Source organism: Marinobacter shunpengi (assembly GCF_045449695.1).
Lineage (GTDB): Bacteria > Pseudomonadota > Gammaproteobacteria > Pseudomonadales > Oleiphilaceae > Marinobacter.
Genome location: NZ_JBJJKZ010000005.1, coordinates 617,223 through 659,121 on the forward strand (window position 1 = coordinate 617,223; position 41,899 = coordinate 659,121).

The 41,899-nt window shown below is 61.2% G+C and carries 35 protein-coding genes, 2 tRNA genes and 1 rRNA gene (1 of these 38 running past the window's edge); 15 read left to right on the forward strand and 23 right to left on the reverse strand.

Features of this window, described 5'->3' with window-relative positions; translation table 11 throughout:
• From ACJO2E_RS04695 to ACJO2E_RS04720, 6 genes are all read right to left on the reverse strand, one after another.
• Nucleotides 1-146, reverse strand: the 5' end (the start) of a protein-coding gene (locus tag ACJO2E_RS04695; RefSeq protein WP_406962297.1) for a hypothetical protein. It extends 1,000 nt beyond the left edge of the window; the window shows 146 of its 1,146 coding nt (coding positions 1-146); it begins with the start codon at nucleotides 144-146; the stop codon falls past the left edge of the window.
• 17 nt (nucleotides 147-163) lie between these two features.
• The gene (locus ACJO2E_RS04700; RefSeq protein WP_406962299.1) at nucleotides 164-445 is read right to left on the reverse strand and encodes a hypothetical protein; all 282 of its coding nucleotides are present in this window, start codon (nucleotides 443-445) and stop codon (nucleotides 164-166) included.
• Nucleotides 446-487: 42 nt separating this feature from the next.
• Entirely contained in the window at nucleotides 488-1,759 is a 1,272-nt protein-coding gene (locus ACJO2E_RS04705; RefSeq protein ID WP_406962301.1) for a hypothetical protein, read from the reverse strand.
• A 682-nt stretch (nucleotides 1,760-2,441) separates the two neighbouring features.
• Nucleotides 2,442-2,660 (reverse strand): hypothetical protein, encoded by a 219-nt coding sequence (locus tag ACJO2E_RS04710; RefSeq protein WP_406962303.1) that lies wholly within the window; start codon nucleotides 2,658-2,660, stop codon nucleotides 2,442-2,444.
• A gap of 17 nt (nucleotides 2,661-2,677) precedes the next feature.
• Nucleotides 2,678-2,932 (reverse strand): hypothetical protein, encoded by a 255-nt coding sequence (locus ACJO2E_RS04715; RefSeq protein ID WP_406962305.1) that lies wholly within the window; start codon nucleotides 2,930-2,932, stop codon nucleotides 2,678-2,680.
• A gap of 300 nt (nucleotides 2,933-3,232) precedes the next feature.
• A tRNA-Arg gene (locus ACJO2E_RS04720) sits at nucleotides 3,233-3,309 on the reverse strand.
• Nucleotides 3,310-3,412: 103 nt separating this feature from the next.
• Between ACJO2E_RS04720 and ACJO2E_RS04725 the strand changes: the two genes are divergently transcribed.
• On the forward strand, nucleotides 3,413-4,147 hold the full coding sequence (locus ACJO2E_RS04725; protein ID WP_406962307.1) for a TIGR04283 family arsenosugar biosynthesis glycosyltransferase: 735 nt from the start codon (nucleotides 3,413-3,415) through the stop codon (nucleotides 4,145-4,147).
• Complete coding sequence (locus tag ACJO2E_RS04730) at nucleotides 4,144-4,785, forward strand: TIGR04282 family arsenosugar biosynthesis glycosyltransferase (protein WP_406962309.1); 642 nt, start codon at nucleotides 4,144-4,146, stop codon at nucleotides 4,783-4,785. Before ACJO2E_RS04725 ends, ACJO2E_RS04730 begins: the two co-directional genes overlap by 4 nt.
• Here ACJO2E_RS04730 and ACJO2E_RS04735 read toward each other — a convergent pair.
• Nucleotides 4,764-7,601: an insulinase family protein gene (locus tag ACJO2E_RS04735; protein WP_406962311.1), complete on the reverse strand. Its 2,838-nt coding sequence runs from the start codon at nucleotides 7,599-7,601 to the stop codon at nucleotides 4,764-4,766. The two genes, ACJO2E_RS04730 and ACJO2E_RS04735, sit on opposite strands and share 22 nt — an antisense overlap.
• Nucleotides 7,602-7,648: 47 nt before the next feature.
• Entirely contained in the window at nucleotides 7,649-7,945 is a 297-nt protein-coding gene (locus tag ACJO2E_RS04740) for a hypothetical protein (RefSeq protein ID WP_406962313.1), read from the reverse strand.
• A gap of 220 nt (nucleotides 7,946-8,165) precedes the next feature.
• Here ACJO2E_RS04740 and ACJO2E_RS04745 point away from each other — a divergent pair, with 220 nt between their 5' ends.
• Nucleotides 8,166-10,148: an SDR family oxidoreductase gene (locus ACJO2E_RS04745; RefSeq protein WP_406962315.1), complete on the forward strand. Its 1,983-nt coding sequence runs from the start codon at nucleotides 8,166-8,168 to the stop codon at nucleotides 10,146-10,148.
• A 39-nt stretch (nucleotides 10,149-10,187) separates the two neighbouring features.
• On the opposite strand, the gene rnt is transcribed toward ACJO2E_RS04745, so the two are convergent.
• Nucleotides 10,188-10,856 carry a ribonuclease T gene (gene rnt / locus ACJO2E_RS04750; protein ID WP_406962382.1) on the reverse strand — a complete coding sequence of 223 codons (669 nt, stop codon included), beginning with the start codon at nucleotides 10,854-10,856 and terminating at the stop codon, nucleotides 10,188-10,190.
• Nucleotides 10,857-10,924: 68 nt separating this feature from the next.
• On the reverse strand, nucleotides 10,925-11,959 hold the full coding sequence (gene pyrC, locus ACJO2E_RS04755; protein ID WP_406962317.1) for a dihydroorotase: 1,035 nt from the start codon (nucleotides 11,957-11,959) through the stop codon (nucleotides 10,925-10,927).
• Nucleotides 11,960-12,094: 135 nt separating this feature from the next.
• Here pyrC and ACJO2E_RS04760 point away from each other — a divergent pair, with 135 nt between their 5' ends.
• Nucleotides 12,095-13,048 (forward strand): flagellar protein MotY, encoded by a 954-nt coding sequence (locus ACJO2E_RS04760; RefSeq protein ID WP_406962319.1) that lies wholly within the window; start codon nucleotides 12,095-12,097, stop codon nucleotides 13,046-13,048.
• Here ACJO2E_RS04760 and ACJO2E_RS04765 read toward each other — a convergent pair.
• Nucleotides 13,045-13,974 carry a histone deacetylase family protein gene (locus tag ACJO2E_RS04765; RefSeq protein WP_406962320.1) on the reverse strand — a complete coding sequence of 310 codons (930 nt, stop codon included), beginning with the start codon at nucleotides 13,972-13,974 and terminating at the stop codon, nucleotides 13,045-13,047. The two genes, ACJO2E_RS04760 and ACJO2E_RS04765, sit on opposite strands and share 4 nt — an antisense overlap.
• Before the next feature lie 198 nt (nucleotides 13,975-14,172).
• Here ACJO2E_RS04765 and ACJO2E_RS04770 point away from each other — a divergent pair, with 198 nt between their 5' ends.
• Nucleotides 14,173-16,917, forward strand: coding sequence for a bifunctional acetate--CoA ligase family protein/GNAT family N-acetyltransferase (locus tag ACJO2E_RS04770; protein ID WP_406962322.1), 2,745 nt, complete (start codon nucleotides 14,173-14,175; stop codon nucleotides 16,915-16,917).
• 162 nt (nucleotides 16,918-17,079) lie between these two features.
• On the opposite strand, the gene rdgC is transcribed toward ACJO2E_RS04770, so the two are convergent.
• The 8 genes from rdgC to ACJO2E_RS04810 all read right to left on the reverse strand — a co-directional run bounded on the left by rdgC (nucleotide 17,080) and on the right by ACJO2E_RS04810 (nucleotide 23,084).
• Nucleotides 17,080-18,009: a recombination-associated protein RdgC gene (gene rdgC, locus ACJO2E_RS04775; protein WP_406962324.1), complete on the reverse strand. Its 930-nt coding sequence runs from the start codon at nucleotides 18,007-18,009 to the stop codon at nucleotides 17,080-17,082.
• Nucleotides 18,010-18,074: 65 nt separating this feature from the next.
• Nucleotides 18,075-18,275: a DUF2788 domain-containing protein gene (locus ACJO2E_RS04780; protein ID WP_328184413.1), complete on the reverse strand. Its 201-nt coding sequence runs from the start codon at nucleotides 18,273-18,275 to the stop codon at nucleotides 18,075-18,077.
• Nucleotides 18,276-18,420: 145 nt separating this feature from the next.
• Nucleotides 18,421-19,191, reverse strand: coding sequence for a peroxide stress protein YaaA (gene yaaA / locus ACJO2E_RS04785; RefSeq protein WP_406962326.1), 771 nt, complete (start codon nucleotides 19,189-19,191; stop codon nucleotides 18,421-18,423).
• A 13-nt stretch (nucleotides 19,192-19,204) separates the two neighbouring features.
• The gene (locus tag ACJO2E_RS04790) at nucleotides 19,205-19,474 is read right to left on the reverse strand and encodes a glutaredoxin family protein (RefSeq protein WP_406962328.1); all 270 of its coding nucleotides are present in this window, start codon (nucleotides 19,472-19,474) and stop codon (nucleotides 19,205-19,207) included.
• Nucleotides 19,474-20,226: a YciK family oxidoreductase gene (locus ACJO2E_RS04795; protein ID WP_406962384.1), complete on the reverse strand. Its 753-nt coding sequence runs from the start codon at nucleotides 20,224-20,226 to the stop codon at nucleotides 19,474-19,476. The genes ACJO2E_RS04790 and ACJO2E_RS04795 overlap by 1 nt, the downstream gene beginning before the upstream one ends.
• 76 nt (nucleotides 20,227-20,302) lie before the next feature.
• Nucleotides 20,303-20,974, reverse strand: a complete 672-nt coding sequence (locus ACJO2E_RS04800; protein ID WP_406962330.1) for an HAD-IA family hydrolase — start codon at nucleotides 20,972-20,974, stop codon at nucleotides 20,303-20,305.
• A 2-nt stretch (nucleotides 20,975-20,976) separates the two neighbouring features.
• A complete protein-coding gene (ubiG, locus tag ACJO2E_RS04805; protein ID WP_406962331.1) occupies nucleotides 20,977-21,693 on the reverse strand; it encodes a bifunctional 2-polyprenyl-6-hydroxyphenol methylase/3-demethylubiquinol 3-O-methyltransferase UbiG in 717 nt (238 codons plus the stop codon).
• A 50-nt stretch (nucleotides 21,694-21,743) separates the two neighbouring features.
• Nucleotides 21,744-23,084 (reverse strand): TRZ/ATZ family hydrolase, encoded by a 1,341-nt coding sequence (locus ACJO2E_RS04810; protein ID WP_406962333.1) that lies wholly within the window; start codon nucleotides 23,082-23,084, stop codon nucleotides 21,744-21,746.
• Nucleotides 23,085-23,232: 148 nt separating this feature from the next.
• On the opposite strand from ACJO2E_RS04810, the gene mtnA reads away from it, so the two are divergent.
• Complete coding sequence (mtnA, locus tag ACJO2E_RS04815; protein ID WP_406962335.1) at nucleotides 23,233-24,303, forward strand: S-methyl-5-thioribose-1-phosphate isomerase; 1,071 nt, start codon at nucleotides 23,233-23,235, stop codon at nucleotides 24,301-24,303.
• Nucleotides 24,304-24,403: 100 nt separating this feature from the next.
• On the opposite strand, the gene ACJO2E_RS04820 is transcribed toward mtnA, so the two are convergent.
• Together ACJO2E_RS04820 and ACJO2E_RS04825 are read right to left on the reverse strand one after the other, a co-directional pair.
• Nucleotides 24,404-26,557 carry a carboxy terminal-processing peptidase gene (locus tag ACJO2E_RS04820; protein ID WP_406962337.1) on the reverse strand — a complete coding sequence of 718 codons (2,154 nt, stop codon included), beginning with the start codon at nucleotides 26,555-26,557 and terminating at the stop codon, nucleotides 24,404-24,406.
• 287 nt (nucleotides 26,558-26,844) lie between these two features.
• Nucleotides 26,845-29,334 (reverse strand): DUF349 domain-containing protein, encoded by a 2,490-nt coding sequence (locus ACJO2E_RS04825; protein WP_406962339.1) that lies wholly within the window; start codon nucleotides 29,332-29,334, stop codon nucleotides 26,845-26,847.
• 187 nt (nucleotides 29,335-29,521) lie between these two features.
• Here ACJO2E_RS04825 and ACJO2E_RS04830 point away from each other — a divergent pair, with 187 nt between their 5' ends.
• Nucleotides 29,522-30,001 (forward strand): regulatory protein RecX, encoded by a 480-nt coding sequence (locus ACJO2E_RS04830; RefSeq protein ID WP_406962341.1) that lies wholly within the window; start codon nucleotides 29,522-29,524, stop codon nucleotides 29,999-30,001.
• A 20-nt stretch (nucleotides 30,002-30,021) separates the two neighbouring features.
• Here ACJO2E_RS04830 and mltF read toward each other — a convergent pair whose 3' ends face one another.
• Nucleotides 30,022-31,575, reverse strand: a complete 1,554-nt coding sequence (mltF, locus tag ACJO2E_RS04835; protein ID WP_406962342.1) for a membrane-bound lytic murein transglycosylase MltF — start codon at nucleotides 31,573-31,575, stop codon at nucleotides 30,022-30,024.
• A gap of 249 nt (nucleotides 31,576-31,824) precedes the next feature.
• Here mltF and purL point away from each other — a divergent pair, with 249 nt between their 5' ends.
• Entirely contained in the window at nucleotides 31,825-35,727 is a 3,903-nt protein-coding gene (gene purL / locus ACJO2E_RS04840; protein ID WP_406962344.1) for a phosphoribosylformylglycinamidine synthase, read from the forward strand.
• A gap of 463 nt (nucleotides 35,728-36,190) precedes the next feature.
• Nucleotides 36,191-36,502 carry a YqfO family protein gene (locus tag ACJO2E_RS04845; RefSeq protein ID WP_406962346.1) on the forward strand — a complete coding sequence of 104 codons (312 nt, stop codon included), beginning with the start codon at nucleotides 36,191-36,193 and terminating at the stop codon, nucleotides 36,500-36,502.
• Here ACJO2E_RS04845 and ACJO2E_RS04850 read toward each other — a convergent pair.
• Nucleotides 36,481-37,071 (reverse strand): NUDIX hydrolase, encoded by a 591-nt coding sequence (locus ACJO2E_RS04850; RefSeq protein WP_406962348.1) that lies wholly within the window; start codon nucleotides 37,069-37,071, stop codon nucleotides 36,481-36,483. The genes ACJO2E_RS04845 and ACJO2E_RS04850 overlap by 22 nt on opposite strands.
• Nucleotides 37,072-37,159: 88 nt before the next feature.
• Here ACJO2E_RS04850 and ACJO2E_RS04855 point away from each other — a divergent pair, with 88 nt between their 5' ends.
• From ACJO2E_RS04855 to ACJO2E_RS04880, 6 genes are all read left to right on the forward strand, one after another.
• Entirely contained in the window at nucleotides 37,160-37,744 is a 585-nt protein-coding gene (locus ACJO2E_RS04855) for an NUDIX hydrolase (RefSeq protein WP_406962350.1), read from the forward strand.
• A 30-nt stretch (nucleotides 37,745-37,774) separates the two neighbouring features.
• Nucleotides 37,775-38,317 (forward strand): gamma carbonic anhydrase family protein, encoded by a 543-nt coding sequence (locus ACJO2E_RS04860; protein WP_406962352.1) that lies wholly within the window; start codon nucleotides 37,775-37,777, stop codon nucleotides 38,315-38,317.
• Nucleotides 38,317-38,499 (forward strand): DUF1289 domain-containing protein, encoded by a 183-nt coding sequence (locus ACJO2E_RS04865; RefSeq protein WP_406962354.1) that lies wholly within the window; start codon nucleotides 38,317-38,319, stop codon nucleotides 38,497-38,499. Before ACJO2E_RS04860 ends, ACJO2E_RS04865 begins: the two co-directional genes overlap by 1 nt.
• A 15-nt stretch (nucleotides 38,500-38,514) precedes the next feature.
• Complete coding sequence (gene purT, locus ACJO2E_RS04870) at nucleotides 38,515-39,726, forward strand: formate-dependent phosphoribosylglycinamide formyltransferase (protein WP_406962386.1); 1,212 nt, start codon at nucleotides 38,515-38,517, stop codon at nucleotides 39,724-39,726.
• Between the two features lie 448 nt (nucleotides 39,727-40,174).
• Nucleotides 40,175-41,715 (forward strand): 16S ribosomal RNA (locus ACJO2E_RS04875).
• Between the two features lie 107 nt (nucleotides 41,716-41,822).
• A tRNA-Ile gene (locus ACJO2E_RS04880) sits at nucleotides 41,823-41,899 on the forward strand.

Below are 41,899 nucleotides of genomic sequence, written 5' to 3' on the forward strand. Positions count from 1 at the left end.
ATAACCACCTTGGCTGATTCATTGACGAACTCGAAAGGGGCGTAGTAGGTCGCGTACCGTCCGTTTTCGGATAGAAGCAGTTCCTTCGGGAGATCTGCTCCGTTGATTTCAACTTGTGCCAGAGAATTGAGGTTGGTGTTTTCCATGGCGTTTTGCTCCATTCTTAGTGTTGTTGTTTGTATTTATGGCCAACCGTAATGACGCGGCCACTCTCTCCCATTACGGCAAACGGTGGGGCATCATTTGTTAGTGCCCGGAGTAGCCGTTTCAGGGATCTGATAAGTGCTTTTCGCTGCCGTCGGTCGAGCTCAACCAACGAAGTCCCGCCTTTTTGCTCTTCCATTTCGCCACATTCCAACAGCACATCAAGCACGATGTCTGAGATGGCTCGCTGGGCAGCGCGTTTGTGTCCATGTTCCGTAAGTTCGTAGTTCACGTTTGTCATGTTAATGCCGCTCCCTGACCGTAGTGAGTGCAAACCCCGGTGTTACCGAGCCACCAAGAGGTTCAGTATCTCGTTGAACGAGTCACTGTCTTTGACTTTGATCTTTTTGATTCCAGCCCGACCGAGTTCGGGAAATTTCGCCAGGCCACTGTGGCGGGTGGTTGGCTCACCAGAGCCTACTGCCGGATAGTGTTTGACGATCGAGGGGTCTCGCACGGCGATCTCATCCGGAACCCAAAGAAATTGAGTTTTCCCTGCATGCTGGTGAGCGAACGCAATCCCTCCAATGACCCGATAGCCGTCAATTTTTGTATTGGGCTTGCGCTGGGCAGGGTGCTTCTCAATCGAAGGGTGGTTTGTCAGAACTTCCCTCAGAGTCTCTTTATCTGCGACTACGCCAGAGGGGGCTTTTGGCGGTGACTTGCGAGCCATTTGTTCCGCGAGCTGGCCAACCATGTGTCGGCGTCTGGCTTCTGATGCCCAGAAGTCCAGGCTTTCGAACAGCCAGCATGGGTCGATCATCAAAGCAATGCCCAAGGTTTCAGCGTTATCGGGGGTTACCCATTGGAGGTTTTCGGGGTCAAACGCCTTGGCTTTCAGGTAGGCCTCGAAGCCAGGCCGATGTTCTGGCGACAGGATCGAGTACACCTCGCTGGTTTTATCCAGCTGTCTCAGAGCTTGGTGATGGATGGTTTCAGCCAATTCCCGAGCAGAAGGTGAGGGGGCGTCTGGTTTCAGAACGAAGGGAGGCCGCCATTTGAATTCACGGTACTTGCCTTTGTGAAGCAGCCAGCGCTGGACATCGGCTTTACGGGCTACTCCCGGACGCTCTTGCGGGAGCTTGTCCTCACCTTCGGCGAAGGCTGCTAGGCGTACAGTTTCGACCGCCAGCCCACTCAAAAGGGCGATCTGTTCCCTGGTTAAAGCATCGTCGTCATCGCCATACTCGAATGCCATGACAGCCTCGTGGAGTTCGAGAAGCTCTCCAAGCACTGTCTGGCGTTCTTTGAGCGTAGAGTCGACCACCAATTCCCCGGCATCGAAGTTAGCCAGTGATCGAAGCATTTGCTGGTCGGCCTCATCATCCCCCCCTTGTCGCCGCTCAACTGCAAACTGAAAGCAATTCTCAAGAATTTGCTCAATGTGAAATGCTTTTCGGCGATTTCCGCTTAAGTCCTTAGTTTCATGGTGGTCAAGATCCAGGGCGAGTACCTTTCGATCGTCACCAAGGGTGATACTAAGAAGGTCAGAGACCTCGTTAAACACAAAGTCCTGGGCCACTTGGCGAAGGCGTTCTAGAGTCAGGTTTTCCATGTCATTCCCTTATCTGGATCAGTAAGTGTAATTGGCTGCCAGTAACATAAATGGATAGTAGGATGAGTTTGGTCGCATTGCAAGGAGAAAGTGTAATTGGCAGCCAAAAAATAATTTAAGTGCTTAGTCTGCGTTGTGCGGTTGTCTGGTTAATTTCCAACAAGCCAAATGAGTCGAGCCGTTCTTGGTAGCTGTCAGAATTTGAGAGCTGCTAGACTGGCCGCTATGGCAGTAGTTGTCGCTAAACCGTGGGAGGGCACCATGGCTAAGAAAAAATTCACTGGGCAGGTTTTATTAAACGGCGTGAATGAAGAGCCATCGCACTCGGAAGAACCGGCAGCGACACTCCCGCAGGGGGTTCATCCAGAGGGTTCAGTAAATGGGTGCTCCAGACGCTTGAGCGGGAGTTGGGATGAATACTTCGATTCCGAGGGTTGCAGTGATGACTTCTTGGAAAACCGGGACCAACCGGCCAAGCAGCGGGACTAATTATAGGTCCAGGGCGAACTGCAGCGCAGGCGTTGGATCCAATGGTTCTCTATGGTTGCTGGTGCCAGAAACGCTTGCAGGTGGGTAATGGTGGTTGCGTCATTGAGGTTTACCCGGGAGTGGGGGTGAGGTAAGTGCTCGTCCGGCCCCCTAGAGCTAGCCAGCCACTGGGGAGCGGACGACGGTGGGGCAGTCAGTGAATCGTCGTGGATGGATCCAGCTGGATGTGCGAGCCAGTGTCCAGGTCGAGAGTCGTGTAAAACCGGTGCGGCTCTTCTGCATTCCGGTACATGTCCAGGGTGATCCAGTCCTCGCCTCGTCGCATCTGGACGGTGAAGTGCATTTCCTCGCAGCCACCAAACTGGCGGGCGAGAGCGGTGGCGAGTTTTTGCGCTTGAGTCATGAATTCCATCAGTCAGTTCCTCTGGGTTAAAACCATACGTTCTTTTTGATATCGCCCAGCTGATCAGCTGCACTAACGGGCGGCGGGGATACCCGTGAGTTGGATCCGCCACCTGTTGTTCCATCACTATAGTTCTGTAGGTTGTAGCCGATGACGATCTCCGTGCCGTCTGCACAGCCTACTTTTACCTCGGCTTCACTCGACTTGAAGTTGTCGAGAGTCTCAGCCAGTGCGTTGGCTTGTCTGAGTAAGTCGGTGATCTGGTCGATGAGATACTTCATGGTTTCTCTGTCCTCTATTGTCAATCTGGTTGCGTAAGCCCTTATTGGAGGCCTATTTCGACGTTACCCTATTTCGTCGCTCTAGCAAGCAAATAGATTTTGGACGACAGTTATGCCCTGTATCGGCGGCAAATACAGATGGTTACGATGGTTTTCCGGGGAAAAGGCGTGAGGTGGTGTAGAATAGTCGGCTTTATCGATCTAACCAGATTGACTAAATTTTGATCGTTTCTGGGTTGGTGGGTAGGATGGTGGGTGTACGCAATTTTGGCTGGTAAGTTATTGATTTATAACATGGGGTGGTGCCCCCGGCAGGACTCGAACCTGCTACCTTCCCCTTAGGAGGGGGACGCTCTATCCAGATGAGCTACGGGGGCCTTTCGCTGGAAAGGCCGGTATAATAACGGGGTGATGCCTATCTCTCAAGGTGGGTGTCCGAATCCGGTGGTGTCATTCACTTTTTCTGCCTCGGAGCACCTAGTGTCCCGGTCGCCTGTTGTCAGCGTTGTTATTCCCGTCCTGAACGAATCCGTCTCCATTGTATCTGCCCTAGAGCGGCTTTTGCCCCTGCGTGCGGCTGGTGCCGAGGTGATTGTGGTGGATGGTGGCAGTGTCGACGATACCGTGGCCCTGGCGACGCCCCGGTGTGACCGGGTGGTGACATCCAGTGCGGGGCGGGCGGTGCAGATGAACCGGGGGGCGGCGATAGCGCGGGGGCAGGTGTTGTTGTTTCTCCACGCGGATACGGAACTGCCGGATGGCGCGGACCGGCTGCTGGCGGATTTTGCGGCCAATGATCGGCCATGGGGGCGTTTTGATGTGCGCCTGAGCGGGCGTCGCCCGTTGTTCCGGGTCATTGCCTTTATGATGAACGCCCGGTCCCGCATTACGGGTATTGCCACCGGTGACCAGGGCATTTTCGTCCACCGCACGGTGTTCGAGGATCTGGGGGGCTATCCGCCCATCCCCCTGATGGAGGATGTGGAGCTGTGCCGTCGACTCCGGCGAATGTCCCCGCCTTTCTGTATTCGTCCACCCGTGGTCACCGACAGTCGTCGCTGGGAGCGCCACGGCCCCTGGCGTACGATTTTCCTCATGTGGCGCCTGCGCTGGCGGTACTGGCGGGGTGCCGATCCGGCGGATCTGGCCCGTCAGTACCGGTCGGATGTCCGGCGCTCCACCAACCCGATAACCCATAAGGCGGATTCACCATGAGCCCGACGGTGCAGTTGTTCCAGTTTGCCAAATGGCCACACAAGGGCAGGGTGAAAACCCGCCTGGCCGTGACCCTGGGGGATGAGGGCGCCCTGCACGCCCACGTCACCCTGACCCTGACGGTGCTGGAGCAGTTGCGGCGGTGCGGCTACCCACTGGCGCTGGCCTGGGACAGCGACCTGGAAGAACCCCCGGCCGGGGCGGGGCCCATCCTGAATGCGGTGGCCGGCTACGGTGTCGGGCAGTTGATCCAGCAGGGGCGGGACCTGGGCGAGCGGATGACCCAGGCGCTGTCGCGAGGCCTGCAGGAGGCCGACAGGGCCATTGTGGTGGGCAGCGATTGCCCCTCCGTGGATGCGGATTACGTGGAACAGGCCATCGCGGCCCTGGAGGACGCGGATGTGGTCTTTGGCCCATCGGATGATGGCGGCTATGTGCTGATTGGCGCCTGTCGCACCACGGCGGATATGTTGCGGGAGGTGGCCTGGGGCAGCGAGACAGCCCTGGAGGAGAGTATTGCTGCCGTACGCAACGCGGGGCTCAGTGTCGCAATCCTGGCCCCGCGCTGGGATGTGGACGAGCCCGAGGACTGGGCCCGTTTCCTGTCCGAATTCGGTCAGTCGCCGACCGGTGGCTGATCCCGGAGGGTGCGGAGGACGTCGTCCGAGGCTTCCGCATCGGCGCTGGTGGTGACCAGCAGGCTGGCATCCCGTTCCTCCAGGACGGCATCGAAGGTTTCCAGCAGTTCGGCCCTGGTAACCTGCTCAACGGCGGTGGAGAGTCTTTCCCGGGTATCGAAGTCCGTGGCCTGCCGGTCGATTTCCCGCCAGTAGCGTTGGGACACATCCGTCAGGCGGCGGTCCTGTTCCATCAGGTTGCTGATGACGGCCTGCCGCTCCCGCTCCAGGGCGTCCTCCGGCATGTCTTCGATCTGTTTGCGGAAACTATCGGCAAATGCCTGCACGGCTTCATCAATGGTATCGGCACTGGCGTCCGGTGATTGCACCACCAGCCCGATGGCGGGCGTTTCCAGCATCTCGAACGGTGTTGCGTAGACCACATAGCCCAGTTGCCGGTTGGTGCGAATTTCCTCATAGAACGGGCTGCTGATCACCTGGGTCAGCAACCGGTAGCGGGCCCGCTCGTCAAACCCGGTGCTGCTGCCCTGGTTGTAGCGTACATAGCCGGTGTCCGGATGGGGCACCGGCAAGGTAACGGCCGTCTCTCCGGCGGGAAGGTCCCGTACCGCGCTGCGGTTGACGATGGCCGGTTGCGAATCGTGTAACAGCACGGCGTTGGCCTGCTGGGCGGTATTCAGTGTGAACGCCGGGGTGGCGTTACCATGGACCAGCATGACGGCGTCCAGATGGGCGGTGAATGCCTGGGCGAACTCCCGCAGGTCGTCCACGGTCAGCGATTCGACCGCCGACAGTTTCTCCTGGCTGGTCCAGGCTCCCTGGACCAGGGCATCCTGGACGAAGCCGGCGGCCTGAGCCACGGGCTTGTCCTGGAGGCTGTTGCGCAGGTCGTCCATCAACTGTTTCCGGGCGATGCGGAAACGCTGGTCGGTAATCTCCGGGTCGGACAGGGTGGCCATGATCCGGTTCATCAGTGTCGGCAGTCGGTCGTGGTAGCCCCCGGCCCGGACCGTCAGTCCGCGGAGGTGTGGATACACCCGGTAGTCCAGCCCGGCCACCTGGGCGGGATAGGCCCAGGGATTGAGCTGGACGGAGACGGTTTCCGCCAGCAGGCTGGTCAGCACCTGCCCCCTGGGAGAGGCCGTGGTCAGGGGCGATCGCAGGCTGAGGAAGATGTTGGCTTCCGGGCGGCCGAAGCGGGTATCCCGGGCGTACCAGACCTCCAGATCCTCCAGGGTAGCCAGTTTTTCCGGCTGTTCCATGGATTCACCGTCCACCATGGACAGGTCCTCAGGGATAAACGGGTTCTCGTTTGGCAGTGCCAGTTGGGCGGATAGTTGTGCCACCTGGTCGCCGCCAGCGGGCACCTGGATACCGGAGTCAAGCTGGTAGGGGGTGTCGTACCACCGGGTGCGGCTGGCGTCGCCGGGCAGCGCCTGGTTGCTCTGAACCACGATCAGCAGGTTGTCCGGGGTCAGGTGGCCGAGCAGGTCGCGGTACTGATCCGGTACATAGTCGGCCATTATCCACGGGGCCTGCAGCACATCCTCCGGGGCCACTTCCTGCATCTGCATGGAAAGCCGCATGGCCAGGTGAACCGGGTCCGGCCGCTGCTGGTAGCGGAAGTCGATCTCGGAGAGCTGCCGGTCCTCCTCGAACCGGAAGCGGTCAATGCCCTGGGTGCGGACCAGTTCGATATAGTCGAAGGTGAGGGCAACGATCTCATCCTGGTGTTCCATGCCTTCGTCGGTCAGGGCCATGGTCAGCTCCAGGCTGGACTCCTCACCGGTATCCGTACCGCCGCCGGCGGACAGGCTCTCAACCCAGCCGCGACGCTTGAGCACGTCCAGCAGGCTACCGGGGCCTTCATGCCCCAACAGGCTGGCGACGTAGTGGAGCGGCTTGGTCCGGTAGTGTTCCTGCTGGGACGGGATGGGGAAGATCAACCGAAGCCGGCGGATATCCTTGATGGTCTGCACCTGGAGTTTCGCCGGCAGCGTGTCCGGGGCGAACAGCGGCTGGGGGTATACCTTCTCCGCAAGGTTGCGGTTCTCGATGGCGCGGAAACGGGGGCGCACCATGGCCTCCAGTTCGTCCAGGGACTGGGGGCCGTAGACCGCCAGGGTCATCAGGTTGGCGGAGTACTGGTCCTTCCAGAACTCGATCAGGTCGTCCCGCAGTGGTCGCTCACCGGAATTGTCCAACGTCTCCAGGTTGCCCACGGAGAACTGGCTGAAGGGGTGTTCCGGGTTGCTGATGGCCTTGCGGACCGAGTAGTAGCGGCGGCCGTCGTCCTTGAGGGAGGCGCTGTATTCCGAGTGCACTGCGTTGCGCTCCCGGTCCACCAGTTCCGCCGTGAACAGCGGCGCGGAGAACTGCTGGGCAAATCTGTCCAGGGCCGGTTCCAGGTGGTCGGGCTGGATATCAAAGAAATAGTTGGTGTCCTGGAAGGCGGTGAAGGCGTTGTGGCTGCCGCCATGGCTGCTGATGAACTGCTGGTACTCCCCGGGGTTGGGGTACTTCTCGGTGCCCAGGAACAGCATGTGTTCCAGGAAGTGGGACAACCCGGCGCGGTCCTCCGGGTCATTGCCGCTGCCCACGGCCACATTGAGGGAGGCCGCCGCCTTGTCCGCGTCCGGGTCGGAGATCAGCAAGACCTCCAGGCCGTTGTCCAGGCTCAGGTAACGGTACTCGTTGGTATCCGCCGGGCTTTTCACCGGCTCGATGGCTGCCTGGGCCAGGGTGGCCATCCACAGCAGGGCGAACAGGGCGGTGGAGCGGGCAAGGCTCATCGTGGCGACGGGCATTATCCTCATTCAGTACATCCTTTACCGGGAATTAGGTGTTGGGGGTGGTCGACGGCTTAATGGACACGGCCCTGGCTGGCCGCATTCGGGTGCTGGTCCAGGGTGATGCGGGCCAGGGTGGCGGCGTCCTGGTTGTCCAGGTCACCGGAGGCGATACGTTCGAGCACCGATGCCATCACGGCAATGGCTTCCCGCTGCTCGGCGAACTCCGCCTGGAAGGCTTCGTCAATGGCCTGATAGACCGCCTGGATCTTCTCCTCACGGCTGCCGCTGTCGGTGGCGGTATCATTGATGGCCCGCAGGCAGGCACGTGCAATGGAAATGTAACGGTCAGCGTTGTCCTGGCTGGGCATTCAAGGGTCTCCTGGTTGGATCAGTCGCGTGTGGGCAGCAACGTCAATGCATTGGGACACGAATTATGACATCTGGTTCCCCGGCATGCATGGGGTGCCGGCGTCTATCTTCCCGGTGGTGGATCAAAGTCGATGCCATTTCCGTTTGAGGAATCAGCGGGATGGCATACAGTATGAGTAGGTATTCGAACGACAAAAACAACCCAAGGACGCAACCATCATGAACTATTTTCTGACCGGTGGTACCGGCTTTATCGGCCGTTTTCTGGTGGAGAAACTGCTGGCCAGGGGCGGCGACGTTCACCTGCTGGTGCGAAAGGAATCCCTCGACAAACTGGAAGCGCTGCGCGAGCGCTGGGGACCGGCCTCCGACCGGGTGCACGCGGTGGTCGGGGACCTGGGCAAGCCTGGCCTGGGGCTGGACGCCAAGACCCGCAAGGCTCTGGCGGGCAAGGTAGACCACTTCTTCCACCTGGCGGCGGTCTATGACATGGCCTCGGACGAGGCTACCCAGCAGCAGGCCAATGTGGAGGGCACGCGGCATGCCCTGGAGGCCGCCAGCGCCCTGGAGGCAGGCTGTTTCCACCACGTGTCCTCCATTGCCGCGGCGGGGCTGTTCAAGGGCACCTTCCGGGAGGACATGTTCGACGAGGCCACGAACCTGGACCACCCCTACCTGAGCAGCAAGCACGAATCCGAGGGCGTGGTACGGCAGGAATGCCAGCTGCCGTTCCGCATCTACCGTCCGGGCATGGTGGTGGGGCATTCCCGCACCGGCGAGATGGACAAGGTGGACGGCCCCTATTACTTCTTCAAGATGATCCAGAAGGTGCGCCGTACCCTGCCGGAATGGGTGCCCACCATTGGCGTGGAGGGTGGCCGGCTCAATATCGTGCCGGTGGACTACGTGGTGGACGCCCTGGACCATATTGCCCATCAGCCGGGAGAGGACGGCCTGTGTTTCCACCTGGTGGACCCGGAACCCTACAAGGTGGGGGAGATCCTCAACCTGTTCTGCGAGGCCGGTCATGCACCGCGCATGGCCATGCGGGTGGACTCACGGATGTTCGGGTTCGTGCCGCCGTTCATCCGCCAGTCCCTGAAGAACCTGCCACCGGTAAAGCGCCTGACTTCGGCGGTGCTGGAGGACCTGGGCATTCCGGAATCCGTGCTGTCGTTCATCAACTACCCGACCCGCTTTGACGACCGGGAATCCGAACGGGTCCTCAGGGGCAGCGGGATCGAGGTGCCCCGCCTGACGGACTACGCCACGGTGCTGTGGGACTACTGGGAACGGAACATGGACCCGGACCTGTTCCGGGACCGCAGCCTGCGGGGCGCGGTGGAAGGCAAGGTGTGTGTGATCACGGGGGCAACCTCGGGTATCGGGCTGTCCACGGCGCAACGACTGGCGGATGCCGGAGCGATACTGGTGATTGGCGCCCGCAAGCCGGAGCGGCTGAAGGAAGTGGCGGCGTCCCTGCGCGACCGGGGTGCCGAGGTCCATGCCTACCAGTGTGACTTCTCGGATATGGAAGCCTGTGATGGCTTCGTGACGCAGGTGCTGGAGGACCATGGCGTGGTGGATGTGCTGATCAACAATGCCGGTCGCTCCATCCGCCGGTCACTGGCGCTGTCCTTTGACCGGTTCCACGATTTCGAGCGCACCATGCAACTGAACTACTTTGGCGCCGTCCGCCTGATCATGGGGTTTGCGCCGGGGATGCTGAAACGTAAGCGCGGCCATGTGGTGAACATCTCGTCCATTGGTACCCTGACCAATGCGCCCCGGTTCTCCGCCTATGTGGCCTCCAAGTCGGCGCTGGATGCCTTCAGTCGTTGCGCGGCGGCGGAGTGGTCGGACCGCAATGTCACCTTCACCACCATTAACATGCCATTGGTGAAGACACCGATGATCGCGCCCACCAGGATCTACGACTCGGTTCCCACGCTGACCCCGGAAGAGGCGGCGGACATGGTGACCGAAGCCATCATCCAACGGCCCAAACGCATTGCCACCCGGCTGGGCGTCTTTGCCCAGGTTACCCATGCGGTGGCGCCGAAACTGGGGGAAATCGTCATGAACACCGGCTACCGCATGTTCCCGGATTCACCGGCGGCGTCCGGCAAGCGTGGTGACCAGCCCAGGGTGACCTCCGAGCAGATTGCGTTTGCCGCGCTGATGCGGGGTATCCACTGGTAGACGCCGGTCGGGAGCGCCGATCTGGAGGGCAGCCGGCGATCAGTCGCTGGCTGACTTCTCGGTATCGGGCTGTTCCACCCTGGATGTTTCCGGGGCTTCGGTTTCCGGCAATGGAAAGCCGCCCAGGGCCTTCCAGCGGTTGACGATGCCACAGAACAGGTCGGCGGTTTTCTCCGCGTCATAGGCGGCGGAGTGGGCTTCCTTGTTGCTGAACTCCAGCCCGGCCCGTTTGCAGGCTTCCGCCAGCACCGTGTGGCCGTAGGCCAGGCCCGCCAGGGTGGCGGTGTCGAAGGTGGAGAAGGGGTGGAAGGGATTGCGCTTGATGTCCGCCCGTTCCGCCGCCGCAAACACGAAGTTGTGGTCGAAGGTGGCGTTGTGGCCCACCAGCACCGCTCGCTTGCAGTCATGCTCCTTCACCGCCTTGCGGATGGGATTGAACACCGCCCGCAGGGCTTCCTTTTCGTCCTCCGCGTCCCGGTCTTCGGCCCAGGGGTCGATGCCGGTGAAATCCAGTGCGGACTGTTCCAGGTTGGCACCCGCGAAGGGTTTGACGTGCCGAGCAATGGTCTCGCCCCGCTGCAGCCAGCCGTCCTCGTCCATGGTGATCAGCACCGCCGCCACCTCCAGCAGGGCATCGGTGCGGGCATTGAAGCCGCCGGTTTCCACATCCACCACAACGGGCAGGAAGCCCCGGAAGCGTTGGGACATGGGGTGGGCTTTCACAGTGGCTTCGTCAGTCACAACATCTCCAGATCGGGATTGGGTAAAGGCTGAAATCAGGCCAGGCGCCAGCGCAGGGTTTCGCCGGCCCGCAGGGGAACAATGGCACCATCGGCCAGGGGGAGTCGTTCCGGTACGGTCCAGGGCTCCCGCTTCAGGGTGATGGTGTCGGTGTTACGGGGCAGACGGTAGAAATCCGGGCCGTTGAAGCTCGCAAAGGCTTCCAGCTTGTCCAGTACGCCCAGGTCCTCGAATATCTCCGCATACAGTTCGATGGCGGCAAAGGCAGAGTAGCACCCGGCACAGCCGCAGGCGGTTTCCTTCTTGCCCAGATCATGGGGCGCGGAATCGGTGCCCAGGAAGAATCGACGGTCACCGCTGACCACGGCATCCCGCAAGGCCTGCTGATGCACGTTGCGCTTGAGCACGGGCAGGCAGTACAGGTGCGGGCGGATGCCGCCTACCAGCAGGTGGTTACGGTTATACATCAGGTGCTGGGGCGTGATGGTGGCCGCCAGCCGGTCGCCATCGTGCTGTTTCACAAATTCGGCGGCATCACCGGTGGTGATGTGTTCCAGGACCACCCGCAGTGACGGGTGGCGTTCCATCACCGGGGCCAGCACCTGGTCGATAAAGGCCTTCTCCCGGTCGAAGATGTCCACATGGTCGTGGGTGACCTCGCCGTGGACCAGCAACAGCATGCCGCACTCGGCCATGGTGGCCAGTACGTCGTCAATTTCCTTGATATCCCGGACGCCGGAAGCCGAGTTGGTGGTGGCGCCAGCCGGGTACAGCTTGGCCGCCGGAATGCCGGCCTTATAGGCTTCACGAATCTGGTCCGGGGTCGTAGTACCGGTCAGATACAGGGTCATCAAGGGCTCGAAACCGGTATGGTCACCCCGGGCGGCCAGGATGCGGTCCCGGTAGGCCAGTGCCTGCTCTGCCGTGGTCACCGGCGGTACCAGGTTGGGCATGATAATGGCCCGGGCGAACCGCTGGGCGGTGGCAGGCACCACATCCGCCAGCACATCGCCATCCCGTACGTGCAGGTGCCAGTCGTCCGGTCGGGTGATGGTGATCTGATCGGTCATGGGGCCTGGGTCTCCGGTATCAGGGTTGCCTTCTGGAAAACGCCGCGAGTATACCAGAAGGTCAGGGCTAAAGAATCCGCGGTGGCCGCCGATAGCCTTTGCAGGTGCACCTTTATCAGATCTCCGGAAACGGCCATGGTCAGACACGATTGTTCAACAGACACACCAGGAAACAACAGGTTGCGGGGCCGCAAGACCCTGCTGGCCCTGCTTGTGGCCGGGGGACTGGCGGCCAGCCTGCCCGTCGGCGCCCGCAGCTTTGGCGCCGGGCTGGAGAACAGCGAATGGTACCTGACCGAATCCGTGTTCGACTGTACCCTGACCCATGACGTGCCCGGTTACGGTCGCGCGGTGTTCAGTCACCGGGCCGGCGAGGATCTGGGCTTCTACCTGGAGGCGGATCTGCCGCTGATGCGGCCGGGGCGTGGCCTGCTGGTGGTGGAGGCGCCGTCCTGGCGTCCGGGAGAGCCCACGCAGCGCCTGGGCTATGTCGATGTCAGCGACGACCGCAAGGTGGTGGAAGTGGGCCAGCGGGAAGCCATGGCCATGATGGAGGGGCTCCTGTCCGGTATGGCGCCCACCGTCACCCGCCAGGCCCGCTACCAGGGTGACCCGGTGCGTGTCCGGCTGTCCAACATCAACTTCCGTTCGGAATTCGACGGCTACCGGCGCTGCGTGACGGGGCTGCTGCCGGTCAACTACGACCAGATCCAGCGCTCCCGCATTCCCTTCGGTTCTGGCAGTACCTCGCTGTCGGACCGGGACCGGCAATTGCTGCGGAATATCGCCACCTATGTGGCGGCGGACCCCGCCATCACGCGGATGTTTGTGGATGGCCATTCCGACAGTATGGGTAGCCGTATCCAGAACCGTGCGTTGTCCGAGGAGCGGGCCCAGGTGGTGGCGGATTACCTGATTGAAGTCGGGGTGCCCGAAGACCTGATCGTGATCCGCTCCCACGCGGACCAGTACCCGGTTTCGGGCAATCCGGCGGATAACCGGCGAACCAATATCCGCCTGGAGCGGGAAGGGGACAGCCAGGGCGTGCAGCGGGCGGACAGCGATGCCTTTGGTGGGGCCAGCGGCTAGCGCCCTGCGCGCACCAGTTCGCCGACGTGGGCACCAACACTCTCGGCCAGCGCCCTGAGGTGGTAGCCTCCCTCCAGGGTGGAGATCAGCCGGTCGTTGGCGTACTCACTGGCCAGTCCGGTCAGCATCTCCGTCAGCCAGAGGTAGTCCCCGGTTTCCAGGTTCATTTCTGCCATTGGGTCCATACGGTGGCCGTCGAAGCCGGCGGACACCAGGATCAGTTGCGGCTCGAACGCCTCCAGCCGTTTTAGCCAGCCGTCCTTTACCAGATCCCGGTACTCCTGACCTCCGCATCCGGCGGGAACCGGTACGTTGACGATATTCTCAGGCAGCCGGTAGACATGGGAGTGGGGGTAGAAGGGGTGCTGGAAGCTGGAGCACATCAGGATGCGATTGTCCCCCTGCACGATATCCACGGTGCCATTGCCCTGGTGGACGTCGAAATCCACGATCGCCACCCGTTCCAGGTGGTGGAACGTCAGCGCCCGCATGGCCGCCAGGGCGATGTTGTTGTAGAAGCAGAAACCCATGGACTTGGCGCGCTCGGCGTGGTGTCCTGGCGGTCGGGCGCAGACAAAGGCGTTGGTCACCTGACTGCTGAGCACCATATCCACCGCCTCGATATTTGCCCCTGCCGCCAGCCGTGCAGCCCGCAGGGTATCGGGCATCAGCGCGGTATCCGGGTCGGTGAAGACCCGCCCCTTGGTGGGCTGCATCAGGTCCAGCTGGTGCAGGTATTTCTCGGGGTGCACCATCATCAACTGGTCACGGGTGGCCTCATCGGGCCGGACCCAGTCCAGCTCCTGGTCCAGGCCCGTATCCTCCAGGTAACTGATGATGCGGCTGAGGCGCTCCGGGCATTCCGGATGCTCTGCGCCCATGTTGTGTTTGGCGCAGTCGTCATGTGAGAAAAACGCGGTAGTCATGTATCGATAGGGTCCTGACGGCGCTGGACTTGGTGTTGTTAAAACTTGGAGTTGTTAAAGCAATGGTAACAGGGATCGTTGACCTTCGCTGTGTTTCTTTGGTCGTACGAATCCGGATGAGGAATTCGTTTTACATCAAGGATGCAGGGCCTAAGATAGGCAATACCCATGACATGAATGGTCGAAGGAGATTGCATTTTGGGCACCCGTTACCTGGAAAGCCTGTTCAACCCGTCGTCAATCGTGGTGGTCGGCGCCTCGGAGCGTGCCGATAACCTGGGGGGCATGGTGCTTCGCAACCTGCTGGGCGGTGGCTATCCGGGCCGTATGCTGGTGATCAATCAGAACGGCTATGAGTCGGTGCACGGGGTGCCCTGCGTGTCGGGGGTGTCGAAGATGGACTTCAGCCCGGAACTGGCCATCGTCTGTACGCCGCCGGACACGGTGCCCAAGGTGGTGCGACGATTGGGCAAGGCCGGAGTCCGCACCGCCATGGTGATGACCGGTGGTATGTCCCGGGCCCACTCCCAGACCGGTCAGCCGCTGATGTATTCCGTGGGGGATGCGGCCCGGGAGACGGGTATCCGTGTACTGGGGCCCAACACCATTGGCCTCATGGTGCCGGCCCGTAGCCTGAATGCCACCTACGCCCACATGGGCGCCCTGCCGGGCAAGGTGGCGTTCGTGGGACAGTCGGGCAGCGTGGCCAGCTCGGTGATCGACTGGGCCTTTGCCCGGGGCGTGGGCTTCTCCTACTTCCTGACCCTGGGCGATTCCATGGACATCGATCACGACGACCTGATCGATTACCTGGCCCAGGACTCCCAGACCCGCGCTATCCTGCTGCATATCGAGAACATCCCCAACCCCCGGCGGTTCATGTCGGCGGTACGGGTGGCCGCCCGTACCAAGCCGGTGATTGCCGTGAAGAGCGGCCGGGTGCCGGAATCCGAGTGGATTCGCCATGAGTTGCCCGCTGGCCTGCACCGGGCCGATCCTATCTACGACGCCATGCTGCAACGGGCCGGTGTACTGCGGGTGGATGGCCTGGGGCAGATGTTCGACGCCCTGGAAACCCTCTCCCGCATGCGCCCCCTGAAGCGGGAGTCCCTGGCCATCATGGCCAACGGGGTGGGGCCCGGCGTACTGGCGGTGGACCGGCTGGCGGCCCTGGGGGGAGAGCTTGGCACCTTGTCTGACCAGTCCATCGACGCCCTGGCGAAAATCCTGCCGCCATACTGGACCCGCAAGAACCCCATCGACCTGAACTACGATGCCTCACCGGACCTGTACGCCAAGGCGATCCGGATCCTGGCCAAGGATCCTGAGGTCCATAACGTACTGATCATGTATTCCCCCAGTCTGACCGAGGACAGCCTGCAGATTGCCGATGCCGTGGTGCAGGCGGTCAAGGGTACGCGGCTGAATGTATTCACCTGCTGGCTGGGCCAGAGCACGGTGATGGATGCCCGGGACGAGTTCTACCGGGCCGGCGTGCCGTCGTTCTTCTCGCCGGAAAAGGCGGTCATGGCCTTCATGCAGCACGTGAACCACCAGCGTGTGCAACGGCTGTTGCAGGAAACCCCGGAGTCCTTCACCGACCACTTCGCCGACCATGCCAACACCCGTCGGATCATCGTCAACGCCCGGCGACAGGGCCGCAACCACCTGGCCAACCGGGAAGCCAGGGACATCCTCAATGACTACGGCATCAACACGGTGCCCACGGTGTATTGCGACGATGTGGAGGAAGTCGTCGAGGCCTTCGCCGTCGAACGTCGCCCCATCGACGTCACCCTGATGCACCAGCGTGCCTGCCACCCGTTCATGGAATACCAATCAGGCCAGGGCCGCTACCGGTCAACGGTGCACAGCCTGACCAACGAGGACGACATCATCGACGCCTGCCGGCAGTTGATGGAGGACTACCAGAAGTACTTCCCGGACAGCGGATTCCTGGGTTTTGCGGTGCAGCGGTCCTATACCCACATCGACGGCATTGCCTTCAGCGTCGGCATAACCCGGGACCCGCTGTTCGGCCCGCTGGTGGTGTGTGGTGCCGCTGGCGCCCAGATCAACGTGATGACTGACCGCCAGATTGCCCTGCCGCCCCTGAACATGGTGCTGGCGCGGGAGGTACTGCGGCGAACCTACATGTTCCGGCTGCTGGAGGAATTCAGCACCCAGCCGGAACGGGATATCCGCGCCATCTGCGAGGTACTGATCACCCTGTCGCAGATCGTTATCGACCTGCCGGAAATCCGGGGCCTGGAGATCTCGCCGCTGCTGTTCGACAGCAATCGCATCATGGCGGTGGACGTGGCCATCGACCTGGCGGACAAACCGGGTAAGCCGATCATCCAGCCCTATCCCCGGGAACTGGAGGAATGGGTGGTTCTGCCCAAATCCGGCCGCCGGGTCATCATCCGCCCGGTCCTGGCCGAGGACGAGCCGGCCCACCGGGCCTTCCACGAACTCCAGTCGCCGGAGTCCATCCGCTATCGGTTCTTCCAGTTCCGCAAGCACTTCTCCCGGGAAGACGTGGCCCAGATGGTGCAGATCGACTATGACCGGGAGATGGTGTTCATTGCCAACGCCCCGAGGGAAGACGGGGAAGGGGAGGAAACCCTGGGCACGGTCCGGGTCTGGACGGATGCGGACAACCTGCGCTGCGAGTTTGCGGTGATGGTGCACGACAAGATGAAGGGCGAGGGGTTGGGTGTGGCCCTGATGCAGAAGATGATCGACTATTGCCGGTCCCGGGGCACCATGGAGATGGTGGGCAATGTGCTACCGGAGAACCGCCCGATGCTGCAACTTGCCGAGCACCTGGGTTTCCAGATCCAGTACAACCGGGAAGAGGAAGTGATGGATTTGCGGTTGGTGCTGAATGAGCCTGAGAAGGACTGGCAGCGGGAGCGGTTGGCTAAGGCTCACCACTGATTCTTACTTTGCTTTGATGCCACTTTGGGTGCTGGTGCGCGGGCGGACAGGCCTTTTCGGGACACGCCGTGAATCCATCCCTGGAGGCTCTTCAAAAACGTCCCTGTTTTTGAAGGTCCCGGAACAAGCTACCTGCCTACGCCCAGTCCCCGAAGCTAAAAGCTATTCCTGTTCAACAATGGCAGAACGGTCTTCGCCCCCAAGGGCCTCCAGCAACCCGGGAATCAACCGGGCCAGCTCCAGAGTCATCAGCGAAAAAGCCGCATCAAACTTGGCCGCGGAGTCATCGGAATCTACCTCGTCCAGCTTTTCCTGCAGAGTCTCACCAAACTTCAGCCGGCGAATACCAAACTCCTCATCCAGCACGAACGACACATTCTCATCCCAGGTCAGGGACAGCTTCGTCACCTGCATGCCCGTCTCCAGATGGTTCTGGATCTCATCAGCCCGCAGATCCAGCCCCTTGCAGCGAACCACGCCGCCATCTTCCGACGGATCCTTCAGCTCACACTCCGTACCCAACTCAATGGAGCCGGGCAGATCAATGGACTCATTCAGCCAGCCGGTAAAGGTGAACGCAGGCGCCTGCTCCAGGGCCGGCGGGCGAACCGGCAGAGAGCCCAGGCTCTGGCGCAGGGCCGATGCCAGATCCTCCGCCTGCTTGGCTGAGCCAGCATCCACCACCAGCACACCATCGGCCGGGGCCAGGTAGGCGTAGCCGCGGCGATTGCGGGAGAAAGCGCGGGGCAGCATCTCCAGCATTACCTCTTCCTTCAGCTCATCCTTCTCCTTCTTGCGGAGCTTGCGACCCTGCTCTTGCTCGATGGCTTCCGCCTTCTCCTCCACCAGTTCCTTCACCACAGGACCGGGCAACAGCTTTTCCTCCTTGCGCAGGGCCACCAGGTGATAGCCACCAGCGCTGTGTACCAGCATCTCGCTGTTCTTGCCCAGGGGTGAAACCCAGCCGTGGCGGGTTGTTTCCTGGGGACCACAGGGTTTGAAGGCGTCTGCGGCCAGTTTTTCTTCCAGTTCTTCCGGGGTGATATCAAACGGCTTGGTAAATCGGAATACGCGGGCATTGCGAAACCACATGGAGTCGGATCCTTGCGTTGTTTTTCAGGGTTGTCGGGGATGTCGGGCGGGGTAGCGGCCAGGGGTCAGATCTGCATCACCTCGACCAGAACGGTCTTGATGATAAAGCCCAGCACGCCGGCGCCCAGCACGGTAAAGAGCGCAATGGTACCAAAACGGCCCGCCTTCGACTTCTTTGCCAGGTCCCACACGATAAAGCCCATCCAGACAATCAGTGCGGTCAGGCAGACGTAGAGGGCGAGTTCAGAGAAGAGTGCTTCGTTCATGCAACGCTCCGTTGGAGTTCAGTTCAACAAGTCATGCCCGTAGCCCTGGCGAATGGCCAGGGACGGGTAGGGTGCGGAACGGCGGCGTTGTTGTTGGAGGAGTTCCGGAGCAGGCCCGGGGGGCTGGCTCGGTGGGCTCCCGGGGTTATTGCTCGTCGCGCAGGAATGTCCAGTTATCGCGGGAGGATTGCTCCTCGCTGAAACGATAGCCGGCCAGGTCGAAGCCTTTCAGGTCATCGGCCTGGGTGATGCCATTGGTGATGGCGTAACGGGCCATCAGGCCTCGGGCCTTCTTGGCGTAGAAACTGATCATCTTATACTGCCCGTTTTTCCAGTCCTTGAATTGCGGCGTGATGAGTCGGGCCTTGAGTTGCTTCTTTCGCACGCTCTTGAAGTATTCGTTGGACGCCAGGTTCACCAGTACACCATCGTCCGCCTCCAGCTCCCGGTTCAGGGCATCGGTAATGGTGTCGCCCCAGAACTCGTAGAGATCCTTGCCCCGTTTGTTCTCAAACCTGGTGCCCATCTCCAGCCGGTAGGGCTGCATCAGGTCCAGAGGGCGCAGGATGCCGTAGAGCCCGGACAGGATACGCAGGCGCTTCTGGGCCACCTCGAACTCACTGTCACTGAAGTCTTGGGCTGCCAGTCCGGTGTAGACATCGCCATTGAAGGCCAATACGGCCGGGCGGGCATTCTCCGGGGTGAACGGCGTATACCACTGCCGGTAGCGCTCGGCGTTAAGCTGGCCCAGCTTGTCGCTGATGCCCATCAGGTTGCTGACCTGATGGGGTTCCAGCTCCTTGAGCTGGTCAATCAGTTCACAGGCATCGTCCAGGAACATCGGCTGGGTGTACTTATCTGTAGGCAGCGGGCTTTCGTAGTCCAGGTTCTTGGCAGGGGATACAACCATTAGCATGACAGCAAAATCCTCAATGCAGTTGGCCTGATGACGTCGTCTTCGATGACGGGCCCAGAAAATCCAGCAGGTCGTCTCGGGTAAAGGGCCAGCCCAGCTCGGCCCCGGTGTCCTCCCGGCGCAGCACCGGTATGCGGGTACCGTAGCGCTCCACCAGCTCCTCGGAAGAGGCAATATCCACCGCTTCCACTGGAATCGGTTCCGGCATCGGTGTGTGTACCAGCAGGTTTTCCGCCAGCTCGCATAAATGGCACTGGCTGGTGGTGAAGAACGTCAGTTGCATTACTTCTTCACCTGGGCATCCAGTTGCTGACCATTAACGCCCTTGCTGTCCGGTCCCATCAGGTAGAGGTAGCTGGGCATCAGGTCTTCTGGTGTCGGATTGCCCATGGGGTCTTCCGCCGGGTAGGCATGGGCACGCATGTTGGTGCGGGTGGCCCCGGGGTTCAGGCTGTTGACGCGGACATTGTGGCGGTCGTCGTCCAGCTCATCGGCCAGCATCTGGCTGAGCCCTTCCAGGGCGAACTTGGAGACCGCGTAGGCTCCCCAGTAGGCCTTGGCCTTACGGCCCACCCCGGAGGAGGTGAAGATGACCGAGGCGTCGTCAGACAGCCGCAACAGCGGGATAAGGGCCCGGGTCAACAGGAACGGTGCGGTGGTATTGACGTGCAGCACCTTGTTCCAGGTTTCCGGATCGTAGAGTTCGATGGGGCTGCGGCTGCCGAGGATGCCGGCATTATGGAGCAGACCGTCAAGGCGACCGAAGTTGTCCTCGATGGTCATGGCCATTTCCTCGTAGTCCTTGACTGCCGCGCCTTCCAGGTTGAGCGGTACGATCGCGGGCTGGGGATGGCCGGCGGCCTCGATCTCGTCGTAGACGGACTCCAGCTTGGAAATCGTGCGCCCCAGCAGGATCACGGTGGCACCGTGGGCGGCGTAGGTCCTGGCGGCCACCCGGCCGATGCCGTCACCCGCTCCGGTGACCATGATGATGCGATCCTTCAGCAGGCCTTCCGGGGCCTGGTAGCTGTGCATGGGGTTGTCCGACATAGGCGGCATGCTCCTGCTCGGTGTCCTGGATGATTCGAAAGCCAGCGTGCGCCGGCAGGCGTTATTGTAACAGCTTTACCAGCTCATCGACGGTATCCACGGTATGGTCCGCTTGCCAGAGATCAACCTCGTCGGGATTGACAATATAGCCATAGCGCACGGCAACCGTGACCATACCGGCGTTGCGTCCGGCTTCGATATCCCGGGCATGATCGCCTACGTAGATACCGCGATCCGGATCGGCTCCCATCTGCCGGCAGGCCATATGCAGGCCTTCGGGGTCGGGTTTTCGGTTACTGACGTGGTCCGGGCAGATCAGGGCACCACAGCGATTGTCCAGGGCCAGCGCCGACAGTAGTGGCGCCGCGAATCGCACCGGCTTGTTGGTGACGATGCCCCAGGGCACGCCGGCATCCTCAAGGGCGGTCAGCAGCCGGTCCATGCCGGCAAACAGCTCGGTTTCCTCGCAGATACCCGCCTCGTAGAGGTCCAGGAACCGGGCGTGACGGTCCCGGTATTCCGGGTCTTCGGGTTCCAGCCCGAAGCCCAGCCGGATCATGGCGCGGGCACCATCGGACACATGGGGGCGGATGCCATCCGCAGGCAGGGGGGCCAGTTCATTTTCCTGCCTCAGGTTGTTGAGGACACGGATGAAATCCGGGGCGGTATCGATCAGCGTGCCGTCCAGGTCGAACAGCACCGTGGACGGTGGTTTCGGCAGGGGCCTGGGCATGGTCAGGCCTCCGCGGGCTTGCGGGCGTGCATCAGGTAATTGACGTCCACATCCCGGCCCAGCTTGTACACCTTGGTCACCGGGTTGTAGGTCATGCCGGTCAGGTCGCGGATTTCAAGACCGGCCTGGCGCAGATGCCCGGACATTTCCGACGGCCGGATGAATCTGTTCCACTCGTGGGTGCCCTTGGGCAGCATCCGCAACAGGTATTCCGCGCCCACAATGGCAAAAAGGAACGACTTGGGGTTGCGGTTGATGGTGGACACGTAGAGGTCACCGCCGGGCTTGAGCAGGCGGGCGCAGGCGTGGATCACCGAGGCCGGCTCCGGGACGTGCTCCAGCATCTCCAGGCAGGTGACAATATCGTACTGCCCTTCATGCTCCGGGTCGGCGGCCAGTTCCTCCACCGTGATCTGCCGGTAGTCCACCTGGACCCCGGATTCCAGGCCATGGAGGCGTGCCACGGCCAGCGGTGCCTCGCCCATGTCGATGCCGGTGACGTTGGCACCCCGGCGGGCCATGCCTTCGGACAGCAGGCCGCCGCCGCAGCCCACATCCACGACCCGGCGCTCCGCCAGTGGTGTGCGCTCGTCGATGTAGTTGAGCCGCAATGGATTGATGTCGTGCAAGGGACGGAACTCGCTGGTCGGGTCCCACCAGCGGCTGGCAAGGGCCTCGAACTTGGCGATTTCGTCCTGGTCTACGTTGGGTCTGTTCATGGTCATGGGCCTGGAAAGTGAAGCCGGCACCGGGCAGGGCGCCGACAGGATCAGTGCTTGTCTGCGGATGCGATGCGATTATGCCATTCCTGCACCCGCAGCATCAGGTCCGGCACGTCGATACGGGTCAGACGGCCGTCCTGTAACTGGGGTACGCCGGCAATCCAGCTATGGCTTACCTGGCGGCCGTGGTTGCTGTAGGCAAGATGGGATGCCGGATCATAGACCGGCTGCAGGAACGGATCGCTCAGGTCCACCGCGATCAGGTCCGCCTGTTTGCCCGCCTTCAGAGAACCGATTTCATGGTCCCGCCCCAGGGCGCGGGCGCCGTTGATGGTGGCCATGGCCAGGGCCTGGTGTGCGCCCAGGGCGGCGGCATTGCCGGAAACCGCCTTGGCCAGCATGGCGGCGGTGGACAGTTCACCGAACAGGTCCAGGTCGTTGTTGCTGGCGGCGCCGTCAGTGCCGACGGTGACGTTGCTGCCCCCCTGCTGGAGGGTATGCACCGGGCAGAAACCGCTGGCCAGTTTGAGGTTGGACTCCGGGCAATGGACGATATGCACGCCGGTTTCCGCCACCGTGGCCAGGTCCTGTTCATTCAGGGTGGTCATGTGAACGCACTGGGTATTGCCGTTCAGGATGCCCAGATCCCGCAGGCGAGCCACCGGTCGCTGGCCGTTCTGGCGGAACGCCTCTTCCACTTCGAAAGCGGTTTCGTGCAGGTGGATCTGGATGGCGGCACCGGTGTCCTGTTGCAACGCCAGCGCACTGGTGAGGGTGCTGTCCGCGACGGTGTAGGGTGCATGGGGGCCGATGCCGATGCGCACCCAGGGGTCATCCTTCCATTCGTCCAGCAGGGCCGAGCCTTTCTCCAGGTACTCCGCCGGACCACTGCCCCAGGGCGTGGGCATCTCCATCAGCGGGAAGCAGATCTGTGCCCGCATGCCCGCATCCCGGGCCATCTGGGCGGCCACCTCCGGGAAGAAGTACATATCCGAGAAACAGGTGGTGCCGGTGCGCAGCATTTCCGCCATCGCCAATTGCGTGCCGTCGGCGATGAACCGGTCGCTGACAAACTTCCCTTCGGCGGGCCAGATATGTTCGTTGAGCCAGGTCATGAGCGGCAGGTCGTCTGCCAGTCCCCGGAACAGGGACATGGCCGCGTGCCCATGCATGTTGATCAGCCCCGGCATGACCACGTGGTGGGGCAGGTCGATGACCTCCCGGGCCCGGTAGGCGTGGTCGGCGTCCGCCTGGGGGACGATGGCTTCGATCCGGTCGCCCAGTACCATGACTGCCTGGTGCTCCAGCACTTCGCCCATGGGTTCAACCGGTATAAGCCAGCGGGCATTGATGCGGATATCGGCGGCAATGATGGTGTCGGCGGTCATGGATCGGGCCTGTCACTCCAGTGATGCGGGGTTATCTGAATACCGTCCCGGGTTCGGAAACGTTTCCGGAAACTCCCCGGGTCTTGGTTTGTCTTGAAGGGCAGAGTATAACGGTCGAGTCAAAACGCAGCCAGCCAAGGAGTCAACGATGACCAGACAGTCCCCCGGTGTGGATCACCAGAAAGCAGACCCCGACACCGTGGCGATCCGCTGGCTGGGCCACGCGCTTCAGCTCCTGGACCAGCGTCGGCTGCCGGTCGAGGAGCACTGGCTGACCATTGAGGGGGCCGCGGGTGTGGCCCAGGCTATCCGCGACATGGCAGTGCGCGGGGCTCCGGCGATCGGTATCAGTGCGGCCTATGGCGTGGCATTGGCCGCACGTGGAGCGAACAACAAAACCTGGAAGCGGGAAGTGCGTACCGCCATCGATCAGTTGGCGGCCTCCAGGCCCACGGCGGTGAATCTGTTCTGGGCCCTGGCGCGGATGGGTGGTGTGCTGGAGCAGTGCCAGTCCCGCACGGACGCGGTATCACGGCTGGCGGATGCGGCCGTGACGATTCACCGGGAAGACCTGGCCGCCAATGTGGCCATGGCCGATCTGGCATTGGATGCCATGAAACTGGAAAAGCCCTGCTCGGTGCTGACCCATTGCAATACCGGGGCCCTGGCCACCGGCGGTTACGGCACCGCCCTAGGGGTGGTAAGGAAACTGCACAGCGAGCACCTGCTGAAACGGGTCTATGCCGATGAAACCAGACCCTGGCTGCAGGGGGCGCGGTTGACGGCGTGGGAGCTGGCCCGGGACGGTATTCCGGTCACTCTCAATGCGGACGGCGCCGCGGCGGCCATCATGGCCAGGGGCGATGTGAAATGGGTGATTGTTGGTGCCGATCGTATCGCCGCCAATGGTGACGTGGCCAACAAGATCGGCACCTATGGTCTGGCCGTACTGGCGCGGCATCACAAGGTCCGGTTTATGGTGGTTGCCCCCTCGAGCACGGTGGACATGTCACTGGAAAGTGGCCGGGATATTCCCATTGAGGAGCGCGACGGAGACGAGATCTGCCAGCTCGGCGGTGTTCGGGTCGCTCCGGAGAACACGACTGCATTCAATCCGGTGTTCGATGTGACACCAGCGGATCTGATTGATCTTATTGTGACCGAGCGGGGCGTTGTCCACACGCCGGAAATGACCGGCATGCACGGGTTGTTTGGCTAGTAGTGAATCTCTGAATCCCAGTTGGACCGCTGCTGTGGCATAAAAAAGCCGGCAACTTCGAAGGAAGTGCCGGCTTTTTGCTGTTCCGGTCGTGAGTCGATTATTCCGCCTTGGCGGTCACCGTCCCGGCAGGCAGGATGGTGGCCATGCGACGGTCCAGCTCCAGCATGTCGGCCATGATGTGGCCACCCTCCCGGACAATGAAGTCCAGCTCGTCTTCCTCACCGGGAGCGGCGGCTGCCTGCTGTTCCTGATGCTCTTCCATGGCCTTGAAGTCCTCGAAGGGCTCGTCGCCTTTCAGCTCGCGGCGGGCATTGGCAATGGCCAGCTGACGGCTTTCCAGTTGTTCCTGATAGCTTCGCCGCTCGTTCTCGTTGAGGCTGACCATGGTGGTTTTACGCTGCTCGGCCAGGAAGTCGATCTCTTTCTGCAGCAGGCTGAACTCCGGGCTGTCGTCGAAACGGTCAGCGTGGCGGTCACGCAGTTCATCAATCATCGAACTGAAATCGAAATAGCGGGCATGGGGGACAGATTCTATCTGATCCCAGGGCAGGGCCCGTTCGAGGGCGTCCTCACCAATACGGGTGGTATCGATACGGGACGGAATCTCGATGTCCGGAATGACCCCCCGGTGCTGCGTGGAGCCACCGGACACCCGGTAGAACTTGGACTGGGTAATCTTGAGCTGGCCATGATTCAGGGACCGCACCGCCTGTACGGTACCCTTGCCGAAGGTCTGTGAGCCCACGACCAGGCCGCGGCCATAATCCTGTATGGCGCCGGCAAAGATTTCCGAGGCCGAGGCGCTCATTCGGTTCACCAATACCACCATCGGGCCGTCCCAGGCGACGCTCGGGTCCTGGTCGGAGAGCACCTGGACCTGATTGTCGGCACTGCGGATCTGTACCGTCGGCCCCTGGTCGATAAACAGACCCACCAGGTCGTTGGCCTCGTGCAGGGCACCGCCACCGTTGTTGCGCAGGTCTACCACCAGACCGTCAACGTTGTTCTCTTCCTTCAGTTTTTCCAGCAGGTTGCGAACGTCACGGGTGGTGCTCTTGTAGTTCGGGTCGCCCCGCTGCATGGCCTGGAAATCGGCATAGAAGGTGGGGATGTCGATCACCCCGATGCGATAGGTCTCACCGCCCCGGTCCAGTTCAATCACTTCGCTGCTGGCGCTCTGTTCTTCCAGTTTCACCTCATCCCGCTTGATGGCGATGGTGCGGGTAACGGTTTCATCGGTGGCATTGGCGGGAATCACCTCCAGGGTAACGGTGGAGCCCCGGGGGCCCCGGATCAGGTCCACCACCTCGTCCAGACGCCAGCCAATCACGTTGGTGGGCTGCTCCTCGTCGTCCTGCCTGACCGAAACAATACGGTCCGCCGGACCCAGTTGCCCCTGGCGGGAAGCCGGGCCACCCGGTACCAGGCGCACCACCTTGGTATATTCGTTGTCGGACTGAAGCACTGCGCCGATGCCCTCCAGGGACAGGCTCATGTTGATGTTGAAGTTCTCGGAGTTGCGCGGCGAGAAATAGTTGGTATGCGGATCCCAGGTGCCGGTAAAAGCATTCATGTAGGCCTGGAACGCATCTTCGCTGCGCATCTGGGCGATACGCTTGCGCTGGCTTTCGTAACGGCGGGTCAGTACCTCGACGATTTCCTCATCGGTGCTGCCGTTCAGGCGCTGTGCCAGCACGGCGTTGCGGATACGCTTGTTCCAGAGCTGGTCAAGGGCGGCCTGATCGGCTTCCCAGCCGGCCTCGGAGCGGTCCAGCAGGATTTCGTCGTCGGTCTCGAAATCGAACCGGTCAACGCCGTTTTCCAGCAGGCCAAGCGCATAGTCCATGCGTTCGATGATGCGGGTCTGGACCCGGTTATAGATCTGGAAGCCCGGCTGGAGCTGGCCCGTACGCAGGGCGGCGGCCATCTGCGACTTCAGGGGCTGGAATGACTCGATGTCTTCCCGGGTCAGATAGACGCGCTGACCGTCAAGGTAGTCCAGGTAGTCATTGAATACCTCTTCCGCCAGGGCTTCGTCGATGGCCTGGTCCCGGAAGTGGGTGAACTGCAGTTGCCGGGAGATCAGGATGTTTGCCCGGGCCTGTTCAATGGTGGGAGAGACCGCCTCATAGGCATTGCGCTCGACGCTGGCCTGGAGGGATGTGCCAATGCCTACCACGGGCAGGGCTACCAGGACACCGATGGCAAGGTTCCTGGCCCGGGAAACTACGGGCTTGTGTACTGTCTTCATAGATCTGGTTACCTGCTAGTACGGGCTCCCTGGATACCGGTCGGATGCTGAAGATTCCGTAAGCAGGTCAGGCCTGCAAGCACCACGGCTATGGCCGGTTCCAGTAGAGCTTTCGCATCAGCGCTGAAGCCGTCAACGGCACTCAGGGCGGACTCTCACTCCATGATTTTCATTGTAGGCAACCGGTGCGGCCGTTACCACAGCGAGCGTCGGCGATGTAATGACAATCTGTCCATAACCTGACGCAGGTCCCGTTGGGGGGTATACGCCCCAGAAAGACTGACCGGTCATGTGGAACTCCCAGTGTCCAGTGCCTGTCGGAGCCGGCTGGCCAGTTCCGGCGTCAGCGAATCGTCGGGCAGTCCCAGGCACCAGCAGGCCACCAGGGTCTCCAGGGTGTCGGCCTGCGCATCGGACGCCGCCTGGCTGCCCCCGAAACCTTCCCTGAGCCGCCTGACCTGCAGTTCCATTCTCAGCGACTGGTCGTCATCCGGAGAGGGGCTGCCGCTGAGGATTTCGCTCAGCACCACCAGTTCCCTGGCATCGGACAACTCCGCCGTCGATTGCAGTTGTTGCCAGTGGCCGGGGACTTCGTCCGGGGACAACTGGCCCTGCTGGCGCTGGTCTATCCACTGCTGCCATTGCCGCACACTGGCCCGTTGCCTTTGTTGCCGGAGTCGGCCTGACAGCTCCTGCGCGGTGCTGCGGATCTCGTTGCCCTTGCTGGAGGATACCGGTGTCCTGGCGGCGGATTCCAGTTGCTGAATCACGTCGACTGCGGGAGGTTCATCCAGTTCCTCCTGCGAGAGAAGATCCCGGGCCCGGGCGAGGGCCTGGTCCGCAGCCTCATCCGACTCACTGGTTTCCTGCTGGCGGCGCTGGCGTTGCTCGTCCCGGCGGGCAAAGATCTCGTCACAGGCGGCCCGGAAGGCCTTCCACAGCTTGCGGTCTTCCCGATGGCGGGTGATGCCGATGTCCTGCCATTGCTTCTGCAGCGCCTTGGCCTCGTTCATGGCCTCAGACAGGGGCGAATGCTCGATCAGCGACCGGGCACGCTCCACGATCTCCTGTTTGAGCGCTTCATTGCGGTGGCGTTCCTCGTCCAGGTGGTTGCCCAGGTCGTTCATCAGGCGATCGAATTCCTTCTGGACCTGGCGGTTGTCCCGGAATTCCACCGGCCACGCCTGTCGCCACTCCTTGCGGGCGGTTTTCTCGATCTGCTCGGCGGCTTTCCAGTCCACCTGACTCCAGTCCGTGGCCTCCAGGTAACGGGCCAGTTCCTCACAGATACTGTGGCGCTTCTGCAGGTGAACCTTCTTCAGGTCGGACCGGGCCTCGAAATAGGCCTTGCACGGTTTGAAGGCGAGATCCGAAGCCTTGCGAAAACGCTGCCACAGGTCACGGTTGGAGGAGCCGCCCAGCTCCCGCCACTCCTGTTGCAACTCCTGGATATGGGTGGCCTTTGCTTCCGGATCCATGGGCTGTTCCGCCAGGTACTCCATCTGTTCGCAGAGGGAAACCTGCTTGGGTTCGGTGGCAAAGCCCCGCCAGTCCCCCAGTTCGCGAACCTGGCCGGTCAGCCGCTGCAGTCGTCCACGGTGGTGATTTGCCGCTATGCCGGAGAGCTGGCGCTGGAGTCCCTGGGCCTGCTTGAGGTGCTGCCGCGACTCCTTGAGCTGGTTGGCGGACAGGGCGGTTTCGAGTTTGTCCAGGGCCGCGGAAAGCCGGTCGAGGATCTTTTCCCGGACGTCGGCGTCGCCGCTGTCGGGAACGGGTTCCGAGGGTCTGATATGGGCCTTCTCGGCGAGGAGTCTCACCGCTGCCGGTTGTGCTACGTGTCCAGGCCACTCAAGCTGGTCCAGCACGGGGCGGACCTGTTCGACGGACGGTTTGTCCTGACCGGTGAGAGTGTCGATTTCCTCCTGATGCTGGCCCAGTCGACGGACAGCGCTGATAGCGCCCCGCAGGGACTGCATCAGGTTTTCATACTGCTTCTGCTCCTGACGGCTGACCTCGGTGTCCCGGGTGGCTTCCAGCCACCGGTTCTCCTGGGTTCGTTGCAGTGCATCCAGGGAGGGCAGGGCGCTGGTGGCAGGAGCTTCCTCCGCCAGGGAGTCGAGGGTTTCCCGCAGCAGGGCCAGGGTTTCATCTCGCTGTTGTTTCTGGTCGTGGTGTCGCTGTTCTTCCTGGCGCTCCTGTTCCAGGTCCCGTACCCGCTGGCGGCAGTCATGGAGCGCGGCCAGTATCCGGGATTTCTGTTCATTGCTGGCGGTCGTCTCCAGCGCCTGCCACTGTTTCTCCAGCTTCTGGGTACGGGCCTCGTAGAGATTGGTGTCGCCGGTCCTGGCCAGCTCTTCTGCCTCCCTGGCCAACCGGGCCAGGGCATCCTGGGTCGCCTTCTGCTCGTCCTCGCTGCGACGAAGCTCCTGGAGCACCCCGCGAACGTGCTGGTAAACGCCCTTGTCCCTGCCCCGGGCGGCTTTCTGAACCTGCTGTAGCAGCGACTCGTCGGTCAGTCGTTGTGCCGCTTCAAGTCGTATATCCACCGCCAGGCCCTTGATGGCCAGTTCCGCCAGGGCTTCCTGGGTGGTATTGCTGTCCGCCAGGATCGCCCTCTGGCTATCGATGGCCGACTGTTCAGGGCCTTTGCTGCCTGCCGCTTCCTCACGATCTGGGCCTTCTTCCTTGCGGCCCCTGGCTGGTTTGGGCTTGCTGCTGTCCGGTCCGGTCGCTGAAGTGGAGCGCTTCTTGAGGAGGTTCTGGAAAAATGCGGCCATGTCGGTATCCTTCAGGCAGTCAGTTCGCGGGGGCGTCCCCGTTCATGTTCCCGGGTGCGTGTCACCGGTCGGGAATCGGAAAAGCCGGGAAGTTCAGTGCCCAGGAACGGGCGGCTGGCAGCTTCCTCCGGCTTTTAGGCAGGTGGCATAGTCTATCCTCTCGAAACAGGTTGCGGAAAGGGTCTGTATGGCAAAGTCAGGTAAAAAGAAGGACCCCAACGAGCAGGCGCCGGAAACCGCGTTGCGCCTGCTGGCCCGTCGTGAGCACAGCCGGCTGGAACTGACCATGAAATTACGCCAGCGGCGGGTGGACGACAGCGTTATCGAATCGGTCCTGGACGATTTTGAGGACAGGGGGTGGCTTGACGACGATCGTTTCGCCGAGGTGTTCGTGCGCCAGCGTATGGACGCGGGCTATGGCCCCCTGAAGATCCAGGCTGATCTTCAGCAGCGGGGTGTGGGCGGTACACCACCGGAACTGGCCGGGGTGCCGGAGGAGCGCTGGGCGGAGATGGCCATCCGGCTTCGGGAGCGTCGCTTCGGGCTTACGGATATCTCCGATGATTGGTTGGAGCGCCAGCGGCAAGGTGGCTTCCTGGCTCGCCGGGGGTTCTCCGGTGAGCAGGTCGAGCGGGCCCTGGAGGTGGTCAGGGCGTCCCTGGAATAGCTTCGTCCCGGGAAAAGGCTCTAGAGTGTCGGTGGGGGGAAGCCCATTTCGCGGGGGAGTACCAGTGAGGTTTCCTGCTCGTCCGCCGGTCGATCCCGGATCGTTCGGTAGTCAAGGAGCTCTTTGGGCGGGGTCAGTTCGCCGGTGCTGGCATCCGCCACCGCGGTGGGTTCGGTGTCGGTCTCCAGGTCGAAGCGACGGGACAGGACATCGTAGTACCGGCGTATGTTCTGCACATAGAGTACCGGTTCATGGCCCCGGGCGTAGCCATGCCGGGTCTTCGAATACCATTCCTTCTGTGACAGTAGCGGCAGGAATTCCTTCACATCCAGCCACCGGTCCGGGTTGCGTCCCGCGGACTCCGCCAGGCGGCGGGCGTCCTCCAGGTGTCCGAAGCCGACGTTGTAGGATGCCAGCGCAAACCAGGTCCGGTCCGGTTCGTTGACGTGGTCGGGGATCATCCGGAGCACCTGGCGGAAGTAACGGGCACCGCCTTCGATACTCTGCTCGGGGTTCAGGCGATTGTCGATACCGATGTGGTTGGCGGTGTTTCGGGTCAGCATCATCAGGCCACGTACGCCGGTGGGTGACACCGCGTTTCGCCGCCAGTTGGATTCCTGATAGCCAATGGCGGCCAGCAGTCGCCAGTCAATACCGGTTTCCTGGCCAAAGTCCCGGAAGGTGTCCATGTATTTCGGCAGGCGATCCTGGACATGCTTCTCGAAGGTGAGGGCGCCAACATAGCCGAGCTGGTCCAGATGACCGTAGAAGCGCTCCCTCAGGTGGGCCAGGGTACCGTCTTCCTCAATCTGCCGGAAGAACGCCTGGGCTTCAAGGTAAAGAGTGCCGTCGTTGCGGATGGGGAACAGCCAGGCAACCGGCTCCTGGTCACTCATGGTGAATGCCCGTTTCACGTTGGGGTAGAACACGTGGTTCAGGGCCAGTTCGTTGGCGTCGACAACGGCGGTGGGCAATTCGCCTGACTCCACCCTTTCCAGGATGCCGGCGGCATCCAGGCCGTCGTGTACCCGGTAGCTGAGCTGGGGGAACTGCTCCCGGAGTTGCTCGAGGTGTGGTAGGTGGTTGGTTTCCGTGGCGGCATGGAGGGTGATGTCCTGGTCGGCCAGCGCCTCCATGGAGTCAAATCGCTTCTCCAGACCCCGGTGATAGATCACGACGGAGCCGGAGCTGAGGCCATTGGCCAGGGTGCGGAAACGTCCGTCCCAGTCGTGGGCCATGGACAGCCCGGTCAACCCGATGTGGGCATAGCCCTGGTCGAGCACGTCAAGGATTTCGCTGTTGCCTTCCACCAGGCGGACCCGCAGCTCAACCCCCAGGTGGTCGGCAAACCGTTGTGCCAGTTCGTAGTCGAAGCCCGTGGAGCCCTCACGATCCTTGTAATAGATGGAGGGCGCATTGCGGGTGATAACATGCAGGACACCCTCCGCCTTTACCGTGGCCAGCGTATCCGGGCGTGAACAACCGCCCAGCAGTGTGGTAGCCAGTAACAGCAAAAGGGGGATGGTGCCCGATGGGAACAGGGGCTGGTATCCTGAGATTCGGGGTTGGCCCAAATTCATGACCTCCGGGAAGTATGGGATTATCATCCCCCAGAGCAGCGAAAAAGGTCAAATTTGAGGGCAGGCTTTGTGGTTAACAACTGTAAACTCTGTGTTTGGTGTGCACTGCTGTATCCCGTGCCCAGTTTCCAGTATGATTGCGCCCGTTCATACACGGTGCCCTGCCTGGCTGTCAGAGGGCCGACTGGGCCTGCTGGCTGGCGCACCGGTTTCCCCAAGTTCGCGTGATACAGGTTTATACCCATGCTGGAACTCCGCGGCGCTCCCGCACTTTCCCCCTTCCGCTCCGATAAACTGTTTGGGCAACTGACTGAAGCCGTTCCGGGCGTCAGTGGCATTTATGCGGAATTCATGCATTTCGTGGACGCCGAGGCGGAGCTTGGCGATGGTGAACAGACGGTGCTGGATCGGCTGCTGACCTACGGGCCCAGCGCTGAACAGCGGGAGCCGGATGGCGTCCTGTTCCTGGTGGTGCCGCGGCCGGGCACGGTATCGCCCTGGTCCAGCAAGGCCACGGATATTGCCCGCAACTGTGGGCTGCGCCAGGTCAACCGCATTGAGCGGGGCATCGCCTACTACGTGAAGGCGAACAAGAAACTGGGCCGGGAGGATCGTCAGGCCATCGCGGCGCTGCTGCATGACCGCATGACGGAAACCGTTTTCCACGAGATGGCGGGTGCGGAACTGCTGTTCCACCGGGAGGAACCCCGGCCGCTGGAGCGGATCCCGGTCCTGACCGGTGGCCGTCCCGCACTGGTGGATGCCAACCAGCGCCTTGGCCTGGCCCTGGCGGAGGACGAGATCGACTACCTGGTGGATGCCTTCAACGACCTGGATCGTGATCCCACCGACGTCGAACTGATGATGTTCGCCCAGGCCAACTCGGAGCACTGTCGACACAAGATCTTCAACGCCTCCTGGGATATTGATGGCGAGGGGCAGCAGAAGTCCCTGTTCGCCATGATCCGCAACACCCATGAGATGAGTAGTGAGGGTGTGCTCTCGGCCTACCGGGACAACGCCTCGGTGATTCGCGGTTCCACCGGTGGCCGTTTCTACCCGGATCCGGAAACCGCCCGCTACCAGTATGTGCGCGAGCCCATCCACATCCTGATGAAGGTGGAGACCCACAATCATCCGACGGCCATCTCGCCGTTTGCCGGTTCCGCCACCGGTGCCGGTGGTGAGATTCGTGACGAGGGAGCCACCGGTCGCGGCTCCAAGCCCAAGGCGGGCCTGACCGGGTTCACCGTGTCCAACCTCGAAATTCCGGGTGACCTCCAACCCTGGGAGGATGGCTATGGCCGTCCGGATCGCATCGCATCCCCGCTGGATATCATGATTGATGCGCCCATCGGTGGCGCCTCCTTCAACAATGAATTTGGCCGTCCCAACCTGGCCGGCTACTTCCGCACCTTTGAACAGAAGGTGCCGGGGCCTGATGGTGACGAGGTCCGCGGTTACCACAAGCCCATCATGATTGCCGGCGGCCTGGGCAACATCCGAGAGAACCATGTGGAGAAGGGGGAGATCCCCGTGGGCGCGCGGCTGATCGTGCTGGGTGGTCCCTCCATGCTGATCGGCCTCGGCGGTGGTGCGGCGTCATCCATGGATTCCGGCACCAGTAACGAGAATCTGGATTTTGCCTCCGTACAGCGGGGCAATCCGGAAATGGAACGGCGCTGTCAGGAAGTGATTGACCGTTGCTGGCAGCTGGACGGGGACAACCCCATCGCCTTTATCCACGACGTGGGGGCGGGTGGCCTGTCCAACGCCATGCCGGAGCTGGTTAAGGACGGTGGCCGGGGCGGCAAGTTTGAACTCAGGGACATTCCCAGTGACGAACCGGGCATGTCACCGCTGGAAATCTGGTGCAACGAGTCCCAGGAACGCTACGTGCTGGCCGTGGCCGAGGACAACATGGAGCGCTTCGACGCCATCTGTCGCCGCGAGCGCTGCCCCTATGCCGTTATCGGCGAGGCCACGGAAAGCCATCATCTGAGCCTGGATGACGCCTATTATGACGACTCCCCGGTAGACCTGCCCATGGACGTGCTGTTCGGCAAGCCGCCGCGCATGCATCGCAGTGTGATCCGGACGTCGTTCACCAAGCCGATCTTCGACTCCACCCGGGTGGATCTGGACGAGGCCATCCGCCGCGTCCTGAGGCTGCCCAGTGTTGGCAGCAAGAATTTCCTGATCACCATTGGTGATCGCACCATTACCGGGCTGGTGGCCCGGGATCAGATGGTGGGACCGTGGCAGGTTCCGGTGGCTGATGTCGCCGTAACGGCCACCAGTTACGACGTGCTCACCGGTGAGGCCATGGCCATGGGTGAGCGCACGCCGGTGGCCAGTATTGATGCGCCGGCCTCCGGCCGTATGGCCGTGGGTGAGGCGATCACCAACCTGGCGGCGGCCCCTATCGGCAAGCTTTCCGATATCCGGTTGTCGGCCAACTGGATGGCGGCGGCGGGCCACCCCGGCGAGGATGAAAACCTGTATGAAACCGTGCGCGCGGTGGGTATGGAACTGTGCCCGGCCCTGGGTATTGCCATTCCCGTGGGCAAGGACTCCATGTCCATGAAGACCGTGTGGGAAGAGGGTGAGGAGCAGAAGAGTGTGACCGCGCCCCTATCCCTGATTATCAGCGGTTTTGCACCGGTGACCGACGTGACCCGCACCCTGACGCCCCAGCTGAGGAGGGATCAGGGTGATACCGACCTGATCCTGATTGACCTGGCCGCCGGCCAGAACCGTCTGGGGGGCTCCGCCCTGGCGCAGGTCTATGGCCAGATGGGCGCGGTGGCGCCGGACGTGGACGACCCGGAAGATATCAAGGCTTTCTTCGCCGTGGTCCAGGGGCTGAATGGCGATGGCAAGATCCTGGCCTATCACGATCGTTCCGATGGTGGCATGTTCGTCACCCTGACGGAGATGGCATTTGCCGGTCATACCGGTGTCGATATCCGTCTGGACGGTCTTGCGGAGGAGTCTGGCCAGTTTGCCCGCGAGCTGTTCAACGAGGAACTGGGCGCGATCATCCAGGTCCGCCGGGAAGACACCCCCTTCGTGCTCCAGCAGTTCTCCGGTGCCGGCCTGGGTGAGCACACCTCGGTTGTCGGCACCCTGAATGAGGACGATCACATTCGCTTTACCTTCGAGGGGCATGCGGTGATCGAACATCCTCGGGGGGAGCTGCAGCGTCTCTGGTCGGAGACCAGCTACCGGATCCAGAGCCTCCGGGACAACGCCAACTGTGCCCGGGAAGAGTTCGACAACCTGCTTGACGATGACGACCCCGGGCTGCATGCGGCACTGACCTTCGACCCTGCCGAGGATGTGGCCGCGCCCTACATCAATAAAGGGGTGGCACCCAAGGTTGCTGTACTGCGCGAGCAGGGCGTTAATGGCCAGGTGGAAATGGCAGCGGCCTTCGACCGCGCCGGCTTCGAGGCCGTGGACGTGCACATGAGTGACCTGCTCTCCGGACGGGTTACCCTGGATGGCTTCCGCTCCCTGGTGGCCTGTGGTGGCTTCTCCTACGGCGACGTGCTGGGTGCCGGCGAGGGTTGGGCCAAGTCGATCCTGTTCAACTCCCGGGTGCGGGACCAGTTTGCCGGCTTCTTTGACCGTGACAACACCCTTGCACTGGGGGTTTGTAACGGCTGTCAGATGCTGTCCAACCTTCATGAGTTGATTCCGGGCACCGAAGGGTGGCCGCACTTCGTTCGCAACCAGTCCGAGCAGTTCGAGGCGCGGCTGGTCATGGCCGAGGTGCAGGAGTCCCCGTCGGTGTTCCTGTCCGGCATGGCCGGCTCGCGCATGCCGATTGCGGTGGCCCATGGGGAAGGGCGTGCGGAGTTCCCGTCGCCGGCGGGCTTTGAGGCCCTCAACGGCTCAGGCCAGGTGGCCCTGCGGTACGTGGACAACCGTGGCCAGCAGACTACCCGTTACCCATACAACCCGAATGGGTCGGAAGGCGGTATTACCGGGGTGACCAGCCGGGATGGCCGCGTCACCATCATGATGCCCCACCCGGAAAGGGTCTTCCGTACCGCCCAGTACTCCTGGCACCCGGACGACTGGGGTGAGGAAGGGCCGTGGTTGAGGATGTTCCGCAATGCCCGCAAGTGGCTGGGATGACTTCCTGAGCCAGTAGCGCAAGGCGCGAAACCGGTGTCTGATTCCTTTCTGGAGGAGTTGGTCACCGGTTTTTTTATGTTTATCAGGGCGTGCCACTAACCTTCTGGATTGCAAGCTGTTTGTGCGCTGTTATAACTAAAATATTTCTTGACGAATTGGTTTTATGCACATGGGAATTAGGCAAGAGGTGACCCGGTGTGCAAAATGCCATCAAACCGTATGGTATTTGTTCTATAAATGTAACCTATTGTTTTTAAAGTATTATTTTGTGTAGGTGGATTTGTCGCCAATTTGACACAAGGGCTGTAACGACGGGGGTTTGCGGGCTCTGCCCAAAAACTATCCCCAAAGTTATCCACAGATTTTGTGGGTAACCTCAGGTGCCTTTTGAAAGGCGCCGTTGACCCTGATGTCAAGCCGTATCAAGCTTGAAAACCATCTTTTTGCAGGAGGATAGGGCACCATGTACAAGTTCTGCTTTTTCGTCCCCGAGACCGACCTGGAAACCACGAAGGCAGCTGTGTTCGCCGCCGGAGGCGGTCGCATCGGCGACTACGATTGCTGTGCCTGGCAGACCCTGGGCAAGGGGCAGTTCCGTCCGCTGGAGGGCAGTAACCCCCACCTGGGGCAGCACGGTGAGCTGGAAAGGGTGGATGAATACAAGGTGGAACTGGTCTGCGAGGATCATCGCATCCGTGAGGCGGTGGCGGCGATGAAGCGGGCCCACCCTTTCGAGGAGCCCGCCTATGAGGTCTACCGGCTGGAGGACTTCTGAGGCTCCGAGGATTCCCGGGACTCGGAGGACTTCTTCATACGGTGGCGGATGTCGCTGATACGAAGGGGGAACTCGTTGCGCTGGACATCTTCCACGAAGTGTTCAAGGGTACGCCGCACCGTCGGGAAGGAGATTTCGTCCCAGGGAATGCGGTCCAGCTCGAACAGGTCCGTTTCCAGGGATTCCTCACCGGCACCGAACCGGGGCTCGGTCAGGTAGGCCAGATAGAACATGTGGACCTGGTCGATGTGGGGCACATGGATCATGGTGTAAAGCCCTGCCAGTTCCACGTCCGCCATCGCCTCCTCAAGGGTCTCCCGGGCGGCGGCTTCCTCCGTGGTTTCCGAGTTCTCCATGAAGCCGGCCGGCAGGGTCCAGTAGCCGTAACGGGGTTCAATGGCCCGGCGGCATAACAGTATCTTTCCTTCCCACACCGGTACCGTCCCGGCCACGATTCGTGGATTCTGGTAGTGGATGGTCTGACAGTGTGTGCACACGTAACGCGGCCGGTTGTCCCCGGCGGGAATGCGGCTCTCAACGGGATGGCCGCAATGACTGCAGAATTTCATGGATTACCCCGTATACTGTGTCGAGTTCTGGCACCAGTGTATCGTTCGCCCGGTGCCTTGTCCCATATCAAGACGCGGGAGAGAGATTTTGCGCGAATTACTGACGGAAAGGCTAGCCCGGTATGCGCCGAACCAGTTGGCGATGGACTATCCTGAAGCCAGTGTGCTGGTGCCGGTGACGGATAATCCCGGTTCCCCCGAGATCCTGTTGACCCTTCGGTCGTCAAACCTGTCCACCCACCGGGGACAGGTGGCCTTCCCCGGGGGGAAGCGGGACGCGTCTGATCCGTCCCTCGCCCACACCGCGCTTCGCGAGACCCACGAGGAAATCGGTCTGCCGCCGGACCAGGTTCAACTGATCGCACCGTTGAGCCAGGTGCTCTCCCGCTATGGCATCCTGGTAACGCCATACGTTGGCGTGGTGCCCGCCGACCACCCGCTGACACCCAATCCCCATGAGATTGAAAGCATCTTCCATGTGCCGGTGGAGTTCCTGCTGGAGGATCGTCGTGAACGCACCGATGTGCTGCCGTTCCTGGATGATACCTACTACGTCCCCTGTTATCGCTGGCAGGGTTATGAGATCTGGGGGCTGACCGCGGTGGTTCTGGTGGACTTTCTGAATGCCGTGTACGATGCCCGCATTGATGTGCTTGAGCCCCGCCAGGGCTGATCCGTCGGAATCAAACGAGGAGAGGTCAACATGCTTTACCAACTCGCGGACCGCAAGCCCGAGTTAATCGGAGAAGGGCAGTTCATCGCAGACAACGCTACCGTGATCGGCAGTGTGGCGCTGCATGACAAGAGCAGTGTGTGGTTCAACGTGGTTATCCGTGGTGACAACGACCTGATCACCATCGGGCCGGAGTCAAATGTGCAGGATGGTTCCGTGCTGCATACGGATTCCGGCATCCAGTTAACCCTTGGGCGTGGTGTCACCGTGGGCCATAAGGCCATGCTGCACGGCTGCGAGATTGGTGACTACTCCCTGATTGGCATAAACGCCGTGGTGCTGAACGGGGCCCGGATCGGCAAGCATTGCCTGATTGGAGCCAACACCCTGATCCCCGAGGGTATGGAAGTGCCGGACGGCTCCCTGGTGATTGGTGCGCCGGGGCGCGTTAAACGGGAGCTGGGTGATAACCAGAAGAAGATGCTGGAGCTCAGCGCCGCGCATTATGTCGAGAACGCGGCCCGTTACATGAGTTCACTCACACCTGTCGAGCCCTGGAAAGGCGGGGAGTGATGGCGGAGCAGGACAGAGTGCGGTCACCATGCGTGGCCGTCTGTGCACTGGACGAGAATGATGTGTGTATCGGCTGCCACCGCACGGGCGATGAGATCCTGCGGTGGACATCCATGACCAACGACGAGCGCCGGCAAGTGCTGGAGTTGGTCGCGCGGCGAGAACAGAACAGTTTGATCTAGAGATCATTTCCGGGCATTGAGGCGGGGGCTGGCAGGTTAATTATGAGCGTTTCCATCGGAACACCACTGAAGGCAAATGGCTACCGGGTTCTCCTGTGTGGCTCGGGTGAGCTGGGCAAGGAGGTTGTGATCGAACTGCAGCGCCTGGGGGTGGAGGTCATTGCCTGCGATCGTTACGCCAATGCGCCCGCCATGCAGGTGGCTCACCGCAGTCATGTGGTTGATATGCTGGATCCGGCCAGCCTCAGGGCGGTCATCGAGCAGGAAAAACCACAGCTTATTGTTCCGGAGATCGAGGCCATCGCCACCGGTGAACTGGTCAAACTGGAACAGGAAGGGTATCGCGTTGTGCCAACCGCGCGGGCGGTCAACCTCACCATGAACCGGGAGGGGATCCGACGCCTGGCGGCGGAAGAGCTTGAGTTGCCCGTATCCGCCTACCGCTTTGCCGAAACCCGCGAGGCATTTGAGCAGGCCGTGTCCGAGATTGGCTTCCCCTGTGTTGTGAAGCCGGTAATGAGTTCGTCCGGCAAGGGGCAGAGCCTGGTGCAGAGCCAGGATGACATCGGAGTCGCCTGGGACTATGCCCAGACGGGTGGGCGTGCCGGCAAGGGCAGGGTGATCATCGAAGGTTTTATCGACTTCGACTATGAAATCACCCTGCTGACGGTCCGTCACCGGGATGGCGTCAGCTTCTGCGATCCCATTGGTCACCGTCAGGAGGATGGGGATTACCGGGAATCCTGGCAGCCACAGCCCATGAGTCCCCGGGCGCTGGAAGAAAGTCGCGCCATCGCGGAGGCCATCACTGCTGATCTGGGCGGGTATGGCGTATTCGGGGTGGAGCTGTTCGTGAAAGGGGATGATGTCTGGTTCTCCGAGGTGTCACCTCGGCCCCACGATACCGGACTGGTCACGCTGATTTCCCAGGACCTGTCCGAGTTTGCCCTGCATGCCCGGGCCATCCTTGGTTTGCCGGTGCCGGCGATACGCCAGAATGGCCCGTCCGCTTCCGCGGTCATCCTTCCGGAAGGAGAGTCGGACCAACCTGGCTTTGGCAATCTCGAGGAAGTTCTTGCCGAGCCGGATGTACAACTCCGTCTTTTCGGTAAGCCCGAACTCAGGGGCCGTCGGCGCATGGGGGTGGTTGTGGCCAGGAGTCAGACTATTGATGAGGCCCGGGAGTTGGCGAGTAAAGCGGCTGCGAAGGTGAAGGTGAGTCTGTAGTTTTTCTGAAACCTGGTTGAAAAATGACCGTATCGGATAAATAGTGTTCGATAGCGTAGCGGCAAACCGAAACCGCCCTAAAAAAGTTGGTATTGGCCGTTGACAGGAATCGGTGAGGCTGTAGAATGCGCCCCACTTCGACGGACACGGCCCATGAGGCTTGAACGGGAAGGCGAAGTAAGCGGTTGTTTGATTTGGGTTTTTGCGGTTCAGGTCTTCTTCGGGAGCGGCGTTAAAAACCTTGAAATAATCGTTGACAAGGTGGCGATCTGATGTAGAATACGCGGCCTTGATTGAGCAGATGCTCAACGCTCTTTAACAAGTTGACCAAGTAATTCGTGTGGGCGCTGGCCGAGACTATCTGGCGACAGATAATCGAGGCAAGCGACTCGTCGAGAATGAGTTTTGTCTTGAGCAAGATTAGAGATCTTCGGATCTTGTATGATTTAAACTGAAGAGTTTGATCATGGCTCAGATTGAACGCTGGCGGCAGGCCTAACACATGCAAGTCGAGCGGAAACAGGGGGAGCTTGCTCCCCGCTGTCGAGCGGCGGACGGGTGAGTAATGCATAGGAAACTGCCCAGTAGTGGGGGATAGCCCGGGGAAACCCGGATTAATACCGCATACGCCCTTCGGGGGAAAGCAGGGGATCTTCGGACCTTGCGCTATTGGATGTGCCTATGTCGGATTAGCTAGTTGGTGGGGTAATGGCCTACCAAGGCGACGATCCGTAGCTGGTCTGAGAGGATGATCAGCCACATCGGGACTGAGACACGGCCCGAACTCCTACGGGAGGCAGCAGTGGGGAATATTGGACAATGGGGGCAACCCTGATCCAGCCATGCCGCGTGTGTGAAGAAGGCTTTCGGGTTGTAAAGCACTTTCAGCAAGGAGGAAAACGTGTTGGCTAATACCCAGCATGCTTGACGTTACTTGCAGAAGAAGCACCGGCTAACTCCGTGCCAGCAGCCGCGGTAATACGGAGGGTGCAAGCGTTAATCGGAATTACTGGGCGTAAAGCGCGCGTAGGCGGTTTGATAAGCGGGATGTGAAAGCCCTGGGCTTAACCTGGGAACGGCATTCCGAACTGTCAGGCTAGAGTATGGTAGAGGGTAGTGGAATTTCCTGTGTAGCGGTGAAATGCGTAGATATAGGAAGGAACACCAGTGGCGAAGGCGGCTACCTGGACCAATACTGACGCTGAGGTGCGAAAGCGTGGGGAGCAAACAGGATTAGATACCCTGGTAGTCCACGCCGTAAACGATGTCTACTAGCCGTTGGGACTCTTGAAGTCTTAGTGGCGCAGTTAACGCACTAAGTAGACCGCCTGGGGAGTACGGCCGCAAGGTTAAAACTCAAATGAATTGACGGGGGCCCGCACAAGCGGTGGAGCATGTGGTTTAATTCGACGCAACGCGAAGAACCTTACCTGGCCTTGACATGTTGGGAACTTTCCAGAGATGGATTGGTGCCTTCGGGAACCCAAACACAGGTGCTGCATGGCCGTCGTCAGCTCGTGTCGTGAGATGTTGGGTTAAGTCCCGTAACGAGCGCAACCCTTATCCCTAGTTGCCAGCACATAATGGTGGGAACTCTAGGGAGACTGCCGGTGACAAACCGGAGGAAGGTGGGGATGACGTCAGGTCATCATGGCCCTTACGGCCAGGGCTACACACGTGCTACAATGGCGCGCACAGAGGGCTGCAACCCCGCGAGGGTGAGCTAATCTCATAAAACGCGTCGTAGTCCGGATCGCAGTCTGCAACTCGACTGCGTGAAGTCGGAATCGCTAGTAATCGCGAATCAGAATGTCGCGGTGAATACGTTCCCGGGCCTTGTACACACCGCCCGTCACACCATGGGAGTGGATTGCACCAGAAGTGGTTAGTCTAACCTTCGGGAGGACGATCACCACGGTGTGGTTCATGACTGGGGTGAAGTCGTAACAAGGTAGCCGTAGGGGAACCTGCGGCTGGATCACCTCCTTAACGATAGCTGGAGGTTTCGGTCAGAGTCCACACGAATTACTTGGTCAATGAGAAGAGAGCAAAGGGTCTTTCGGGCCCGACTTGGCTTGTTTGTGACAAGCAAAACCGGGTCTGTAGCTCAGGTGGTTAGAGCGCACCCCTGATAAGGGTGAGGTCGGTGGTTCAAGTCCACCCAGACCCACCA

Coding starts and splice junctions, on each gene's coding strand:
- ACJO2E_RS04700 (WP_406962299.1), bottom strand. CDS start 445: ATGACAAACGTGAACTACGAACTTACGGAACATGGACACAAACGCGCT.
- ACJO2E_RS04705 (WP_406962301.1), bottom strand. CDS start 1,759: ATGGAAAACCTGACTCTAGAACGCCTTCGCCAAGTGGCCCAGGACTTT.
- ACJO2E_RS04710 (WP_406962303.1), bottom strand. CDS start 2,660: ATGGAATTCATGACTCAAGCGCAAAAACTCGCCACCGCTCTCGCCCGC.
- ACJO2E_RS04715 (WP_406962305.1), bottom strand. CDS start 2,932: ATGAAGTATCTCATCGACCAGATCACCGACTTACTCAGACAAGCCAAC.
- ACJO2E_RS04730 (WP_406962309.1), top strand. CDS start 4,144: ATGAGCCCGACGGTGCAGTTGTTCCAGTTTGCCAAATGGCCACACAAG.
- ACJO2E_RS04735 (WP_406962311.1), bottom strand. CDS start 7,601: ATGAGGATAATGCCCGTCGCCACGATGAGCCTTGCCCGCTCCACCGCC.
- ACJO2E_RS04740 (WP_406962313.1), bottom strand. CDS start 7,945: ATGCCCAGCCAGGACAACGCTGACCGTTACATTTCCATTGCACGTGCC.
- ACJO2E_RS04745 (WP_406962315.1), top strand. CDS start 8,166: ATGAACTATTTTCTGACCGGTGGTACCGGCTTTATCGGCCGTTTTCTG.
- rnt (WP_406962382.1), bottom strand. CDS start 10,856: ATGTCCCAACGCTTCCGGGGCTTCCTGCCCGTTGTGGTGGATGTGGAA.
- pyrC (WP_406962317.1), bottom strand. CDS start 11,959: ATGACCGATCAGATCACCATCACCCGACCGGACGACTGGCACCTGCAC.
- ACJO2E_RS04760 (WP_406962319.1), top strand. CDS start 12,095: ATGGTCAGACACGATTGTTCAACAGACACACCAGGAAACAACAGGTTG.
- ACJO2E_RS04765 (WP_406962320.1), bottom strand. CDS start 13,974: ATGACTACCGCGTTTTTCTCACATGACGACTGCGCCAAACACAACATG.
- rdgC (WP_406962324.1), bottom strand. CDS start 18,009: ATGTGGTTTCGCAATGCCCGCGTATTCCGATTTACCAAGCCGTTTGAT.
- ACJO2E_RS04780 (WP_328184413.1), bottom strand. CDS start 18,275: ATGAACGAAGCACTCTTCTCTGAACTCGCCCTCTACGTCTGCCTGACC.
- yaaA (WP_406962326.1), bottom strand. CDS start 19,191: ATGCTAATGGTTGTATCCCCTGCCAAGAACCTGGACTACGAAAGCCCG.
- ACJO2E_RS04790 (WP_406962328.1), bottom strand. CDS start 19,474: ATGCAACTGACGTTCTTCACCACCAGCCAGTGCCATTTATGCGAGCTG.
- ACJO2E_RS04795 (WP_406962384.1), bottom strand. CDS start 20,226: ATGCACAGCTACCAGGCCCCGGAAGGCCTGCTGAAGGATCGCATCATC.
- ACJO2E_RS04800 (WP_406962330.1), bottom strand. CDS start 20,974: ATGCCCAGGCCCCTGCCGAAACCACCGTCCACGGTGCTGTTCGACCTG.
- ubiG (WP_406962331.1), bottom strand. CDS start 21,693: ATGAACAGACCCAACGTAGACCAGGACGAAATCGCCAAGTTCGAGGCC.
- ACJO2E_RS04810 (WP_406962333.1), bottom strand. CDS start 23,084: ATGACCGCCGACACCATCATTGCCGCCGATATCCGCATCAATGCCCGC.
- mtnA (WP_406962335.1), top strand. CDS start 23,233: ATGACCAGACAGTCCCCCGGTGTGGATCACCAGAAAGCAGACCCCGAC.
- ACJO2E_RS04820 (WP_406962337.1), bottom strand. CDS start 26,557: ATGAAGACAGTACACAAGCCCGTAGTTTCCCGGGCCAGGAACCTTGCC.
- ACJO2E_RS04825 (WP_406962339.1), bottom strand. CDS start 29,334: ATGGCCGCATTTTTCCAGAACCTCCTCAAGAAGCGCTCCACTTCAGCG.
- ACJO2E_RS04830 (WP_406962341.1), top strand. CDS start 29,522: ATGGCAAAGTCAGGTAAAAAGAAGGACCCCAACGAGCAGGCGCCGGAA.
- purL (WP_406962344.1), top strand. CDS start 31,825: ATGCTGGAACTCCGCGGCGCTCCCGCACTTTCCCCCTTCCGCTCCGAT.
- ACJO2E_RS04845 (WP_406962346.1), top strand. CDS start 36,191: ATGTACAAGTTCTGCTTTTTCGTCCCCGAGACCGACCTGGAAACCACG.
- ACJO2E_RS04850 (WP_406962348.1), bottom strand. CDS start 37,071: ATGAAATTCTGCAGTCATTGCGGCCATCCCGTTGAGAGCCGCATTCCC.
- ACJO2E_RS04860 (WP_406962352.1), top strand. CDS start 37,775: ATGCTTTACCAACTCGCGGACCGCAAGCCCGAGTTAATCGGAGAAGGG.
- ACJO2E_RS04865 (WP_406962354.1), top strand. CDS start 38,317: ATGGCGGAGCAGGACAGAGTGCGGTCACCATGCGTGGCCGTCTGTGCA.